Genomic DNA, 57,671 nt, shown 5'->3' on the forward strand with positions numbered 1-57,671 from the left:
GCCTCTAGTGGATGATTTGGATTCATCAGAAATCATCCCTTCGATCGAGATAATTACGATTTTTTCTTGATCCTTTCCCGCGATGAGTTTCTCTTCGAATTCAGACTTAGTTGTAGGAGGGAACAGGTTCATACTGTTGCCAATCACACAAGATTCTGTAAAAAGAACCGAAAGAAGAACGACTAAACTAAAAAGACCAAACTTTCTTAAAGGCATACAAACCTTTCTAAGATCGTAAACTCTGACTTCAATCATTTTTGGGAGATAAATCTTGCACCAATTGAAAACTAAATTTTCTAGTTTTGGGTCAGAACCGACTGGGGGAGGGCAATGGCTCCATTTGCACCTACATTCTCCCGTTGATGGATCCACGGTTTCCGTTGTCGCAGGCCACAAACCTCCAGATCCATTTTTTGCCTCGGGGTCATTTTTGATGTTCCCTTGGGTCAACCGCTTAGAACCCAATCCTTGGGCTAGGGATCCATTTTATCCGAGTGTACACTGGCTCACCGATGGGAATGGAATCTCCCTCCATGGGCTTTTTCATAATTTGCCTCGTTTTGTCGTAGAAGAAACGGAATCGGAACAAAAGTCTTTGGTGAAATTCGGAATCGAAATTCCAGAGTCTTGGAAGGGAACCTTACTTTCCCAAATCCAAGTGAGGGAGGTTTACGAGCTCACTGCTTCTGAGTTAAAAATCATCTATGAATTGGAAAATCAGTCGAACGAGGATTTCCCCTTTGCACTCGGGATCCACCCGTATTTTCGCTTACACGAAGAGGAAACAATTGATGACCTTTTCCTCATTGGTTCTGGATTCCACCAAATCAAATTAGGTGACTATTTATTGCCAGAACGTGTGTTAGATGATGAATTGGTCATCAATTCCGAAATTCCACTCAGTGGAAAAAGTTTTGATGATCTGTATTTGGCTAAGGGTGGAGAAGTCCCTTATATAGGACTTTTTTCGATGAACAAAAAGGAAAAATTAATCATCAGTGGAGGAAACTTTTACCAAGTGTTCACTCCTCAAGATCGAAAGTCAATTGCCATCGAACCCATGACCAGTACAGGAAACTTTTTACATTTTCCTGGTGCAAGTCCTAGTATGGTGCATGCCCAATCAGAAAAAAAAATCGAATTTTCCATTCGTTTGGATCAATTCTAAAAAAAAACATTCTCTTTATCGAACAGACTGTCTAAGAAAAAAAAAGAGGATAGTCCCCCAATGTCAGATGCACTAGTGAATACTTGTAAACAGATTAGTAAAAATCTTTTGGAAATCAAATACTTTGCTGAAAAGAAAAACACTAGCCGAACTTCTGTTTACCGAGCCTTACAAGATAAAAAAATCAATGAAGTTGTGATCGGTAAAAATTCAAGATTTATCATTTTGGATGATGCGGCAAAGAAGTGGAAACCGGGTAGACAGGCCTAAATTCGAGTTCTTCTCCTTTTAAATTGGTTGCGACCCAATTCTCTGTTGGTTGCTCCGTCAGTGCATTCCAGATTTCATTGGGAATCAATTCTCGAATGGATTTTGGAACTATTGGTTGGAATCCAAAATAAGGTAATAAGTATTCGTCTGATTCCTTCTCCAAAAGGTATCCTAAGAAGTGATAGAACACCCTTCCTAAACTATTGTCATTGTGTTTGTCTCTCGTTTGGATGTAACACTCGGCAAATTTTGGGTAAGGAGGTTTGAACCACTTTTGGTAGAAACGGTATTGGATGTTTTTTAAATAAGAAACTCTTAAGGTGATATGTGAGGCATTCTGATGGATTTGGAGATGCCGAGAGGGAGTAACGATTTCGATTCCTTCCATCTCCAAACTTGCTTTGATCATAATGAGGCTCCCCAATTGCAATTGAATCGGTTCTTTCCAAATGGATTCAATTTTTTGCCAAACTGATATTTTTTGATTCGTTGTTTGAAGGGTTGGTATTCTTTCTCGTAGAATGTTTGTTAGTCGTTCCCGATTTCCCTTTGCAAACCAATTGGGGAAAAAAAATGCAAAGATTCGGTCCAAGTTCATAAGTTCCGATTGCAAATGAAAGCTAACTCGGCTATGGCCAAGTGCTTCTGGTTTTGTTTTCCAATCCAATACCCAAAATGGTCGTAAAAACGAAACCTGAGTGGTTTCCCATTCGAGGATCATTTCCTTCAATTTTGTCTCTGAGATAGGGAGATGTTCGAAGGAAATCGTAAGTTCGTATGTTTTTGGGAATTTCCACATTTTTAATACCAATCGGTCGATCTATGATAACAAGATGAATGATTTAGCCTTCGAGAATCAAAGTTTTTTATGGGGAAGCGAAGCAGGTCCCATTCGCATCCTTTCGGAATACCTCCACCCCAAAGCAGAATTTAAGGAACATGGGATTACCGATACAATCGTCGTTTTTGGTTCCGCAAGGATTCCCTCTCCTGAAACACAAGGGGCAAACTCAAATCCACAGCTTTCCGCTTTAAGCCATTATTATGAAGAAGCCAGGGAATTCTCAAGGCTGATCAGCGAATGGGCAGAGGTGTTAAAAAAAGAAATCCCCGATCGTAACCTCCATATCTGCACGGGTGGCGGGCCTGGGATCATGGAAGCTGGGAATCGTGGGGCAAAAGAAGCAGGTTCCAAATCAGTCGCCCTTAACATTGTCCTCCCACACGAACAACACCCCAATCCCTTTGTAAACAAGGAGCTCACCTTCGAATTCCATTATTTTTTTATGCGAAAACTTTGGTTTATGAAAACCTGCCGGGGTATGATTGCCTTTCCTGGTGGGTTTGGGACCTTTGATGAATTATTTGAAACTCTAACCCTAGTCCAAACCGGGAAAAAAAGCCCAATTCCCATTTTGCTTTATGGAAAACAATTTTGGTCAGAGGTCATCAATTTCAAAAAATTGGCGGAGATGAGGCTCATTTCCGAAGAGGACTTACATCTTTTTGGTTATGCGGACACACCCATTGAAGCACTTCGATTCTTTCAGGAAAAGATTCGTTTCGAATTGACCCATTCTGAGGGTACAAAAACATAGCGAAACAAGGTAATAATTATGGCTAGAACATGTGTAGTAACCGGAAAAGGAACAACGGCAGGGAACAACGTATCCCATTCTCATAAAAAGAACCGCCGTATCTGGAAGGTGAATGTAATCACAAAGAAAATCTTTTTGGAAGACGAGAACCGTTGGGTTCGCGTTAAGATTTCTACACGTGCTTTGAGAACCCTTCGTAAAAAAGGTTTGAAAGTGGCAATCAAAGACCACGGCGGTGATATCTCTGCCATCACTCCTAAAAAATACGTTGGAATCACACCGAAAGCACAAACTGCACCGACAGCTTAGATCCAAGATTTAAGATTGTTTGTGGATTGAAACGATCCAAAAAAGCACCTAACATCACCGAAGTCTACCGCCTACTCGAGGCGGAGTTCGGTGCCGTAGAAACTCCCCTTACCTATACCAAACCATACGAACTGGCAATCGCCGTCATTCTCAGTGCCCAGTGCACCGACGAACGTGTGAACCAAGTCACACCCGAACTCTTTCGTACCTTCCCAACTCTAGAATCTTTTGCCAAGGCACCACTTGCTGCGATTGAAAAAAAAATCTTTTCAACTGGGTTTTATAAAAACAAAGCCAAAAGTATCCAAGGATTTGCGAAAATGATCGTATCAGAATTTGGTGGGGAACTTCCAAAGACCATGGAGGAGGCGATCAAACTCCCTGGGTTTGGAAGGAAAACCGCCAATGTAGTACTCGCTGAAATTTATGGAGTGGTAGAAGGGTTTGTTGTGGATACCCATGTAAAACGTCTCACAGGTCGCCTAGGGTTTACGAAAAAAACTGATCCCGTACAAATTGAACGAGAGATGATGAAAATCACTCCTAAGGAGATTTGCCGAAACCTATCTCTTTACCTAATATTTCTCGGTCGTAAGTATTGCCAGGCTCGTCGTACATTTTGTTCGGATTGCCCGCTTTCCTCCCTATGTCCTTCGTATTCGGAATAGGTTTTTCCAAACCTTCTTCTGTTTCCGATTCCTTTCTCTGTTTCCAAGAACGATTGCGGTCCACTAAATTGATGGATTCTACTTTATAATCCAAACGAATCAAGTTTCGTTTGCGATAAAACAAATTTAAAGTGCCAAGCCTACCATAGTCTTTGGGGCATTCTATTTGGTGGACGTTTGCCAAATAACGAAATCGAGCTTGTGGTTTTTTTTCGACGAGCAAAAAGATGGGAAGATTCGGTTCGTTCCTTCCTGGGATCATTGGGATTTTGATTTCCTCTTCGGGACTGACATACACAATCCAACCGTCGTAATCTTCCATGTTTTTGGCATTTACGAGCCCATCAATGGAACCTAAACCTAGTTTGACGGGGCCATGGTCCATCTCAATGGTTTTTGTGAGGTTGAATCCATCAAAAGGAAATTCGAGTGGTTTGTCTTTTTGTCCAAAGGGGTACAACATGTACCCTTTCCCTCGTTTTAAATCCAAATCCATCTTTTCTCGTTCTACATAACCCAGAAGTGTGCTTAGGCCTCCTCTGCCTTCCTCATCCATTTTCGTGAAAAGGTCTTTTCCGCAGTGGAAAAACAAACGGAGGGGCCTGTCCTCCAAACTTTCGTGAGAAGATACAACCGAAACCGATAGAAATAATCCAATTGTCAAAATGGAAAGGGTGAATCTTCCAAGAAAGGAAAGACGGATATTCATATTTTGTGACCTTGGTTCTAAGAACGGAAGAATTCGAAACAGAATGAACCAAAAAACCTACCGACTGTCTAAACTTAGGGCAGAAAGGATGCCATGAACTTCTTCAAAAATCTATTTCTCTACGCTAAAATGGTTAAATTTTCCCACACACTTTTTGCTTTGCCCTTCGCCGGGATCAGCTTTGTCTTAGCTTACCTGGAATCGAGCCTCGATACTGGTGATTTGCTTCGGATTGGGGCACTGGTGCTTGTCTGTATGGTGAGTGCTCGTAGTGCGGCCATGGGATTTAACCGGTATGTGGATTCTGAAATTGATGAAAAAAATCCACGCACCCAAAATCGGGAAATCCCTGCTGGGAAAATTTCCAAACTTTCGGCCCTGCTTTTTATTGGCCTTTCGTCATTTATCTTTATCTTTGCTAGTTTTTTTGTGAACAAACTGGCCTTTCTACTTTCATTCCCAGCACTCTTCATTCTATTTCTGTATTCGCTGACCAAACGATTCACTTTGTTTTGCCACTTGGTTTTGGGATTTGCCATCTCGCTTGCTCCCTTGGGTGCTTGGATTGCCATTACGGAAACCATAAACCTTGTTCCAATTTTATTTTCTCTTGGACTTTTGTTTCATATCGCCGCATTTGATGTGTTATATGCCATCCAGGACATGGATTTTGACGCCAAAGAAAATCTCCATAGCATTCCTGCAAAACTGGGAGAAACCAAATCCCGGATCATCGCAGTGGTATTACACAGTTTGTCTTTTGTATTTTTTATCTTTGCTGGGATTAGTGCCGAACTTGGGTTTATGTACTTTCTCATCCTATCTGTGATTGGGATTTTAGTTTTGTATGAACATAAAATTTCGTACCAATTCAAACGCAAAGACCTACCTCTTATTTTTTACCAAATCAATTCTTGGATCAGTGTGGTTTTATTTTTAGCCATTCTCTTTGACAAATGGAATGAGTTTTTATTGAAGATATCCTCAGGGATTAGTTTCCGATGAAACTGGTTGTGGGTCTTGCGGGAGCTAGTGGAAGCATTTATGCCGCAAGATTTTTGAGGGCACTATTTGAGATAGATGGGGAAACGTATATCACAGCAAGCCCCGCTTCTCTTCGTATTTTTTCAGAAGAATATGAAACAAGTGTCAAAACGACCGAAGACATTTTGTCCTTTGTGGAAGAGAAGTGGAAGGTAAAATCCAAACACAAATTCCATGTTCGCAATTTTTTTGATATTGGGTCTGATATTGCCAGTGGATCCAATGTTTGGGATGCGATGGTTGTCATACCTTGTAGTATGAAAACAGTGGCTTCCATGTCAGCAGGTCTCACCGAAAATCTAATTGAACGTGCTGCTGATGTCACCTTAAAAGAACGAAGGCGTCTCATCGTTGTGCCAAGAGAAACTCCTTACAACCGCATCCACTTAAGGAACTTATTAGAGTTAGATGAAGCGGGAGCCATCATCCTACCTGCTTCTCCTGGGTTTTACCAAATGCCAAAAACACTCGATGACCTAGGTGATTTCATCGCAGGAAGGATTTTGAATTTACTTGGCCATACGCAAACCCTTTTCCCTAAGTGGGAGGGGTAAAATTTCGAAAGTAGGCCGTAGGTTTTCCATTCTCACCTAAGCATACATAGGTGATGTCACTTTCAATCACGGCAGACATTTTTCCCGTTTGTGGGTTGTTTGTGATGGCGAGGGTCCTCGAAGTTACAGAGGATTTTCCATATTTTACGATTTTACCGTAAATTTGGATGATGTCTCCTGCCCGGGCTGGGGAACGGAACACGACATTGTCCATACTCATGGTTACAATGTTTGTGTATCGAATTTTGTTCATCACATACATTGCCATCCCCTCATCAATCCAGGAGAGCATTTTCCCCCCAAAAAGATTGTTATGGTAGTTTAAATCGTCTGGTTGGACCAAGTGTTGGGTGACAAGTTCCATATCCAGGAGTTTGTTCTGAATTGTCTCGACCATAAATACCAAAAAATATGTTTTCGATTTATTCGATACCAAAAACCCTAGAGAAAAGATTTCCGATCTATGTACGCATACTCTCACAAAAACATCTTAGACACCTTACAATTTTCCAAAGAAGACCTCAATTTTTTAATCGAGAAAACAAACCGAATGAGTGTGTTACACGAAACGGGAGAAGCATTTGGAATCCTCCATGGAAAACTCCTTGCCTCACTCTTTTTTGAAGCGAGTACCCGAACAAGGATGAGTTTTGAAGCGGCCATGGAAAGGCTTGGGGGAAGACTCATTTCCACGGTAGGGTTTCAATTTTCCTCCATCTCCAAGGGAGAAACTCTCTATGATACCATGAAGATGATCGAGGCCTATGTTGACATCGCTGTCATCCGCCACCCCGTGGAAGGATCGTCTCGGATTGCGGCAGGTGCGGTCAACATCCCTGTGATCAATGCAGGGGATGGAGCAGGGCAACACCCAACGCAAGCACTCCTCGATTTGTATACGATTGTATCAGAAAAAGGAAAGATCGATGGACTCAACATTGCCTTTATCGGGGACCTAAAGTATGGTCGTACCATCCACTCTCTCATCAACCTTCTCAGACATTACCCAGTGCATTTGTATCTCATAAGCCCTGAAGAACTCAAACTCCCCGATAAGTACAAAAAGAACTTAGAAGGTTTCCCCATGACCTGGGAAGAAACCACAGACATCAAAGCCATATGGGATGCCGATGTTGCCTATGTCACAAGGATCCAAGAAGAAAGATTCCCCGATCATAGGGAATATGAAAAACTAAAAGATATTTATAAAGTGAATAAGGAAATTGTCCTTGCTTCCAAAAAAGACACAACCATCCTTCACCCACTTCCACGTGTGAATGAACTTTCTACAGATGTGGACGACCTTCCAAATGCAGCTTACTTTCGTCAGGCGAAATACGGAGTGGTAGTTCGAATGGTTTTACTTTGTCTTAGCCTTGGAGTCAATTTTGACTAAAAAAATTTGGACTTTGGAAGAGGCAAGGGAAGTATTACCTCTTGTTCGCGATATTACTAAGGAATATTATTTAAAAGCAAGCGTTCTTGCAGATGATGTTAGGAACAAAATGTTACCAGAGAATATTTTGGAGTCCAAAGAAGATGAAATTGGTGACATCATCAAACATTGGACAAACGAAATTTTAAATTTGAAAATTGATGTGAAAGGTTTGTGGCTTGTGGACTTTGATCATGGCAATGGATTTTACTGTTGGACATGGGGCGAAGAAGATGTGTTATACGAACATGGTTATCATGAAGGATTTAGATCGAGAAAACTCATAGAGGAAAAAAAAGAAGAAAATGGCTCAGATAAATGAAAACTATTTAAAATTAAAAGCGGGATACTTATTCCCTGAAATTGGAAGAAGGGTAAAAGCCTATTCCGATGCAAACCAAAATGCCAAAATCATCCGCCTTGGGATCGGGGATGTTACCCTTCCTTTAGCACCCACAATCGTAAATGCGATGGTGGATGCTGCAAAAGAAATGGGAAGTGCAGGTGGTTTTCATGGTTATGGACCAGAGCAAGGGTATTCGTTTCTCATCCAAAAAATCATTGCTCATGATTACACTGCACGTGGTGTCCAAATTGCAGAAGACGAAGTTTTTGTATCAGATGGATCCAAATGTGACTGCGGAAACATCCAAGAAATCTTTTCACTCGATAGTAAAATTGCCGTTGTGGATCCAGTTTACCCAGTGTATGTAGATACCAATGTGATGGCAGGTCGTACGGGCGAAGTAGGGCCTGATGGTCGTTATGCGAACATCATTTATATGCCAGCTACTGAGGAAAATAATTTTGAACCAGATTTTCCAAAAGAAAAACCAGACATCATCTACCTTTGTTACCCAAATAACCCAACAGGGATGGTGGCAACTAAGGCACGTCTCACGGAATGGGTAAACTATGCCAAAAAAATGGGAAGTATCATCCTTTATGATTCGGCGTATGAATCCTTTATCCAAGACCCAGAAATTCCAAAATCCATTTATGAAATCCCTGGTGCCAAAGAAGTTGCCATGGAATTTCGTTCCTTTTCGAAAACGGCTGGATTTACTGGAACACGTTGTGCGTATCTTGTGATCCCAAAAGACTTAAAAGGAAAAACAAAGTCCGGTGAAGAAGTGAGTTTTAATTCTCTTTGGAACCGCCGCCACACAACCAAGTTCAACGGTGTTTCTTACATAACGCAAAAAGGTGCAGAAGCAGTTTTCTCAGCACAAGGCCAAGTAGAGATTCGTGAACAAATTTCCTATTACATGGAAAATGCAAAACTCATCCGGGAAGGACTTGGGAAGGCCGGTTACAAAGTATTTGGTGGAACAAACGCCCCTTATATTTGGTTAAAAACCCCGCGCGGTCTCAAATCTTGGGAATTTTTTGACGAGCTCCTAGGAAAGGCACAAGTGGTAGGAACCCCAGGTTCTGGTTTTGGACCGGCAGGAGAAGGGTATTTCCGACTTTCAGCCTTTGGAAAACGAGAAGATGTCATTTCTGCCATCGAACGCATCCAAAAAATGTAAAATTTAGTCCTGGTTTTTTCCATAGCTCCGATATATAAAACAAGGTAGAGTTATGGGAAAATGGAAATTCATCCTCTTTTTTGCAATGGTTGTTGGGAATATCTCCCACATCAATGCAGTATCTCCAGAACAAACAAATTTGGGGATTTTGATCTTTGAAAACAAAGAAAACTTAAATTTTATCAATGTGGCACTCAGCAATTTGGCCCCTTCCCAAGAAGAAGCACAAACCACTGCACAACCAGGCCCAGGAACACAAACCCCAGATCCTTCCAAAAAGAATTTGGATTTTGATTACTTCAAACTCCTAAAAGCCGCTAACCAATCGGACTTCAGCGGGAACATGTGGTACTTACAAAGTAACTATGTGTATGGGTTTCGCCAACTCCGCCAAGCGCAAGGGGAACTAAAAAGTATTTTTGAAATTGTCATCCAAAAATACATTGAAGATGCAAGAGCACTCCTCGAAGCAGCAGCTCCTGCCATCATAAGGTCCAATGATAGTAACGCCAAAGCGCTGTTACGTTTAGGTTTTCGTGACCTTCGCTCTTCGGAAGACCTTTACACAACCGGTCTTAATTCCAGCCCTCACCAATACCGTTACAAACTCACGCTCTACAAAGAAGGGATTTTGACACTCCGCCGTGCAAAACGTTTTGCCATCCTTGCGATGATTTATAGCAAAACACCCGATGAGGATAAACCGGAATACCAATACAGATCCAATGAAGATTTAAAAGAAGCTCGTAACGAAGAAAAACAACGTAACTACGAAAAGGTGAGGGACACACTCATCAACTTCATTGAGAACAAACGGATGGAAAGAACGGTAGTGCCATCTGGTAACCCCGATGCAAAACCACTCGACTTACTCGAACAACATGATGATAATTATGGATTCATCACTTCGAAAAAATTAGATTTATTACTTGAAGCCAATGCACAAATCAAAGAGACAGAAGGGGCAAGACGTGAATCAGTTCCTCCAACTCCAAAGTTTGATGAAAACGGAAAAGCAATTTATCCGGAAGAAAAGAAGAAGTAATATGAAGTTCGTAACAAGTGTGATCCTAATTTCGATTTCTCTTGGACTTGTGGCCAAAAGCACCATGTCTTACAGAGAAAGGAAAAAACAATTGGATGGTAAAATCACACTTGTTCTCGACATCAAAGAACAATTAAGGTTAGAACCAGAAGTTGGCAAAACATCCGTGGAATCAATGCGAGACCAAGTAGAAGAAACCTACCGGGTTGGGAAACGTGCCGACATTGAAAAAGTTTTAACCCTTGCAGAAGGAGAAATCCTCGTCACACAAAGAAAACTCTGTACCCCCATGGAAGAATCAGCGAATGGGCTCTACCAAAAAGCCATGGGGTTATGGATCCAAATGGAATCAGAGGAAAAATCTGGAGCCATTCGTTTGGAGTGGGACACAAAAGAAAAAATCCAACGTTACCTTTTGATGGCAAAAAGTGAAAAAGACCATGCAAAGGAATATTATTTGTCAGGTAATTACCAACTTTCGCTACATACCTACAAACGTTCGCTAGTATATAGCCTATTGACATTACGTTCGCAAAAATCAGAGATCCCTGAATCGTACCAAACTGCAGATGCCGCTTGGGTGCAACCCATTTGGATGGGTCTCCATAAACAAAAGCAAACCTCGATCCAAGAAAACTAAAAAATTTTCATTTTCATTCACACCAAATTTCAAAAAATGACTGCTTAGTGAAGTTTGAATCACTTTATCGTCATTTTTTGCTCACAAGGGCATCTCACATTCCCGTCATAAGCGAGAAAGGAGAACTTGTCGGTTTACTTTCTAAAGAAAGAGTACACCGAGAATTATCAGACCTTGGAAAAGAAAGAGAAGACTTAGACCAAATCCCAATCGAAATTTTAGAAACAGAACTCAGTGAGTCTTTGGTATTATATTTCAAAGAGTCTTCTCTTATCCCTGTCATCGGCATCGATGGAGAAAAAAAAGACAATTGGGACAAACCACGATTTCTTGCTGCCTTTACCAAATTAGAATCCAAACAAATTCGGGATCCGAAACTCGAAACCATCGAATCCAAACTCGAGAAAAAAAAAGAAAATTTGGATTCAGTCCAGTGGTTTATGGAACTCATCTTATCCCATTTTCCAGATGGCCTGATCGCTACTGATGTAACTGGTGGAACTATTTTTTATAATGAAAGTTTTGAACGAGACATCCTCACAAAATCATTGTTCGACGATTCCATCGAAACTGCAGAGAAGTATTTGCACAATTTAAATAGGGAAGTATTTGCCACTTACCTCAAAGACCATGATTTGAGTTTGGGTAAGGAAGCAGACACAAGTGTATTGACGACAATGTTACCCGACTTACAATCGCAGGTGAGGATCATCACTCTAAAAAAAGAAAAGAAAGTAGTGGGTTTTTTATACCATTTTACTTCCAGTGTGAGTGGTTTTGGGAAAGGAAAATCAGATTTCCCCGATTTGGATTTGGCATTTCATTCCAAATTGCCACTGGAAACTATACTTGCGGAAATGGAAGCACACTACATTCATAAATCCTTACAAAGGAATTCACAAAATATTTCACATGCGGCAACTGAGCTCGGAATCCCGAGAACCACTTTACAAAACAGAATTCGTTTTTTGAATTTATCCGAAAGGTTCCAAAACAACAAAAAAGAAAAACTGGTGATCCCAAGAAAACGATCCGAAAAACAGGGAACTTCCGAAAAAAAACCACTCCCAAAACAAGGACAAACCAAAAAACAATCGAGTTTACCAAAGAAGGATTCCCAAAATAAAGTACAAAAACCCTTTAAAACGGCGAAACAAACGATTCCAAAGCAGAAAAAACAAAAGAATGTGAAGAAAGTGAACCCAATCACAAAGAAAGCGGCCAAAAAGGCAAAAAAAAGACGTTGACGAAAACACTCGGAGAAACAATTTTTTCATTACCGTTTGAGAAAACACCTCCGCACTTCGCTGTTTCACTTGCATACTTAACTTGCACAAATGGTTTCCCGAATTTTATCAAATACTCTAACAAATCAATGTAGAACAATCTATGGCATCACGCAAACAAGAAGAAATCCAAGTTAATCCCCCTGAAGAACCAACCGAATATACAAATGGCATTATGGACCAAGACGATGCCTCTGAACCACCGAAACAATTTAAGAAAAAAAAGAATCGTTATGAGGGTCCAATCCCTCCTCCACTTGACTTAGTTGAACTTAAGAAAAAGAACATCAACGAACTAGCGGACCTCGCGAAAGGTTTGGGAGTAGAAAACACTCATGGTTTGAAAAAACAAAACTTGATGTTTGCTCTCCTCCAAGCACAAACCGAAAAAGACGGACAAGTGCATGCAGCAGGGGTCATGGAAAGACTTCCTGATGGATATGGATTCCTTCGATCACCTGACTACAATTATGTGCCAGGTCCAGATGATATTTATGTTTCACCTTCCCAAATCAAATTGTTTGGCCTTAGAACAGGTGACACAGTAACGGGGCTCATCCGTCCACCAAAAGAAGCAGAACGTTTTTTTGCGATGTTACGAGTGGAATCCATCAACGGTTTTCCTGTGGAGGTTGCGCAAAAAAGAAATTTATTCGATAACTTAACACCTCTTTATCCAAACGAAAGGATCAATATGGAATTTGATCCAAGCCATTTGGACACACGTGTGATTGATCTCATGTGTCCCATCGGAAAGGGACAACGGGCTCTGATTGTGGCGCCACCTAGAACTGGTAAAACGGTTCTCATGCAATCCATTGCCAATGCCATCACTCGTAACCACCCAGAAATTTTTCTCATCGTCCTTCTCATCGATGAACGTCCAGAAGAAGTAACCGATATGGCCCGCCATGTAAAAGGCGAAGTTGTGAGCTCTACATTTGATGAACCAGCACAACGCCATGTCCAAGTGGCAGAAATGGTCATCGAAAAAGCGAAACGACTTGTGGAACATGGAAAGGATGTCGTCATCCTGCTCGACTCCATCACAAGGCTTGCCCGTGCTTACAACCAAGTGGTTCCTACCTCTGGTAAAATTCTTTCTGGTGGTGTGGATTCCAATGCCCTCCACAAACCAAAACGATTTTTTGGTGCGGCAAGGAATATCGAAGAGGGTGGGTCTCTCACCATCATCGCCACAGCTCTCATTGACACAGGGTCTAGAATGGACGAAGTGATTTTTGAAGAATTTAAGGGAACGGGAAATATGGAGATCCATTTGGACCGAAAACTCGCTGACAAACGAATTTTCCCTGCCATCGATATCAACCGCTCGGGAACCAGGAAGGAAGAACTCCTCCTCCCACAAGACACGCTCACTCGAGTGTTTATCCTCCGAAAAGTACTTTCTCCTATGAGTATCACCGAAAGTATGGAACTATTGATTGAAAAAATGCGTGGCGCGAAGACAAACGACCAATTCCTCGCCAGCATGAATACGAACTAAAAGGGCCACCATGAAAACTGACATCCATCCAAAATACGTTGCTGCCAAAATCAAATGTGCTTGTGGTAATGTGATTGAAACTCGTTCCACTTCCGGGGACATCAGTGTGGAAATTTGTTCCAACTGCCACCCTTTCTTCACGGGAAAATCCAAACTCGTGGATACAACTGGCCGCGTAGACAAGTTCAAGAAAAAATACAAAATGAAATAAGAGGCATTTGCCTCTTTAGGACCGTCTAAGTTACAACAGGAGAACACTCATGGCAGTAATGGACTTTGCTCGCTACAAAGAAATCAACGACCAAAGGATGAATTACCGTGAGATGGAAGACGCTACTGTCGTCTCCTACTACCGCAACACAGGTTGCGGAGACGGATACCGCATCTATCTAAAGTTAAACGACGAACAAGTGGTGGAAGACGCAAGTTACACCACAACCGGTTGTGGGTTTGGGATTGTGGCTCTTGCCATGGCTACCGAATATGCAAAAGGTAAGTCACTAACAGAACTGAAAAACCTAACACCTGAAACACTAGAAACACTCTTTGAATTTCCTGAACGTAGGAAAAACTATCCTGAATCCGCAGTTGCTGCTCTCAAAAAGGCAGTGGAAGATTACGAATCAGGACAAGGTGTTCCCAAAGAAAACCGAATCACCAAAGCACAAACGATGGAACTCCTTCACAACCAAGGGCATTTGCGTGATGCAAAATTATCCAGTGTGATGCTTGAAAAAGAAAAATTGGATGGTGTGGATTTTTCTGGTGCTGATCTTCATAATGCTTTTTTGCAGAACTCTAGTTTTGTCGGAGCCAACTTCCAAGGTGCCAACCTAAAGGCTTCATTTTTTAATGGAGCGGACCTTAGGAATGCCAATTTCCGCGGTGCGGACCTTCGTTTTGCCAAATTAGCTTCCGCTAAGATTGAGGGAGCTGATTTTACGGATGCCATTTATGATATCGGAACTCGAGTGGACCATAGCCAAATGCACATCTTTGATGTGATGAAAAAAGCAGGCAAAGACCTCTACCTTAAAAAAGAGGATGGGGAATGAAACCTGGCGATAAGGCAAAACTCACAAAACAAACCTTTTTACATAAAGGAATTTTTATTTTTACAGGTTCTACTGTAGAAGTGAAAGAAATCCAAAATGATAAGGCAATTGTTGTTTATAATGACAAAGAAGGTTATCCTCACGATTTAGAGATGAATCTAACCGATTTGGCACCAGTTTCCTAAGTTCGATTTTCTTGACACAAAAGAAGAGAATCGTAACGTATTGTTAATCCTAGTATGTTGATTCAAAGCCACCGTCAGGAAAACCACCTGTTACTCTCCATCCAAAGGGATGTCCTGATGGAAAATTCACGCGAGTTTTACCAAGAGTTCGAAAAAGCAATTGAAGGTTCTCATTTTGGTAAATTGACCATGGACTTTCATTTGGTGAAGTTTTTGGATTCGAGTGGGATTGGTGCTGTGATCAAAGCATCGTCTGCCCTCCACAACCGTGGTGTTGAAATTTTTGTGACCAATCTCAACAAAAATCTAAACTCTGTGTTTCGATTGTCTGGACTCAATCATATCCTTTCCATTTTGACTTTGGATGAATACCTATCGAAATTTCCTGAGTTTCAAAAAACTCTAGAGGCTTAAAACCAATATGAAATCCTTTCGCTTTTTTTTATCTTTATTGTTTACCTTCGGTTTGCTCCAATCTTGTGCTACTGGAGTAAAATCCAGATCCCTTCTTTTTCGAAGCAATGAATTTGCGATTTATACTGTAAACCGTGATAAAATCAATGTGAAAACAGAATCTTCAGTTGCCAAAACATTTGCGCATCCAGTTGAACTCACGGAAGATAAGGTTTTAGATTTACTTGGAAACATTCGGTTTCGAGAAGAAAGTTCTTATGGTGATGTCAACCAATACATCTTTGAAGAAAAAGAAGTGAAGGAATTCGCTTTGGACCTTGTGGATGGATTACAAAAGTTAAAACCAGACCAACTCTTACTTGTCATTTCCAAATACAATCCAGTGAAATCAGTAGTTTCTCATTATTCCAGGACAGCCTTTTATATTTGGTCAACAGAAACTTCCATTGAAATCCTATTTGGGGAATTACAAAAAGAAATCTCTTATGATGAACAAGGCAATTATTTTGATTGGTCAAACATTCCTGATATCCCTTTTGATCATTTCCCTCAGTCCACGTATGTATTACAAGGCCAGGGATTTAGTTTTAAAAAAGTAGGTGGGTTTCGAAACAGACACTGGCTCGTATTTGAGAAATCAGATTTGGCAAAGTTAAAATTTGAAAAACGTAAAAAAACTTCTAATGATATTTCTAAATCAGTAGAGGCCGATCTCAAACCTGAGAAAAAAATCTTGAGAGATGAAGAAGATGGGGTTTTGTTAGAGGAGTAAGTCGTCTTCTTTCCGAATCACATTTCGTTCTGTTTGGACGGAACCATCGGTTCCTAAATAAAAATGGGTTTTTCCCACGAGAGAGTTGATTCCCATCCGGTAGTTTTTCCCCGCTCCAAAACTTAAATCCACTCCATGGAAAACTTCCCTTTCTACATCCACAAAGGCATCCGGATTCGATTCATAGGAACCAAGTGCTGTTTCAAATTGTTTGATTTGGGTTTCGAGAACCTTTGTGAACTTTTCGTTTGCATCTTTCAATTTGCTGATGGTGTCTTTTTCTTCTTGGGTTAGTTCTTTTTTTTGACTTTTTTCCACAAGTTTCGTGAGTGTGAGTTGGACTTTATGAAGGGTGATTTCTTTTTCTGAAATTTCTTTTTTCATACGGTTGAGTTCATCCAGAAGTTCTGGTGGGGTTCCAATTGCTACTTTGGTTTTGGTTTCCACGACTGCACCTAACTTAGCACAGGTGAGAGAGTTACCAGCAATGATGGTGCCGCCAATCACTTCCCCACGACCCCCCATCACACGGATAAAGTCTTTAGCAGAGATTTCCGAATGCATCACTGCCTCTTCAACAAAAATGGAACCTTGGGCGGTGAGTTTTCCTTGTTCCACAAATTTTGCATAGATATTCCCTTCCGATTCGATATAACCTTCCCCGCGACCCATAAATCCACCAGATAAAACGATATCACCTTTTGCTTTGAGAAATGCTTTCCCTACTGAGTTTCGAATGATGATACTACCACTTGTGGTCAGAGAAAATCCATCGCCAATTTTTTCTTCTACGATAATGGTTCCAGGAAAATCAATATTGCCAGTAGAATAATCTACAGCTTCCAATTGGATCACTTCATCCACTTTGATTTCCCATGAAGCGGAAAGAACAGGTCGCCCCGCAATTTTTGCGTACAGTTTGTCCCCTTTTAATTCCACATTGGGACCAAGGATCCATTCGACTATTTTTTCTTCTTGGTAAGGGAGGATGGTTCCTGTGACGGTTTTCCCAAATTCACCTTTTTTCGGAGGGATTTTTTCTGCGATGAGGTCACCCGGTTTTACAGATTGGATGACTCCAATGTTTTTGTAATTGATCCGACCGTGTTCATCTTCCTCTAACTGTGGTTTGTTGTCAGATCGGAAATAAATTTTGATTTCACCATCCTTTCCTGGGATCGGAGGGATTCCTTTCGCAATCACATACGGGACAAAAAATTCAGGATTTTTAATTTGGTTTTGGATGACTGCATCGATGATTCCCACAGACACACCCACTGCTGCAATTTGTTCACGTAACTGGTATTCGGTGAGAAGGGGGCCTCCATGTTTTGGAGGGTGTAAAACCATTTTAGCTTCCATTCCATCATCGGAAACACTGATGTCTGCATAGGATGGAACGGGATCTCCTTTGGACCACGTTCCGATTTCAACTGGTTTTCCATCGGCTAATAGAACAATTTTTTTTAATTGTTCGGTTTGGTATCCTTCCACTCCAAAAAGTTGCACTCGAGCAAGGACATCTTTGTATTCTACTTTTTTACCTTTCGATCCAGGTTTTGTGATTTTTAAAATAGCTTTGCCATTGGCATTTTCAATTTGGAAATACCCATTTTCAGATGCTTCCAAGTCTTGTAAAATTCGATCAGTATATGAGTCAGGGCCTGGCATTTATATATATTCTAACAGATGACGTACGACATCTTCTTCGCCATCGATTTTTAATTCGGATTTTGGTGTCATTCCATCCACTGTAGTAAGGTATCTCAGCACTTCTTCAAATTCACAAGAAATAATTTTCTCTAAATTCAGGTAGGCAGATCGAAAGTATAGTTCCAATGCATTTACCAAATACAAGTATTCGCTGAAGTCACCTCGATCTGTATAGAGGATGGGTGTCTTTGCATAATAACATTCTGCTAAAATTCCGTAACCGGGTTTTGTGCATACAAAATCGACGGCAGTGACAAGATCTGGATAATGAGTAACTTCTGGAACTAAAATCCCTTCTTTTTGGATGCCAGGAACTCCATAAGCAACAAGTTGGATATTTTTTGGTAAATTCTTAGTTTGTAGTGTATGACCTTCTAAACCATACGCACCAAAGGAAAGTAAGATGTAGGTAGTTTCATCATTGAATCCAAATTGTTTCCTTGCTAATGCTTTTGTTAAAGTGGGTTTTCGTCCCACAAGACCGATGTTAGTTTTTTCTAAAAAATTTGGCATTGGACACTGGAATGGTAATACAAGTGCTTCTGTCGCAAATCCGTATTCCACTTCCAATTGCTCACTTAAATTTCCAAAATATGAGTCAGATTTGGCATAATTACGATAAATAAAATCCCAAGTGAAGTTCCCTATAAAGATACTGGGGATTCCCACTTCCATAGCAAGTGTGATAGGAAAAGAAGAACTATCTGTGAGGATGAGAGAAATTTGATGTTCTTTGCAGTATTTCGTTTCTTCTTTTAAAATTTCTGATTTGGTTTTTTCAAATTGGATGAGTTCTTCTTTGGTACTCTCCAAGTCAATGGAGAGGGAATCTTTTTGAGCAATTCCAACATCTAACTTCAGAGACTTAAGTTTTAGTTTTGTGTGTTGGAAGTCAATAAAAGAGATACGAGTACTCACCAAATGGATTTCCTCAATAAAATCTTCGTTTAATAGTCGTTTGATGATACTACCAGATCTACTGATGTGACCAAAACCATGCCCTGAAATCGAATAATAAAGTTTCATTTTGATCTTTGGCGAATCGATTCATATAAAACGATTCCACATGACATTGCTAAATTGAGAGAATCCGCCTCCCCAAGCATTGGTAGATATAAAGTGGAATCCGCAAGTTCTTTGGCGAGTGGGCTTAGTCCATACTGTTCACTCCCAAATAAAAAAACAGATTTTGCATTCATATCGATGGAACTGTACAATGTTTTGCCTTCTGGTGTCACGGCGTAACGTTTGTATCCACGTTTTTGGAATTCGGATAACACATCCCCCAAGTCACCAATGTATACAGGCAAAGTAAAGATTGTTCCGGTGCTCGCCCTTACCACATTTGGATTGAATAAATCAATCCTTGGATCCGTGACAATCACAAGGCCAACACCTGCCCCTTCGGCCGTACGAAGTATTGTGCCGAGGTTACCTGGTTTTTCTACACCTTCGATGATTAGAATTGGATTGATATCAATTCCTTTCATTTCTTTCCAAGGAACCGTTGCACTTGGAGTTTCTGCCACTGCGATCAAACCATCTGGACGATCTCGGTAGGATATTTTTTCAAAAATCTTACGAGGTAACTCATAAATTGGGCAACGGAGAGAATTGATCAAAGATTCTTCATTTTCACCCAAAAAACATTCTGGTGAGATGAATAAACTCGTGATATTTACCGGCAAACATGGAATAGGTGAAGATTGATTTCCTGTGATTGCTTTTTTGATTTCTCGAAAACCTTCGATGAAAAATTTTTTTTCTTCATCTCTGTTTCTTTTTTCTTTGAGACCTGATACCCATTTTACTTTTGGATTCGAGAAACTCGTGATGTAATTCCTTTGTGGTTTCATTTGAGGAAAGTTCTCTTACGATTTTTTGAAAAAGGTACAAAAACCTGCAGGGTATTTTTTTCCAGATGTTTCTGGGATGTATAGTTCTGTTGTTTCGTAAATCCCTTTTGTTTTGATGCGAGAGGATAAGATTCTTTCCAAGGTGAGAGGACTAAAACCTTGGCTATGGCAACTGAGGATGACAAACTCAGGTTTGTTATCAGACAATTCCATCAAAGCATCCATTAGTTCTGATAAGTTCTCTTCAATTTTCCAAACTTCTCCTTTTGAACCACGACCAAAACTAGGTGGGTCAAGGATAAGGCCTTGGTATTTTTTCCCTCGTTTGATCTCACGGCGGATGAATTTCATGACATCATCGACAATCCAACGAACAGGTTTTGTTTCAAGGCCTGAAAGTTTTGCGTTCTCTCGTGCCCAGTCAACCATGCCTTTGGAGGCATCTACATGGCATACACTCATCCCTGCATCGAGGCATGCGAGAGTAGAGCCACCTGAATAGGCAAATAAATTCAATACTTCAAGGCCGGATTTTTTTTTACCGATCTCTCTGATTCGATTCCAGTTTGTTTCTTGTTCAGGAAAAAGACCAATATGGCCAAAGGGTGTGAGTTTGATTTTAAATGTAAGGTTCGAAAATTCGATGCTAAAACTTTCTGGAACTTTTTTTTGGAAGTTCCAATGCCCAGATCCAGAATCATTTTTGATGTACATGGCATGTAAATCGTTCCAAATCCCAGGAGTTTCTTTTCCATAAGCGGAAGTAGGGGAGGAACGTTGGAGTTTGTATCCGCCAACGATTTCTAATTTGGATAGGTCACCAGAATCCAATAATTCGTAACTTTTTGTCATACCAATTCCAGAAAAATAAAGGTTAGGTCGTCCTCCCAGTCTTTTATTTCTCGATTTGAAAATGACTCGAGTTCTTGGATGAGTTTGCCTTTGAATAAATGGTTGGGTAGTTCCCGATTGGTTTTTAGAAATTCAATTAGCCCTGTATCTCCAAACATATTCCCTTTGCGGTCAAAACATTCCAATACCCCATCACTCAAAAGGAGGATGCGATCTTTTGGTAAAACAGGGTATGTGGTTTCATCAATTTGGATTTCAGGGAATACACCGATGATTTTTCCTTTCGGATGGACTTTAATGATTTCACCAGTTGCTCTTTGTAAAAAAGCACTTGGGTGGCCTGCACGCCCAAACCTCCAAACTTTGGTAGAAGTATTGAGATATAAATAAGATGCAGTTACATACTGTGGTGAACAGTTTCCATATAAAACTCGGTTCATTCCCTCTAACACTTGTTTGGGAGAAGAAATGGAGTCTTTTTGTGTCGTGAATGCAACTTTACCCATTGCTGAAATCAGTGAGGCAGGAATTCCATGCCCAGAAACATCACATAAGACAATTCCTAATTCAAAGGGATTTGGGGAATGGTATTCATAAAAATCCCCTCCAACATCTTTCATAGGTTGGATGTAAATTTGGATTTGGAGGTTTTTGACATCTGGACTTGTTTTGGGAAGAGATTGCATGAGAATGTCACGCGAAATCTTTCGTTCTCTCCGAAGGCTTGTGACTTGCGCAAGCGCTAAATCTTTTTCTTGGCGAAGGAGTTGGATTCGATCAGCCAAAGCAAATGCAAATAAAGTAATGTCCGCTAAAGAAGCGATAGGAAATAACATCTCTTCCAAAAAGGAATTACTTGGTAAAATTCCAAATTTTAATAGTCCATAGATAACGCAGGTTAGAAGTAGGAGAAAAAATGCGATGGAAATATAATAAAAAGATCGAATCCGTTTTTTTAATCCCCAAATCAAAATTCCAAATAAAGTAATACAAATGGAAACGGATAACCAACTAACTCCAATCGAAGATTCTGATATCCCTCCAAAGAGAGCAATGCATACATTGAATAATGAAAAAGCACCTAAGAGTTGGTAAAACCTGGTAGTTCTTGGCAAACAAACTTTGATTTTTAAAAAGTTGGCCGTGAACAAAACAAAGAAAAATAAACAGATACTAAAAAAAACAGGAATCCCCACACGTTTCCAATAATAAGAATTGGGAACAAAAAAATAACCCCAGAATCCAAGTAAGGACAATTGACCCAGGCCAAAAAATAATACATAACCAATGTAATAAAAATAACTTTTGTCCCTCACGAAGAAGGCAATGGCAAGATTGTATAAGATGATGATTCCCAAACTTCCAAAAAACAATCCGTAAACCCATTGGGTCACATAATCTTCTCTTTGCAGATTCCGTTGGTTTGTGAAGACCAATGAAAATTGTAAGGAAATATCTGATTTGATGGCAATGAGAATGGTTTCTTTTTGGTGCCCCAATCGGAATACAAAATTTCTATGAGGAATTTCTCTTTGGAACATGGGTTGGATGTGACCCGATTTTGAGATGATATATGATTCACCATCAAATTTATGATACAACTCAACAAAATCAATGTTATGCGCTTGTATTAATAATAAAGGAAATTTACTCGAGTCCGGAAAGTCATTTGGATCAAGGCGTAACCACAATGTTCCTTTTAAAAATCCAAAATTTGCAAATTCATCATTTAATTTTTGAAAATTCCCATGGTTTAATACTGATTCCACTGGTACTTCGGACTTTCGATCAATCCAATAGGAAAACTGTTTTGTGGCAACAAATCGTTCTCCAATGTCTTCTCTACTTTCTGAAAAAATAGGGAAACAAATGGTAAACCAGAGAAGTAAAAAGAATGGGATTTGGAAGGGACTTGGTTTCAAGGGTTGGCTCGGACAAGGGAAAAACCCTTGCCCTGATGTTTCGTCTTACGCTTGTTTTTTTGCAGTTTCGTAAGAAATTTCTTTTGGACCTGTGTAAATTTGTCTTGGTCGACCAATTTTCAAATTTGGGTCTTCAATCATTTCTTTCCATTGTGCAATCCAACCTGGAAGTCTTCCCATAGCAAACATAACAGTAAACATGTTTGTAGGGATTCCAAGAGCTCGGTAGATGATTCCAGAATAGAAGTCTACGTTTGGATAGAGTTTTCTTTCCACAAAGTATGGATCATTGAGTGCTGCTTCTTCCAATTCTTTTGCAATATCAAGAAGAGGGTCTTTGATGCCCAATTTGTTTAATACTTTGTCACAAGCAACTTTGATGATTTTGGCACGTGGGTCAAAGTTTTTGTACACACGGTGGCCAAATCCATTGAGACGGAAACTTGAGTTTTTGTCTTTGGCTTGTTCTACGATCTTTTTAACAGAAAGACCACTTTTTTTGATCCCTTCGAGCATTTCTAAAACTTCTTGGTTGGCACCACCATGGCGAGGCCCCCATAGAGCAAGAATCCCTGCAGAAATTGCTCCATATAAATTGGCAAGTGATGAACCCACCAAACGCACAGTTGACGTTGAACAGTTTTGTTCATGGTCAGCATGTAAGATGAGGAGTAAATTGAGTGCCGAAACAATTTCTGGATCGATATGATAGTCTTCAGCTGGAACCGCAAACATCATATTCATAAAGTTAGATGCATAATCCAATTCGTTTAAAGGATGGATGATGGGTTGGCCAATTGATTTTTTATAAGCATACGCTGCAATGGTTGGAAATTTTGCCAAAAGTCGAATGATCGAAATTTCTCTATGTTCCTCATTCATCGGATCATAACTGTCTTGGTAGTAAGTGGACAAACATCCCATCATACATGACATGATCGCCATAGGGTGACCATCTTTTGGGAATCCATTGAAAAGACGTTTGAGATCTTCATGGATCATCGTGTGTTTGGTGATAGAACTATTCCATTGCGTTAGCTCTGCTGCACTTGGAAGTTTTCCATATATGAGTAAATAAGCAACTTCAGTGAATGTTGACTTTGCTGCTAAATCTTCGATGGGAATTCCACGGTAACGTAGGATTCCTTTTTCACCATCGAGAAAGGTGATTTCACTTGTACATGCACCTGTATTTAAATAACCGGAATCAATCGTAACATAACCTGACAATTGGCGGAGTTTTGTAATATCAATTGCCTTTTCGTCTTCACTTCCCACAACAATTGGAAGTTCGAACTCTTTTCCATCCACTTTCAGAATTGCCTTTTCGGACATATCTTCTCCTGTATATCTCTGTCTATTTCAAAGAATAGACAGGGGAAAGGGTGGGGAAAAGCCATTTTTTACAACTTGTGGTATTTTTTCATGATATCGTATGCGTAGAAGTTCGATACGACAATGCGACAATAGTCCCTTGATTCTTTGTAAGGAAGGTCCTCCAAAAAATGGTTAAAATCGCCAGAGTAAACGGATTTTTTCCATTTCCGTAAATTGCCAGGTCCTCCGTTGTAAGCAATCGATGCCCATTTCAACTCGTTCCCGTTCGACTTGAGAAGGTAGGCTAAAAATTTTGTTCCAAGCCGGATGGAAGTATCTGGTTCATACAGTGAATATGAAAGGATTCCCATCCTTTGCGCCAGCTCTCGTCCTGTTGCAGGCATGATTTGCATGAGCCCACGTGCGTTTGACCTTGAAGTGGCAGTCTCTTTAAAAAAGGATTCTTGGCGCATCAGTGCATACACACTGTCCTCTGGGATTCCGTTTTCGTTTGCATACCGTGAGACAAGATTTTGATGGGGCCTTGGATACATCCGAACAGAGAGAGAAGTAGGGAGTAAGATGGGATCATCGGGGATGAGATACCGTTTGAGAAGGGAACGTGTGTGGAATGCCGAATAATATGTGTTACGTGTTAAATCCCCGATCCCAACCAGGATTTCATCTTTTTCATCTTCTGATAAATTTTCTCGTTTCACATGGAAGTTCACAAGGTGGAGTCCTAAACTATCTTCTCCTACACGAAAATATTCTTTGGCCAGGTTTAAGAGTTTGTGGCCCTGGATCCTTGAACTCATTCCGCCCAATTTGTTTCCTAGTTCATATGAATCTTTTGGGTAGACAAAACCTAAATTCCGTCCGATGAGGGCACCTGATTCTTCTGGGATTCCTGCGGTATATGATAAATATTCAAATAGGTATTCTTTGTTATATGTTGGATTTTCTGGTTTATTGGATTCTTTGATGGTAGATAGAAATTCTTCTCGGATCACACGGGTGTAATAGGAACCAGGGCAAAGTGCATAATACCGTTTGAGTTCTTTTTTGAGCCTTTCGTTATCTCCATTTTCTTTTAAAGAACGTAAGAACCAATACACAAGCCTTCCTTTGACGGGAAGGTTTGGGATCTCGGCAAGGGCTCTCTCAAATTTGGCAAGTGGGGCATAATGAGATTTGTCTCCCTTTCGTTCGACCAAATATTCAATCAATCGGTCTTGGTAAAATAAATTAAATGGGTATTTGCCGAGGTATAATATTAAATTTTCAAAGTACAATTCCTTTTCACCTAATCTATCGTAGGAAGCAGCAAGTACGCGGTAATACCCAGCATCTTTTCCTGGAAAGGTTTTTAAAAGCTCAATGGCCTGTTGGAATTTGTTTTGTTGGTACAAAACATCAGCAAGTGTCACAATCCATGAGGAATCCATGTCCACAAAACTTTTGTTTGCACGTAATACCCGAAAGAGTTCATTCAATTTTCCAACCTTCGTTAAAGAAGATGTTAGGTGTTTGAACCCTTCGTAATAATTCAACCGACTGGAAAATAACTCAGGTCTCGAACGAAAGAGTGCTTCTTTATCATTCGAATTGATGGCAGGCAGGAATAATGTGATTTCAGAAGGATTTAATTGTAAAATACTCCCACTCCCTTTGTATTTACTCCAATCGGAAGCGATCATTTGTATCGTTTGGTCCAATAGACCATCTTTTTGTAAACAACCGAGCCATTCATCGATCGCACCTTTTTCATCGCCAAGGACTAGTTTCGCTTTTCCATAACGATACAAACTATCGCCTGTTAAGAGATACCTTTTGTGAGAGTCAGGGATGGATTGGATTTTTTCAATGATTTCTTTCCATTGATTATTTGCTGCCAGTAATCTGATTTGTTCATCTAACACTCGTCTGCAAATGGGGTCCTCTTCCAAATTCAATCGATTTAAAAATTGAATTCGTTCTGTCGGAGTGAGGTAGTTTTTGGATGTGATTTCATTGTACAACTTCCAATAACTCAATTTAAACAAAGTGGTTTGGAAGGGCATGGTTTGAGTGAGGATTTTTTTTACTTCATCTTCATTTGCTTCTGTCACAAAAACACCGCGAATGAGGGATAATAAATACCGAAATCGCTTCTCCTTGTCTCCGTTAGGTGATTTTTCGTGGAATTCGATGAGTGAATACACTTCACTTTCTCGAGATGGTGTTGTGTTTTTGAAATGAGATTCAATTTGTCCCCATTGGTGGGATTTAACTAAATAATGAAGGTCTGTCTCAGCAAGTAGGGATGTAGTGAAAAAGAGAAGAATTCTACTTGCTAACCAAAAATGCCTCATGCATACTTCCTATGATTACGAATTTAGAGAGGGAAGGTTCCCCTCCTTATGAGCTTACAAACAGAATACAAACTGCGCTGGCCCGAATACCGAATCGAATTCCACCCTACGGAAGAAACCCAAACAAATGTTTCTCTTCCTGAGTTATGGCCAGAGCTTCGTGCCTTTTTTTCAGGCAATCAGTCTCGTTTTGCAAACTACCTTTTTTACCTATCGACCGATTTCTCTGGGGGGTTCAGCCTTTGTTCGGTTCTCGGGGAAAATGATGCCAACTTTCGGTTCCACGACCCCGTTTTGCAAGCTCCCACAAGTTTTCCCAAAGAAAGTTTGGAAAAGATTTGGAAACTCTGCCAAAATCGTGAATTTGAGGAAATGGAACGGGAGGATTGGGAGCTCATTGGTTTTGGACTCTTGTATGTGGGAAATATTTCAGAATTTCGAAAATGGGTCCTCACCACCAAAGAGTTTTTTGGCCAATCGGATGACAACCGCCGGTTTTTATATCTACTTGGGTGGGAATTTTCGGAAATTCCATTTGAGAATTCTATATTACACATGTTAGTTGAGTATGCCAAAGGGAATTTTGAGAAAATTCATTTTCCAACCTTAGTGGAGGCAGCAATGAGTGACTCTCATTGGCAACTGATGGGAGTTTTGTTTCATGCGATCGAACTTGGATTGTTACAAGCTCCAGATTCCTTTCGCATTTGGAAATTTCTGATCGGATTTTATGATGAATGGGAAACTTGGGGAAAAGAAAAATTCCAATTCGTATCCTTTGGTAAAATCCCACCTTTTTATGCCTTACGATTTGCAAAACGTTACTTACCAGAAACAACATTTTCTAAATACCAATCCGATTTAGAATCAGAGTTAAGAGGGGATTGGATGAATGGAAGTGAGTTTGGTTATGAACTCACTCATACTATGAATCCATGTATTGATACTATTGTACGGTTTCGGAATGAAGGGGAAAGTTTTGAAAGGGAATTAAATGTGGAGTTGGTTTTGAAACCCTATTCATATTTACTTTCTCTGCAACTCGCATGCATCCAATTCGTAAAAAAAGAATATGATCTTTTTTTGAAATTTTACCAAAAATCGGGAAGACTCAAACATTTACCCCTCGCTCTCAATTTATATTGGAGAGTTTTGCAAAGTAAAGGTGATACAAAAACAAGTTCAGCCATCAAACGTTCGTTAGAAAGCGGAAATCAATCAATTACTTTACCTGAGGGTTGGGAATAAGATGCCACTTTCGCAAGAACAAATTATGGAACTCTCCAAATTGCAGAAAATGTTAAGGAATTTGGAGAAAATTGAACGAAATGCAAAAAACGATCTCCAAAAAGAACGTGTTGCGTTTGATATCGAACGTTACAGACGTAGGATGCAAGAAGTATCTCCCGATGGAATTCCAGACAATTTGGAACAAACCATGCGAAATGCCAAAACCAGGGAAGAAAATCCTGAAAGCCTCAAACATAAAATCATTTCTCAATACCCTGTGATGAAAATTTCACCCAATTCAAATGATAGTGAGATCAACCAAATTGGAACTCTTATCAATATTATGGATTTGGAATATATCCCCATCCTAGGGGATGCTCATATCAAATTTGATTATTCTCATGCTACGGAACGAGACTCGGTTCTGAAGTATATGGAGAACTTACGTCGTAATATGAAAATCCTTGTAGAAACCGTGGAAGAGTATGCGGCCGCAGACAAACAAGAGTTTCGTGAACAGCTCTCTCGTATGAAAAACAAACAATCTCGTATCTTTATTGCAGAGTCCTTTGAGACCTTAGGTAAGTTCCGAGACTTCCTTGTAGCCGTAAACAAAGACATCAAAGAAGGAAACAACGTCATCATGAACATGGAAGAGCCAATCAAATTCAATCCAAGGTTTGAAAAGGCAACTGTTTTAGAAGGACGATCCATTATGGAAGGACTTCGTGAATTTGAGGAATTTGCCGAAGAAGCATGTGATTTGATACGCCTCCCGTCGTTTCGAGGGTAAAAAAACCTTTTCATTCCTAGGGGGAACGAAGACACTGTGAAAAATCACATACACGGACTCGCAAACGCATGGCATTAGTCAAAAATCAGACCGAAGTTACCAATTCAACTATTGGTGAGAATTCTTACTTCAACGGAAAATTCTTCATTAATGGATCTCTTAAAATTGACGGTAAATTCGAGGGAAAATCCCTCCAAGCCGAACACCTCTACATCGGTGTCACGGGAAAGGTCAAAACCAATATCACAGCGGCGAGTGTCATCGTGGAAGGGATCATTGTTGGGAACGTAACGGCTAGAAACCGTGTGATGTTCCTTCCCACCTCCAAAATCCTTGGGGACATCAAAACTCCCGAACTCATCATCCAAAATGGAGTGATTTTAGAGGGTCGTTGTATGATTTCCAATGACCTCAAACACAGCGCAAAAGACCTGATCGAATTAGAATATTCCAAGGATTCTCTTAGCGTCGAAAAGATTTTTGGGAAACAGCCAAACGCCAAAGAATAATTGAAAACCATCTTCATTTCGGAAGGCGATCCAACGAGTATCAATTATGAACTTTTGGCATCTGCCTTCCCTCTCTTACAAACCTTAGGAAAACACCACCGCATTTACCTCGTCCGAGGGTCGCACAACCAAACACTTCCTTCCCTTCCAAACCTGACAAAACCAACGGATGGTCCTGGTTTTTATTCCCTCACTTGGAAAGGAACAGGAAAATCCAAATCCTTTGTGCTTGGCAAACCCTCTACTTCCTCTGGGAAAATGGCATACGACTCACTGCTTTCTGCCATTGGCTTCCAAAAGGAATTTGGTGGTGACCTCATCACCCTGCCGCTCTCAAAGGAGTGGGTGCAAAAAGCGGGAGTAAAGGGGTTTCGAGGTCATACGGAAACTTTGGCAGACGCATACAAACGACCTACCTTTATGATGATGGCTGGTGAAACATTGAATGTGATTCCCTTAACGACTCATGTTCCCTTAAAAGATGTTGTGAAAGAACTAAAAAAATTTGATTGGAAAGAGCTTAGCCGTGCCATCCAAACATCCCCGTATCTTAACGATCCCACCATAGGTTATCTAGGACTAAACCCCCATGCAGGAGAAGGGGGAAAGATGGGAACTGAAGAAATTACCATTTTAAAAAAAGGGGTCTCACTCCTACGGAAGGCAAAATTTTCCGTGGAAGGTCCCCTTTCTGCTGATTCTGCTTTTTTACCGGGTGCCAAACCGTACGATTTGTATTTGGCCTGTTACCATGACCAAGGCCTGATCCCATTTAAATTGCTTGAAGGAAAGAAGGGCGTGAATATAACCTTAGGACTGGATTTCACTCGTGTGTCCCCAGACCATGGAACTGCTTTTGGAATCGCCGGAAAAAGATGTGCGGATCCTTCGGGACTCATTGCCTGTTTAGAACGACTTGTGGAGACAAAAACAAAGCCTGTATGACTCTTTTGGAAACCCTTGCTTTTCCCGTTTTATTCATTTGGTTTGTGGGACTCCTTCTCACTTTTTTCCGTAAAGATTTAGAACCACATTGGAAGTTCTTTTTCTTTTTGGTGTTTTGTTTTTATCTCGTTCAATTTTTCCCAGATTTTTGGTTAGGTGTCAGCAGGTGGAAGGAAAATCCAAAAGCAGAAGTTTTGCAGTGGATTTCGGCCATGGGAAACTCCATTTATGTGTTTTTGTTTTTTTTATGGCCCCTTGTCCTCATTCGAATTTATTATTCTGCTTCAAACAATTTAAGTAAAACCTTGATTCCAAGCTTAGCATATGGGACGGTTTTGTATTGGGCATTATTTTTTCTTTGGACTCTCTATTCAAAAGAGTTCAATGAATGGCTTCATCAAGTATTTGCAAATAAGTAAAAGAAAGGGCGAACAATGGCAGTTCCATTTATAGATATCAAACGATTTGAACCAGGATTTTTGGACACCTGGAATGAAAAAGTAAAGTCCATGTCAGAAAACGCACAGTTCATTGGCGGAAATGAAGTTACCGATTTAGAAACAAACCTTGCCACTTGGGCTGAAACCAAGTATGCCATTGGTTGTGCCAACGGAACTGATGCCTTACAACTTGCATTACGTGCTGTGGGTGTGGGTCGTGGTGATAAAGTGTTATTACCTGATTCAACGTTCTGGGCAACCTTCGAAGCCGTTGTGAATGTGGGTGGGGATCCATACACTGTGGATACAAACCCCGTGGATTTACAAATGGATTTCCAGGTATTCCAGGAAGCTGTGGAAAAAGTAAAACCTAAGGCAGCACTCGTCGTCCATTTGTATGGATGGGGGACATCCAAAATTGAAGAACTTCGAAAGTTTTGTAAGGAAAAAAATGTAGCCCTCATTGAAGACGGTGCTCAGTGTTTCGGTGTCAAACACAATGGAAACTCTTTATACAAAGATGCACTGATCTCAACAACTTCCTTTTACCCAGCGAAGGTGTTAGGTGCCGCTGGTGATGGTGGCGCAGTCTTTACAAACGATGAAGAGTTGTCTATTGTCACTCGCCGCCTTGTGAACCACGGAAGGACATCTCATTACGAACATGGACTTGTGGGATGGAATTCAAGACTTGATTCTTTACAGGCTGCATTTCTCAATCTTTCCTTAAAACACTTACAAAAGAGAATCGAATCTCGTAAGGCATCACAAAACATCTATTATAAGGAATTACCTGGACTTGGGATTGGTGTGATCCAACCTCCAAAAGGGTATGACGAAAATGGATACTGTAATGTAACACTTGTGGATCCCGAAATCCGTCCGAAAATAGAAGCAGTTTTAAAAGAAAAAGGGATTGGTTTTGGCAATATTTACCCAGGTGCTATGTCTGACCAACCTGGAGCAAAACCTTACCTCATCGAACGATTTGGAAAAGACGGAAATGCTCGTAGGATTTCTAAATCAGTACTCAATTTCCCACTTTTTGCTTACATGACAAGTTCTGAAATGGACGAAGTTTTGAGTGCAATAAGAGCGTATAACGCTAGTAAGTAATGGAAAAAATTCGGGTAGGAGTCTTTTTATTCTTTTTACTCATCCTTGCGGTGTTAACTTTTAGTTTGTCTAAAAGTTGGCGCCTCTATGATGGTGGGTATGAAGTGACTGTGGAAACACCGGAGTCAAAAGAAAAAGACAACTCACCCGAACCAACAGACAGTTTGGATTTAGAAGATGGGAATGGAAAAATTTATTGGAAACAATACTTTATCTACCCACATGGACTTGTCACAGAATCCGGTGGGTTTGGTCCTGATGGGATTTTATCCCATGCCCGTAATTTATATTCTATCAGTTTAAAAGATGGTAAAGTGCAAAAACTCTTCACTCATGATGTTTACATTTGGGATTTTTTTGTAGGGGAGTTTTCTAAAAAATCGGTATCAAATACCATAGATGATCCAAAAGAAGATGTATTACAAATTGAGAAAAAACTTTTGATTTTTGCAGTGACTGAAGATAGTAATTTGGACGGAGTTCTCAATTACAAGGATCATAAATTTGTTTTCCTTTTTGACCCAGATACCAACCAATTGGATTCTGTTTTACCAACTGGTTTTCATTTTCGTAAAGTATTATACAATTCCTCTAAAAACCACCTAACTTTGATTTTGGGAAAAAATCCTGAAATACTAATGAAAAACCAAAAGAAAAAACTTCCAGAACCACCGATCAAACTGCACCTCTTTGATTATGATGTAGTTTCCGCAAAAGGAACACTCAGTGGTTCTCTGGAGGCTTTTGTTACACAAGAACCTAACTAAACAAACTGTTTAAAGTCTTCCCATCGATTCGAAGTTAAAAATAAATCCAAATTGAAAACCTGCATGGTTGATGGATTCGGATTCAAATGCATTGGATTTAAGGATTTTTCTCGATCCATAAATTTCAATGGCGATTCCAAATTCAGGTGTGATGAAATAATTGGTTCCGAATGCCACTCTCCCTCCATAACCTGTCCCTGGATGGGTGTAGGTAGGGTAGTACAAATTGTTCAACTGGCCTGATCTATATTTTGTATCAAAATTTAAAACACTCACTTCAAGTCCTACATAGGGATCAAATCGATTTTTGGATAAAAAATGATAATTGAGGCCGAGTCCATAACTTCGGTCTTTATACAGAGTAGCACTTAACGGAATCGCTTCGATATAAGTTGTGTAACCGTTTGGTTGACTTCGATCGATTACTGCAAGTTGGTTTGTGCCTTGTGACTCGATGGCGATGGTATTGTAGGAGATAAAAAATCCAAGATTGTCCGTTAAACCGTATTCCATGGATACCCTTCTTGTATTTCCGGATTGGATTTTGTCTGTGGGGAGTGGAAAACTTTGGGGAAAAGGAACGGTACCAACCATACGAACGGGCAAAATTCCTAAATTGGCTTGGCTACGAAGTCCATTTTGGTAATCCTTTTCCCTTTGGATGAGAGATCCTCCCGTATAGGATGTTTCCCCTCCAATCATTGAAAAATAAAACACACCTTTGTAAAATCCATAGGATGGTTCTGGTTTTTGCACCTGAGCACGGACATTGGTATAGGGAATGCAGATCGCCAAACAAATGATTGTGACAAAACGATTAAAATGATTGAATTCAATTCTCATTGAAGAAAGTGTAACGACTGCTTAATGGATGTCAAATGCAAAAAAAAGGCCTTTGAGGAAACCCCAAGGCCTATTTCTAACATTCGAATGTAGCGATGTACTTGTTTTTTAGGCTAAAGCATCTTTCACTAAATCTTCTTGTTCTTTTAAGTGAGTGACAACGTGACCACAAGCAGGGCTCGGGAATTCAGAACGACCTGCATAATGCAAACGTTTGTTTTCTGGAATCAGTGCTTCGATACGATCTCGAACAAAGAACCAAGCTCCTTGGTTTTTTGGTTCTTCCTGAACCCAAACAAATTTTTTCAGTTTTCCGTAACTTGTGATCATTTGTTTGATATGGTTTTCTGGGAAAGGGTAAAGTTGTTCGATACGAACGACAGCAATGTTTTCCAATTTTTGGGAATCGATCGCCTTACGTAAGTCATAGTAAACCTTTCCAGAACAAAAGAGTAATTTTTCTACTTTTTCTGGTTTTGCCACAGGGTCCGGTAGGATCTTTTTAAAAGCACCGGTTGTGATGTCTTCCAAACTAGATGCAGCATCTTTCAAACGAAGCAGTGACTTCGGTGTCATGATGATGAGAGGTTTTCTAAAACTTTGTAAGATTTGACGGCGGAGGATATGGAAGTACTGCGCCGGAGTGGTTAGGTTTGCCACTTGGATATTATCGAGAGCACATAGTTGGAGGAACCGTTCGAGCCTTGCGGAAGAATGTTCTGGACCTTGCCCTTCGTATCCATGTGGTAATAAACAAACAAGTCCCGACATCCTTTGCCATTTGATTTCCGAACTGGAAATGAACTGGTCGAAGATCACCTGTGCGTTGTTAGCAAAGTCACCAAATTGAGCTTCCCACATCACAAGGCTACTTGGATCTGCTAGGGAAAATCCATATTCAAAGCCAAGGCAAGAGTATTCCGAAAGGGATGAGTTAACGATTTCGATCTTTGCTTGTTTGTCACTGATATGGTTGAGTAGGGTGAGTTTTTTCCCATTTACAATATCAGAAAGAGTGGCATGTCTGTGTGAGAACGTTCCCCTTTGTGCATCCTGCCCACCAAGACGAATCGGAAATCCATTTTCCAAAATGGACCCAAAAGAGAGCGCTTCTGCAAATCCCCAGTCAATCGGAAGTTCGCCAGCACCCATTTTTTTACGGTCTTCCAAAACTTTGATGTGTTTTGGATTCGCTGTAAAACCACTTGGCAATGAAGTTACTGCTTTCACGATTCCACCCAATTGTTGTTGGAGGAGTTGAGTGTGGACATCGGAATCAAGAGGTTCTTTTGTATACCTTGACCAAACACCACCAAGAGTGTCCACTGTGATCCGAGTGTCTTTTTCTTTTGCTTGTTGGAATGAGTCTTCTAATCCTTGTGCGATTCCATCTTTGATGAATTGGATTTCGTCAGGAGTAATGTCCCCTCGTTGTAATAATCTTTGTTCATAAAGAGATATCGTTTTCGGATGTTTTTTGATGATATCATACATTTGAGGTTGTGTGAACGAAGGTTCGTCCGTTTCGTTATGACCCAACCTTCTGTAACAAATCAAATCGATGATCACATCTTTTTTAAATTTTTGACGGTATTCTAACGCAAGTTTTGTGACTCGGTATGCCGCTTCTGGGTCATCACCATTCACATGGAAAATCGGAACTTGGAAACCCTTTGCAAGGTCAGTTGCGTACAAAGTAGATCTGGATTCACTTGGAAGGGTGGTAAATCCGATTTGGTTATTGATGACGATATGGAAGGTTCCACCAACTGTATACCCTTCTAAGTTCATCATATTAAAGGTCTCGGCCACAACACCCTGCCCTGCAAACGCTGCATCTCCATGGATGGCAACAGGCATGTATTTAGAACGATCTACATCTTTTGCCATTTCTTGGCGTGCACGAACCGATCCAAAGATCACTGGGTCTACTGCTTCTAAATGTGATGGGTTGAATGCTAAAGAGAGTTTCACTTCTTTACCATAATGGGTCATCACATTATTGGAATAACCTAGGTGGTACTTGACGTCCGCATAACCAAGTTGTCCAGGGTTTAGTTTTTCTTCAAATTCGGCAAAGATAAGTCCTGCTGGTTTACGGATGATGTTCACAAGAACGTTAAGTCGTCCCCTATGGGCCATCCCAATGACAAGGGCGTCCATTTTATGACCACCCGCTTCTTCCACAAGGGTATCAAGCATGGGGATCATGGTTTCCCCACCTTCGAGTGAAAATCGTTTTTTCCCTACGAATTTTTTAGCGAGAAAGTTTTCAAAACTATCGGCTTGGTATAGTTTTTCAAACAACCGTAAGGCGGTCTTTTTACTGATTGGTTCGTTATTGGCAAGAGGTTCCATTCGGTTTTGTAACCACTCACGTTCCTCATCATTGACAAGGTAGTAGTGTTCGCAACCAATTGATCCACAATAGGTTTTTTCAAACCAATCGATGACGTTTTTTAGTTTTGTTTTTCCGAGATTGGCAATCCCTGAATCCACTTCAGTGTCTAGGTCGGATTCTTTTAGGGCTTTGATTTTTAAATCGATGAATTCGCGGTTGGGTTTGTTGATTCCTAATGGATCTAGGTTTGCTGCAAGGTGGCCTTGCCTTCTGTAAGCATTGAGAAGGTTGATGATACCAAAATCACTGAGAGAAGAGTCTTTACGATGTTCGGTGGATGTGTAGTTCACATACCCATTTCCATTAAAACCACCTCCGTTCGAACCATTGTTCGATACAGAAGATCGCTCCAAATCATGAAAAAAATCGATCCAATCTTTGGATAAGGAAGAAGGATCTTCCTTAAATTGTTTGTAATACTCTTCCAATAATACAACGTTATCGCCGTATAAACTCATCATCTGATCGGTTGTCATATATTCTCCCTAAAACAACAAAACAACAGTTCCATTATGAATGGATGGACCATTTTGCATCCGCATCCATTGCCGCTTCCCTAAGGACTTCGGAAAGAGTGGGGTGCGCATGTGTCGAACGAGCAATGTCTTCAGCGCTCGCACCGAATTCAAATGCGATGGCAGCTTCTGCGATCATATCGGAGGCCCTTGGCCCAACGATATAGACGCCAAGCAGTTTGTCCGTTTTTTTGTCAGCGAGGACTTTTACTTGTCCATCGGTTTCGTTCATTGCTTTGGCACGTGCATTCGGTTTGAACATGTATTTACCTACTTTGTATTCAATCCCTTTTGCCTTCAGTTCTTCTTCACCTTGTCCGACCCAAGCCACTTCTGGCCATGTGTACACAATCCAAGGAATGGCTTTGTAATTCACATGGCCATACTTGCCACAAATGAGTTCGGCCACAGCAATGCCTTCGTCTTCGGCTTTGTGAGCGAGCATCGGTCCATCCACTACGTCCCCAATGGCATAAATATTTGGAATGTTTGTTTGGAATTTGTTTGGTTCTACTTTGACACGACCACGGTCTGTCATCTCAATTCCAATCTCTTTGGCACCAAGTCCATCTGTGTTGGGACGTCGACCAATGGAAACAAGGACCTTGTCTCCTTCGAGAATTGTTTTTTTGCCGTCTTTGCCTTCGATTTCGACTTCAACTTTTTTTCCTTTTACCTTTGCACCATGTACTTTGGTTTCAAAGAGGAAGTTAATCCCTTGCCCAGTTAATAATCTTTCGGCAAGGCTTGCCATTGCTTGGTCAGCCGTTCCGAAAAGGCGTGGCATAAGTTCCACTACAGTGACTTTGGCACCGAGTCGTAACCATACGGATCCAAGTTCAAGACCAATGACTCCTGCACCTACAATGATTAGGTGTTCAGGAACCGAATCAAACCCAATGGCATGGTCAGAAGTCACAATGTTTTTTCCATCTACAGGAAGAGGAGGGATTTCAATCGGAGTGGATCCTGTGGCAATGATGATGTTTGTTCCGCTAATGGATTCTTTTTTTCCATCGTCTGCCGTAATCGACACTTCTGTTTTCGATACAAAACTAGCATGACCCAAGTATCGAGTGATTTTGTTTTTTTTCATCAAGTAGTCAACACCCGATGTCACTTCACTCACCACTTTGTCTTTTCTTGCCATCATCTTAGCGATATCAATTTTAACATCTTTTACGGAAATTCCATGGTCTGCTAACTTGTGTTTTGTTTTATGAAATTCCTCAGAAGAATCCAATAGGGCTTTGGAAGGGATACAACCTACGTTGAGACAAGTCCCACCAAGTGTTTTTCGTTTTTCGATGATGGCTACTTTTTTACCAAGTTGGGCCGCGCGAACCGCAGCCACATACCCACCAGGACCGGCACCAATGACAATGATATCATATTGTTCCATATTCGTGCCTATACCTCAAAGAGGAGTCTAGTTGGGTCCTCTACCATTTCTTTGATCTTCACAAGGAACTGCACTGCTTCCTTTCCATCCACAATTCTGTGGTCATAGGATAACGCGAGGTACATCATAGGACGGATTACAATTTGGTCATTCACAACGACGGCACGTTTGACGATGTTATGCATCCCAAGGATTCCCGATTGAGGAGGGTTCAGGATCGGTGTCGACATCATCGATCCATACACACCACCATTGGAAATGGAAAAGGTTCCCCCTTCCATATCTTCGAGTGAAATTTTTCCATCTTTCACTTTACCAGCAAGCCTTGCGATTTCTTGTTCCACTCCAGCGAAACTGAGTAGATCTGCATTACGAACAACAGGAACCACGAGTCCTTTGGGACCACCCACTGCCACTCCGATATCGTAGTAGTTTTTGTAGACAATGTCTGTTCCACGAATTTCTGCATTGATGGCAGGGAAAGCCTTGAGTGCTGCCACTGCTGCTTTTGTAAACAGTGACATGAAGCCAAGTCCCACACCATGGGTTTCTTTGAACTTGTCTTTGTATTTATTACGAAGATCCATAATGGGAGACATATCCACTTCGTTAAACGTAGTGAGAATGGCTGCCGTATGTTGTGCATTTACCAATCGATTAGCGATCGTTTGGCGGAGTTTTGTCATCGGCACAACAGTTTCTCTAGGACCCGAGTTTGCCGATACCACAACCGCTTTTGGAATCTCAGGGCTTGGTGTAGCTGATGCCGCAGGTTTGGAAGCTCCACCACCTTTTTCCATATATAGAATCACATCTTCTTTTGTGATTTGGCCGTTACGACCAGTGCCTGTGATCTTTGAGGCATCTAATTTATTTTCTTCGATGAGTTTACGAGCAGCAGGAGGGAGTTCCTCATTCACTTTTCCTGTGTTAGGTTGTGCAGCAGGAGCTTCCGCTTTTGGAGTTGGGTTACTAGAACCAGCAGGAGCTGAAGCCACAGCACCTTCTTCAATGGCACCAATGATGTCTCTCACATGGACCACATCTCCCACTTTTTTGGAGATGGATTTTAAAACCCCGGAAGTTGGAGCAGGGATTTCTAACGAAACTTTGTCTGTTTCTAAAATCGCGAGCACTTCGTCTACTTTTACGGCATCGCCTTCTTTTTTGGTCCAAGCACTGATGGTCGCTTCGGTTACGGATTCCCCCATCTCGGGGACTTTGATTTCTATTGCCATGAAATATTCCTTAGCAGGTTTTTAGAGAAAAATAGCGTTTTTGAGGAGTGAGATCCCATTTGAATCTAAGACTACGGTAACTTAGCTGAAGGTAAAAACGCAAGCGGAAAAAACGAAAAGACCTTGAGTTTCAGTTTGGCCGACTTTCTGTAGCAGTATGATCCGATCTTTCCAAGGCCACACACCATCCCTTCACCCAAGCTCCTGGGTGGCACCATCCGCAGATGTACTGGGAAAGGTTACGATTGGCGAAGATTCTTCCATTTGGTTCCAATGTGTGTTACGAGGGGACGTAAATACCATCACGATTGGCAAACATGTGAACATCCAAGACATGACTCTCGTACATGTGGCAAGAGATTTGTATCCTGTCACGATCGGGGATTATGTATCCATTGGCCACCATGCGACCATCCACGGATGTGTTTTGCGGGACCATAGTTTTGTGGGGATGGGGGCAATGATCATGGACGATGTGGAAATTGGCGAATGGTCGTTTGTGGGTGCAGGTAGCCTTGTCCCTCCTGGGAAAAAAATCCCACCTGGAGTGCTCATTATGGGTAGCCCCGCGAAAATCATCCGAGACATCACTGACAAAGACCGAGAGATCATCACCCGCACCGCTAACAATTATGTGAAGTACAAAGAAAACTATCGGAGTGAAGGGATAGGGGGCACATCCCTTTCTTAACAGAAAGGGACCGGGTGATCCGCTCCAATCTTTTGCTCGTTGCAAAAGGATTTCCGCTTCTCCCCCTTGCGCGGGGAAATGATTAAATCCGCTTGCCGAAGTTTTTCCGTTTTGGCAGTCTAACCTAACCTATGAATGTTTGCCTTCGATTGGTTTTTACTTTTGCCCTTCTCTTCTCTCTATCTTGTAATTTCCATTACTTTGCATTGGCTAACGAGTCGAACACGGAAAGCTCCAACTTAGAAAAACTCGCGGGGGAAAAAATTCGGTTCCATCTCATCCGAGTGGAAGAATCACCAAAGGCGAATTTGTACAATTCACCTGCATTAGAATTTGAGCTGGCAAAATCGAAACTCTTCAAACTCAGTCGTTCTTCCAAACTCAATTTAACCTACTCCACAAAAACGGGAACTCAAGATGCAGGCATTTCTGGACTATTATTTTTAATCACTTTGGGTATCTTTCCATCTTTTGTCGAAACGCAGTCAAATGTAACGTTTACTCTGATGGACAGAGAAGACAAAAAAATCATACGCGATTACACATTCCCCATCCAAGGACGACGGATTGTTTCATGGTTTACGATTCCCTTTTATTTGGTATTACCAATTTTTTCGGATTCAGTGGATGGGGGGGCTAACTTTGATACTTCGAATGTATCGTTACGCCTTCTCGTGGAAGCATTCGAAGCCGAATTGGCAAAAGAATGTTTAGAAAATCCGAAGTTATTGGAAACATTACGAAACAAAGGGAACGAATCCTTTGAATGATGAGGAAGTTTTTATTACATTGTCTTTCGTTAGTTCGGGAAATATGCAAAATTCCTAATTCTTTTCCTTTTTGTTTTCCAATGCAGTAATTTAGGTAAGTCTGAGATAGGTGATGAGACGATGCTCTGCCGTGATAAAAATAAAGAGTTTATCTCGATTAGATCCGATCCACTAACAAAACAGTGACATCGTCTGCAAATTCATTGGAACCGACATAATCCTTTGCAGATTTAATGAGATCGTTTGCCGAATTTTGTGCATCCATCACAATTGATTTCAAAATGGCTTTTTGGAAAAGGTCCTCGTCATAACGTTTGTTATGGTCTTTTGACATATGTTCTGTGATTCCGTCCGTATACAAAACAAGTCTGTTCCCAGGTCCAAATGAAAAGGTTTTTTCCTCGTAAAATAAATCAGGAATAAGGCCTAATATTTTCCCTTTCACATCCAGTTGCGCGATGGAGGAAGTTGATTTTTGTATGAGGAAAGGAGCATGGTGTCCTGCATTGGCACAAAGGATTGTATTCTCCTTTAGATCAATGATCCCATAAAAGGCAGTGAGGAAATTTCCGGCGAGTTTTCCATACAACATATGATTGAGTGTGGTTAAAAATAGAGAAGGACTTAGTTTGATATCGGGTTCAAAATTTTTGAGAACCATATGGGACATCGCTGCAAGTACGGCAGCCGAAAGTCCGTGTCCAGATATATCCGCAATCAAAATGGAAAATTTGGAATCCTCGAGTTCGGATACATCGTAAAAATCACCACCCACTTGTTCGAGTGGGATATGCGAAACACCATAGGAAAGTCCACTCGACTTAGGTAAGTTAGATGGCATTATTTTTTGCATGATGTTTTTTGCACGACTCAACTCTTTTCCTGTATCAACAATTTGATGGAAAAGTTGTGCATTTTTGATCGTATTACTCAGTCTTGCCGCAATGTTCGTAAGTAAGTCCAAATCAGAATGTTGAAACGCATATCCTGAGATTTTGTTATTGATGCTAATCACACCCAAAAGTTCGTTTTGGTAGATAAGGGGAGCTGAGATTAACGATTTCGATTCAAAACGGTAAGGTGAAAGTTTATTGTACCTTGGATCCATATCCAAGTTATGGATGAGTAAACTCTCTTTTTTTTCTGCCACCCATCCGGATACCCCTGTTCCATAAGGAACTTTGATTTGGTCGTATGCATCTTCAGGGATTCCTTTGGCGGCTAAAATACTTAATTCTTGTTTGGTGTTGTTGGCAAGGTAAATGGTTCCAGAGGATGCTCCCAAATACTCCAAAACTCTGTTTAACATCCACTTTCCCAGTTCGTTTAAACTTTTTTCGGAAACGGAAAGTTTTTCAAATTCATAGAGCAAAGACAATTCTAAGATTCGTTTGTCCAAACTATCTTTGGTATTTGCATTTTGGATGGCAGTGGCAGCGACTTCAGAAAGAGAAACCAAATATTCTAAATCAGCATCATTAAATATGCGATCATTTGTTTTGTTGATGACTTCGAGTGTTCCGATTAACCTTTCTTCCACAAAAAGTGGTACACAAATTAGGGATTTTGTTTTGAATCCAGTCCGTTTGTCCATACTGGGATTGAACCTTGGGTCTTTGTAAGCGTCTTCCAAGGCAATTGGCTTTTTTTCTTTGGCGACCATCCCAACGATGCCTTCCCCAAATTCCAACCTTGCATACTCCTGGATGATTTCCCCTTTTTCCCCCAAAGCCACTTCACAATATAAAAATTCATCGTTTTCCAAAAGGAAGAGGGAACTTGCCTCCGCTTCTAATAAGTCTTTAGAATACAACATGATGAGTGGGAGCAATTGGTGCAAATCCAAGTTTGCATTGAGAATGGATGAAATGTGCAGTAAACTTCGAAATTTACTCAGGCTAGTTTGGGGATCAGTCATACAGGCAACATACCAATCTTTCCAATCGATTCACTTTCGTCGATTTAGAATTTTTGGACTTTTTCTGGGCAACTTAGGGAAAAGGAAGTATTTCACCTTCACCGTGTTTTTTGATCCAAGAAATACAAATCCATTGACTTACATCAATGGATGCATTCATATTCTGTGGTAATATTTGATTCTAGGAAATGGTAAACAATATGAATCCAATCAAAACAAAACAATTTGTACTCTTTCTTTTCCTTTCATTCCTACTTGTCACTTTTGCCAATTGCGGAAAAGAATCTGTAGAAGAAGCAAAACTCACTTACGCACCTCAAGTCCCTCCTCATATCGATCGAACTAGCGAAGCGAAGGTGATTGTGAATATGGAAACAGTGGAGGTTGTGGGAAGGCTTGCCGATGGAGTGGAGTATACGTTTTGGACATTCGGAGGCTCGGTGCCTGGACCTATGATCCGAGTGAGGGAAGGGGACAATGTTGAGTTCCACTTAAAAAACCACCCCACAAGCAAAATGCCACATAACATTGATTTGCACGCAGTCACAGGGCAAGGTGGAGGGGCCGCAGCTTCCCTCACAATCCCAGGTCATGCTTCCAAATTTTCCTTTAAGGCACTCAATCCCGGACTTTATATCTACCACTGCGCCACGTCTCCAGTGGGAATGCACATCGCCAACGGGATGTATGGACTCATTTATGTGCAACCAAAAGACGACCTTCCCCAAGTGGATAAGGAATACTATGTGGTCCAAAGTGAGTTTTATACCAAAGGAAAAAATGGGGAACCTGGCCTTCAGCCATTTAGCATGGAAAAGGCGATCACAGAAATTCCTGATTATGTAGTGTTTAATGGTTCTGTTGGTTCCTTGGTAGAAGAACGCGCCATCACTGCAAAAGTGGGAGAAAAAGTGAGATTGTATGTTGGGAATGGTGGTCCCAATTTGGTTTCCAGTTTCCATGTGATTGGTGAAATATTTGATTCTGTGTACACCGAAGGTGGAGTATTAGCCAATCAAAAAAATGTACAAACCACTCTCATCCCAGCCGGTGGTTCCGCCATTGTTGATTTCACCGTTGATGTCCCAGGAACTTTAATCTTAGTAGACCACTCTATCTTTCGCACATTTAACAAAGGTTCGCTTGGTATGTTAAAAGTAGAAGGGGAACAAAATCCAAACGTCTATTCTGGAAAACAAGAAGATACTGTGTATTTACCAGAAGGTCCAGCCATCCAACGTATGGTCACAGAAGTCAAACCAAAGGCAACAACCAAATCGAAGGAAGAAATTTTGGCGAATGGAGCTCGCGTTTACCAATCCGTTTGTTCTGCTTGCCATATGAAAGAAGGGCAAGGTGTGCAAGGTGTATTCCCACCACTTGCCAAATCAGATTATCTAAATGCAGATAAAAATCGCGCCATCCAAGTGCTGAAAAAAGGTTTGAGTGGTCCGATCACCGTGAATGGCCAAAAATACAATAACGTGATGCCACATTTAGAACTCTCTAACGAAGAGATCGCAAGTGTGCTCAGTTATGTATACAACCAATGGGGAAACAAAGGGATCATGGTGACAGAACAAGAAGTGAAGTAATGTACATTTCTCCATTCGAGAAACTAAAGGTATTCGAGAGTTTGTTTTTGGTTTTGTTTGTGAATCCAAAGAAAGGTCATTAGGTGACGAATATGATTCGATTTTCCCCATCCTGGAACTATGCTTTGGTTCTCTTTTTTTTGACTTCGTTCACTTTGTCTTCGGAAATGGTGAGAATCCCTTCGGGGAAATGGAAACCATTTTTAAAAGACGATTCATTGAAGATCAATAGTGAGATCAAGGTATATGGTTTTTATATGGATGTTTACCCTGTCACAAAGGGAGAATTTTATGAATTCACTTTAAAACAACCCGATTGGAAAAAAGGAAAACCATCCTCTTTGTTTGTAGATGCAGGTTACCTTTCCGAATGGAAGGATGGGAAACCAAAAGAAAAAGATCGATTATCGCCTGTTACCTATGTTTCTTGGTTTGCTGCAAAGGCATATTGTGAATCTAAGGGAAAACGATTGCCTACAGAGGCTGAGTGGGAGTATGTAGCAAGTATTCCACCCCAAGGAAAAAACAAAAAAGAGATCGAAGCCGTGATCTTAAAATGGTATGGGGAACGAAGACCAGAAGTTTTGCCAAAGGTTGGAAATTACAAAAATAAGTTAGGTGTGTATGACCAACATGGAATCATTTGGGAATGGGTGTATGATTTTAACAACTCATCTGTCACCGGTGATTCTAGGCAAGATTCTGATATTGAAAGTAGTCTTTTTTGTGGAGGTGGTTCTCTCAAAGCGAATGATTTTTCCAATTATGCATCTTATATGCGTTATGGTTACCGTGCAGGTTTAAAAGGTTGGTACACTGCGAAGTATTTAGGATTTCGATGTGTGGCTGACCAAAATAGTAAGGAAGGTACTTTATGATTTTTATGAATTCAAAATTTTTTATATCCACTTTGATCCTAGTTTTAGGATTTTTTTCTATCACTTGTGATGATCACAATTCAAGTTCGAGCCACCACCATGAACACGAACCTTTACTCGCCGCAAGTGAACCGGCAAGTGGTAGTTTAATGGAATTAAAAAACCAATGGACGACAGAAGGTGGAAAAGTAGTCAGTTTCGCCAACTGGAAAGGTAAACCATTTCTCATCAGTATGTTTTATGCGTCTTGTATCTCCATCTGTCCTAGGTTAGTCACTGACTTGGAACAAGTGGCAAAAAAAATCCAATCTGAAACGGGTATTGCCCCCAATGTTATACTGGTAAGTTTTGATTCTGAAATAGACAAACCAGAGATTTTAAAGGACTATAAAAAGAAAATGGGACTTGGCCAAAATTGGACCTTACTCAATGGTAAGGAAGAGGATGTTCGAATGTTGTCCGTTGTCCTTGGGATCAATTATAAAAAAATGGCAAGTGGTGAATTCAATCATTCTGCAGTGATCACTTTATTTGACAAAGATGGGATGAATGTGTCGAGAATGGAAGGCATTGGCACAAATGTGAAAGAATTGATTGCGACATACAATTCATTAAAATGAATCAATGTCAAAAAATGAAACCAAATAGGATGGTAAAAATCTTTCGATACTATTTGTCCGAATCAAGAACGTCTGTATTACCTTCTGCTTGGGTTGTTTGAAAGAATTGGATTGCCAATCTGGGATAGGAATTAATTTTATCATTTCAATGCAGTCAATTCCTTCCTCATTTCAATTATTTTTTAAACAAACCTCACGTCACATGATCATTTCCTTTTTCATATTCTGTTTGGTCCCGAACCTACTTTTTTGCAAAAAAGAAAAAGAAGCAAACGATGATTTGGTGGTCTTACTTGGACTCAATTTATACCTTCGTTCTTGTGCCGGTCAAAATGCCAATCCGTCCAGTGGGATGGTTGGTTCCTTACAAAGATACCAAATATTACCTTCTATCACTTCTTCCTCTATAAGCACAGATAATGCTCCTCATCATGTTTACCCACCACAACAAGGAGTGACAAAAAAAAATATTTTGTCTGTGTTTTATCCAGGCACTGGTTCTTCACCTTGTGAGATCGGAGCCATTTTACAACAAGGAGCAACGAGAGGATACCATGTGATTGGACTCAGTTATCCCAATGCTGACGCTGTGAATACAGTTTGTAACCAAGGGGCTGCAAGAAACGACACAAATTGTTTTGAAACCATGCGTAACGAAGTTGTCACAGGATCACAAGTGTCACCGTATGTTTCTGTTGACACAAACAATTCCATTGAGGGTCGTTTATTGTCCTTATTACAATATCTCTCAAGAACGTATCCGAACGAAGGTTGGGACGGTTATCTAACTGGTGGTGCAATCAATTGGGCCAATGTGTATGTTGGTGGGCATTCGCAAGGGAGTGGGCATGCCGCTTACCAAGGTAAAATTCGAGCAGTTGGCCGTGTTTCCATTTATAGTGGGGTTTCTGATTATAGTTTGCAAACAGCTTCGATTCCTTCGTGGTTTTCGAATGCCCAAGCCGCACCTGCAGGTTCGTATTATGGACTTATCCATGAAAATGATACTGTTGCAAATTTTAGTGGGAACATGAATCAGGTAACGGATGTTTGGTTAAATCAATTGGGAATGACTGGGGCTCTGACAAATACAAGTGTTGGTTCCCCTTATGGAAATAGCAAACGTTTGGTGACGACCGCATGTAATGGTATGGGATCTGCTGCACTCCATAGTTGTCCGATGGTCAATGGATTTCAGTCGATTTGGAATTACATCAGTTATCCCTAAATCCACTTTGGGAATAAAACGAATTCGTATAATATCAAAAGCTGGGGAGTCGTTTGAAAATCCATTCTGGAATGTTCCGAATGATAAACATGATCCACCTCCATGGCCAACGAATGTAAACTTGGTCTTTTTTATTCAGACCTGCTATTACTATTTTTTCGCCAGCTACTTCTGGTTTCAATGTCAACCAAGGCATTAACTTATGTCCAAAAGACATTTTTGTGTACACTGGTCCAAGAAGGATGGTTCCTATATGAACTCCTTTTGGAAAAAGTAACGCACGTAAACCAGAGAGATAGGTGGTAAGCCCAGCTTTTGCGCTGCCATAAATATAATTTAATTTTCTTCCTCTTTCGCCTGCAACGGAGCTAACAACGGTAATGGTTCCATAGTTTTCTTTTTCCATTGCAAGTGAAATATGATTCACAAGTGCTGCAACACCTGTAAAATTGATTTGAATTGTTTTTTCTAATTCCTTCCAATCTGTTCGAGCGATGATTTGGTCTTCGTAATACCCTACTAAAACAAAAACATGTTTCGGTTTTTCTTTGAGTGAATCATAAAACTTTTGAAAGGAATTCATATTGGTTATATCCAATTCATAAGTACTGATCAGAAGATTGTATTTACTTTTGGTAATGTTTTTGATTTCAGATAATTTTTTTTTGTTTCTACCAGTTATGGAAATTGAATGACCTCGTTTTGCGAGTGCATCGACTACCCAAACTCCAATATCGGAAGTTCCTCCAACAACTAATGTGTGTTCCATTAATATTTTTTATCCTTTAAACCATTTTTTGATCATAAAAACCAAATCTTGTATGAGAAGTGGTTTTGTCATAAAATCATCCATTCCAGACGTTAGGCATTTTTCTTTTTCTTCTTCCATTACATTGGCTGTGAGTGCAATGATAATCGGTTGTTTGCGCCTATTTTTTTGACTTCGGATTTGTTTGGTAACTTCAATCCCACTCAAGTCAGGCATTTGTACATCTAAAAAAATGAAATCAGGATTTTCCGTTTCAACCAATTTTAGAGTTTGTGTTCCGTTTTCGGCAAGTAGGGCATCGTAACCTAATTTCTTTAAAAACATTTGACTCACTTTCAGATTGATTGGGTCATCATCGGCGATTAATATTGTAAGAGGATAGAGACTTGCTAAGTTTTTTTCCCATTCAGTGAGATTGAGTATGTTTTGTTTTTCAGTTTGGATTTCAGAATTAATTTCTAATGAACCGATTGCGACTGGAAGTTCAATTGTAAAAATTGATCCTTTGCCAAATACCGACTCGATCGAAATTGTGCCTAACATCTCCTCTATGATTTTTTTGGTAATGGTGAGTCCGAGACCTGTTCCTGTCGTTTTATCAGACAAATGAGAATGGATTTGTTGGAACGGCTGGAAAAGTAGAGGAAGTTTTTCTTCAGGGATTCCAATCCCTGTATCAATGATTTGAATTCTTAAAATACATTTGTTTGTATTTAGAACGATGGTTTTAAGTGAAACTGTTACTTTCCCTTGTTCGGTAAATTTAACGGCATTACCGAGAAGATTTGAGAGGATTTGTGTGAATCGTCTTTGGTCTGTTAAGATATAAGTAGGTGGTTCGTTTATGAATACCAATTCAAATTGAACATGGTTGTCTTTTAATTTGGAACGAAACAATTGAACTATATCATTTAAGAATTTTGGTAAAACAACAGTTTCCGATCTTAACTCAAATTTTCCTGCTTCTAATTTTGTTAAATCAAGAATGTCATTGATTAAGAGCAAAAGATTTTCTCCACTGAATTGGATCAAACTCAAATATTCTTTTTGTTCCTCATTCAGATTGGATTGGCCCAACATCTGTGTCATACCTAAAATTCCATTCATGGGAGTTCGAATTTCATGGCTCATGGTTGATAAAAATGCTGATTTAAATTTTACTTCTGCTACTGCTAACTCTTTCTCTTGTTTTAGCTTTTCTTTGTTTTTGAAATTTTGGATCATTCGATCTGCAATGAATAAAGCTTGTGACAATCCAAATACTAAAAACCCATATTGGGCAAGGTATGCCGTGCCCTTTTTGGCGAATTCCGTAAGGATATCCAATGAAAATAGTAACATCGTTGCTACAAGGGAAAACAAAAAGAATTTTGCACCTGGTTTTTTGATCAATACACCATGAAAAATCGGATAAATTAAAGTAAATAAACCAAACAAAGATAAAATCAAATGATATGATTGAATTTTGGCATAAACCGTGGATGGAAACGGAGTTCCGATTAGCAAAAGTAAGGCGAATAAATAGTTGATTAAATAGATATTTTGATACTTTTTGTCAGGATAAACTTCTTGTACGTATCGAACAAATGACAAATACAATAATGTAAATGTAAATCCATTGATCCGAATCATGATTTCGTAGAGACCAACTGGCAGATAATTATAAATTAGTCTTGTTTCCCCAATACTTAAAATACGAATGGAAGCAAGGAAACAAACAAAAGAAAAATACAAATGTGTTTTTTCATCTCGCCAAAAAAGAAATAATACAAAGTGAAAAAAGGCCAGTGTGCCAAGTGAAGCAAATACCAATATATCTCGGCTTGTTGCTTCAAAAAATGATTTGTTTATCGTTTCATTGGTTCCGAATTGGTAGGGTGTTGCGATCCCACAAACATGATAATGGAAACAGGAGACTTGAACACGAAGGTCAATCACACCTCCATCGTTTTTTGGAATGGAAACAGTTTGGATACTGATGTTTGGGACTTCCGATTTTATATCTGTTCCTAGTTTGCCTGATTCGTAAATAGTTTCCCCACTTACTAGGATACGAAATGCATTCCTTGTCACACCATTTTGTAGATAAAATGATTTTACTTTTGGGTTTACCAATACTTTCAACTGGAAGGTGGCATACCCATTGGGTAAAACTTCTGTTAAATTTTCTGTCCAATTGCCAGGTATTTTCGTGAAACTTGGATAGTTGTTAATAGGATTTGGGTCCAAGTTTTTCCAGTGGATGACCCATTCTCCATTTAAGAAGACATTCCCATCCTTTTCAAAATTCCAATTTCGTAAATCAATGATGCCTTGTTTGGCGTTAGGTGGTATTGGGGAATCCTGATGAATACAGCTCATACTGCCGAAAATCATGCTGAAAAGAAAAAAAGGTTCAAGATAAACAAAAAAACGTTTCACGAGGTTACATCAATTAGGACGAAATTTTTTGTATTTATCTGAAAGCCTAACCGAATAGCGAAACTATTTTCTTTCTTATGGCAATGAAGGAGAGGATGAGTAAGTTTGGTTTTCGTATATATCCTAATTTTCTTAATTGATCTAGGTTTTGAAACCCTTTTAATTTATCTGGGTTCACAATATTGAAGATTTGATCAATCTTTCCTTCATTTACAGAGAAAAGTTGTACAAAGATAGGTTTGCCATCAGGGTCATAACCAATCACCGCAGGGGTTTGATTGGCAAAACCAAAATACACTTGGCTTGTATCAGCTATCTTCTTCGTTGTTTGTTTGAGTAAAGTTGAAACTCGAATGATTCCAGGAATCGGAATCCTTGCTGCATGTACTTTCCCACCTCCATCTGAATAAGCGATCACATCTTCTCTGAGGAGGAGCGAAAGGGACTTTGCGTCTTGTTTGGCGCAAGCAAGGTTAAATTCTAAAAATAATTTTGCATGTAATTTGGGATCTGGTTCAAACTTTTTTTTTCGACTTTTTAATGCCTGTTTGGCTCTACTTAAAATTTTGCGGCAATAAGTCGGATTTTTGCCCACAACCTTGGAAATGGTAAGAAAATCAAAATCGAATGACTCTCGTAAAATGAAAACAGCTCGTTCAAATGGATTGAGTGTTTCCAAAATGACAAGGAATGCATAATTGATTTTTTCTTCATCAACACCTTCAATGATTTCTGGAATTGGTTCCGGTAGATAAGGACCAATGTAAGTTTCTTTTTTTCTGGATGATTTTTTCAACAAATCAAACGCAAGTCTTGCGACAACACTGCCTAAATAAGACTTTGGGTTGTCTATCTTTGAAGTATTTAAGGAAAGCCATTTGAGGTAACTTTCTTGCACAATATCTTCTGCATCCGAATAACTTCCTGTTATCCGGTATGCTATTGAAAAAAGATACGTTTTCCAATCTAAAAAAGAATTTAAATCATTCATCGCGTGACTTTCTTTGTTTCCCTTATCGTTTCATTCCAATGTTGTTTTTGGAAAAGATTCCCTTTTGGCCAAAAGTAAAATCGGCAAGGCAAATGTTTTTCCATATAAAGAGAAAACAAAGTGAATCGATTGACACATTCTTTTATCCAGGCTGCCCATTTTCCTTTCAAGATCCATTCCTTGGGAGAATCATCACCATATGTAAATTGGATGATCCCATCATTTCTACCCAAAGAAACACACCTTCCAAAAAATTGAAACTGAAACTCCGATGGCTTTTTGTTTTTGATAATTTGGGTGATGGTATCTGCCACATAGGCGCCCATTGGTAGTGCTGTGACACATCCCATACGTAAGATGGAATCATTGAGTTTGGCGACATCTCCAATCGCAAAAAGATTTGAATACTGCTTTGATCGTAAAAAACCATCAACATAAATTTGTTCTTTTGCGTTTGTATGTAATTCTGATTTGCCAACCAGAGATTCCGCTTGAAATCCTGTACAATTCATAAGGCAATCATATTCCAAGTTTGTTTTGTTTTGGAATGTGATTTTCCCATTCTGAATCGATTGTATGGCATTGTTTTCAATGGTATTGATTCCCATCCTAACGAATGTTTTTTTAAGATGGGCTTTTCCTTTCTCAGAAAAGGAATGTCCCAATTCCTTTGTATCAACGATCGTTACGTTTGCATTTGGAAATCTTTCTTTCCATTCTGTTGCTAGTTCGATACCCGTTAGTCCACCACCTAATATGCATATGTTTTTGATTTGGTTTGGATCTTTTTTGATTTGGAAAGTTACCAAAGCATTTTCGGATTGGATGGAATTTTCCTCAGGGTTTATTGGTTTTATCTTCCCACTTCCGATCGCTACCACTAGGTAATCATAGGATATGGATTGTTCTCCGTGATGCGATTTGAAAGCCACCTTGTTCTTTTTGGGATCAATATTTGTAACTTTTCCCAATTGAAAGTCGATGTTTTTACGTAAGAATTCCTGGATCAGAATTCTCTTCTTGGTCCTACCTACGGCAAATTCATGGAATCGGATTCGCTCTTGGAAATAAAATTGATCAGAGAGAAGTGTGATTTTACAATTTTTGTTTTGTTTTTCCAATCGATTGGCACATAAAATGCCTGCATAACCTGCCCCTAAAATCACTACATTTGTTTTCATTGGATACCTCACCTACAGGACGATTGGCGGGTGGTCATTTGTGACAGATTTTAGAAAAAAAATGAACTTGCAGTAACAAGCGATATTGGGCCAAGATCACCCATGCAGAAATGGAAACAAAGATTGATCATAATAAGCTTTTTTGTGGTCATAATGTCCCCAATACAAAACCTTTTTTCACAAGGATTTGATAAAGGAAATTTGATTTTTTATGGGATGGGAACCGGTGGCCTCGGAAACAACTCTGGAACCATCCAAAAAGCTGTTTATAATCACAACTTCCCCAATTACCTTGCCCTCAATACCATTTCATCGAACACAAGTGATCGAGTTCTAAACTACTTAATTTACCAGGAAATTTCTGAGGCAAGGACAAGGCTTTCCAGCCGAGGTGGTGAACTTGGATTTGAGTACGGACTGTTCAAATACTTTGGCATTGGACTTGCTGTCACAAACCAAGTCATTACCGCTGCTCATTTTAGAACCGTTGATACGAGACTCATCACTTTATTAGCCCTCCAACCGATTAATGTATCAAGTCAATTAATGACCTTAAGCATCACCGATGTGATCCAAGTTTATTTACAAAGGACTCGTGATTTTTATAACGCAGGCACTGCTGATTTGAATTTATTTTTCCATTTTAATCCCAATAGCCCATTTGATCCTTATCTTCGAGTTGGAGGTGGAGCCGGTTACGAAAGGTTATATGGTGGCAATGTCAATCGTGTATTTGGAAGTTTGGGATTTCGTTACCATTTCAATGATCGATTTTTTATTAGTTCCGAAGTGGAACATGCCAATACCTATATAGTCAATTACAAAGTACCGTCATCGGGTTTTCGCAATCGTGGGAACTATGAAGAGACAGCGATCAAATTTGGTGTTGGTCTCAACTTTTCACTATCTAAAAAAGACAATCTCGTGTTAGACGAAGCTCCAAAAAAAGTAATTGATACGGCCACTTCCGATCCAAACAACAAATCGAATGAGAATTTAGAATCGAAACTCGAACGATTTGTATTCTTTGCGAGTGAGATCTTTGATTTACCTTCGAGCCGCATCCACTTGGAAGGAAGGGCAAGACTTGATGCCATTGCGCGGAGTTTGGAAAATGAATACAAGGAATATGACATCCTTGTCATCACCTATACTTCCCCTTACAAAGAAGACCTACCAGGAAATTATGAAAATTATGATTTAGGATTTGAAAGAGCACAAGCAATCTCGCGTGTTTTACGAGAGAAAGGTGTAAATCCAAGACGAATCATTGATTCCACACAAGGATCAGCGCTTTACACTGTGGAATCAAAAGAAAAGGTAGTGATCGAACTTAGGAAAAAAATTAAGTAACATAGGTTTTCAAACCAAGTAACTCTTCCGTTCGTTTTCTACTCATAGTGCAAAGGTTCGGATTGTCCTTCATGGACTCTCCGAAGCTAGGGATCATTGTTTTTAGTTTTTCATTCCATTCTTTGGATTTCATCTGTTCTGGAAAACAATCTGACAAAACCTCTAACATGATGGAAACGGATGTGGATGCGCCAGGGCTTGCTCCAAGAAGTGCGGCAAGTGATCCATCTTTGGCCGATACAACTTCCGTTCCAAATTCCAATACCCCACCTTCCTCTTCATCCCTTTTGATTACTTGCACTCTTTGCCCAGCCACTACTAGTTCCCAGTCTTCTGATTTGACTTCAGGAAAGTATTCTTTCAGAGCTTCAATTCTGTCTTCATGTGATTGGAGAGCTTGGCTGATGAGATATTTCGTTAGTGGCAAATTATGCATCCCAGCAGATAACATTGGAAAAATATTATCAAACTCTAATGATTTCACTAAATCAAAATAAGAACCTTTTTTTAAAAATTTTGTCGTAAATCCAGCGTAAGGTCCAAATAATAATTCTTTTTTTCCTTCAATGATCCTTGTATCCAAATGAGGGACAGACATCGGAGGAGATCCAACATTTGCTTTGCCGTAAACTTTTGCAAAATGTTCTTTGATGATGGTTTTGTTTTTACAGCGCAACCATTGCCCACTCACAGGGAATCCTCCAAATCCTTCTGCTTCAGGGATATCCGATTTTTCAAGAAGAGGTAGGCTTCCTCCACCAGCACCAATGAAAACAAATTTTGCTTCATGGTGTTCTTTTTCATGAGTTTGTAAATTATTTGATGTTAGATGCCAATGGCCGTTTTCACTTCTCTCCAAATCTTTTACATCTTCAAAATAATGGACATGGACATCTGGAAAACTTTCTAAATATCGAAACATAGCGCGCGTTAATGTTCCGAAATTTACATCAGTACCTAAATCCATTTTTGTAGCTGCGATCTTCTCATAAGGGTCTCTGCCTTTCATAACGAGAGGAAGCCATTCTGAAATTGTTTTTCTATCTTCTGTATAAATCAGCCCGTTAAACAACTCATATTGTTTTAAAGCATGAAATCGTTTTTCCAAAAAGCTGACATTTTCTTCTCCCCAAACAAAACTATAATGAGGAACGGAATGAATGAAGTCTTCTGGATCAATGATTTGTTTGATTCCAGAAAGGTAGGCCCAAAACTCTTTAGAGATTTCAAATGATTCTGCGATTTGCAGTGCTTTTTTTGTTTGAATCGAACCATCTTCGTTTTCAACAGTATAGTTCAATTCGCAAAAAGCAGAATGCCCAGTTCCTGCATTGTTCCAAGCATTAGAACTTTCGCGTGCTGCAGCATCTAGTCTTTCCAAAACTGTGATTGTTAATTTAGGATTTAATTCTTTTAACAAGACCCCGAGAGTGGCACTCATGATTCCTGCTCCAATGAGAATCACATCGGATTTGGTTCGAACTGGTTCTTTTTCTTTCATTCTATCCTACTGACGTCAATATTCGAGACTTTCTTTATCAAAAACCTGTCCAATAGAAAAGGTTATCTGTTTGAAAGTATTCTTTCTATTTTTGTCCGTTCTGACATCCTTACTTGGATTTATCTATTACTATTCTACCTTTCGTTTGATCTCAGGACTTTCACTGAATGGACCGATTGTGACACTGATTTTAGTAGGTATCGGTGCCTTAGTAATCCTAGTTCCTGTGACCTATATATTCAGTAGGGTATCCAAAAGGGAGAAAACCCAAACTTTTTTTGCCTATCTAAGTTTTACTCATTTTGGATTTTTCTCCATCCTCTTCACCTTGGTGCTTGTGATGGACCTACTTCGGGTATTAGACTTTGGGATTATCTCAGATTATTCTAGGTTTCTATTTTCCACCTTACTCCAATTAGGATTCCCAATCGACGGTGTGACAGAAGTGAAAAACTTCAGTTTGGCTTTTTCAACCATTGTCGTTGCAACGGCCCTCAGTTCACTTGGATTCTACAATGCTCATGTTCGCCTGAAATACAAAAAAACCAAAATCCCAGTGCAAAATTTACACCGAGACCTCCAAGGATTCAAAATTGTTCAAATCTCTGACGTACACATTGGACCAACAATTAAAGAAAAATTCCTCCGCCGTGTTGTCGGAAAAATCAATTTACAATTACCAGATGTTGTTGTCATCACAGGAGATCTTGTGGATGGTCCGTCGGCCACTCTCAAACACCATCTAAAACCCCTTGCCGATATCAAATCCAAATATGGGACTTTTTATGTTACCGGAAACCACGAATATTATTCGGGAGTGTTGTCTTGGTTACCTGAAATTGAAAAGTTAGGTATCCACATCTTACTGAATGAAAATAAAATCATTCATGTGGGTGAGTCCAATTTACTCATGGCAGGTGTGACAGACTTAACTGCTGGATCTATGATCAAATCACACCAAACAAATCCCCATCGAGCCATGCTCGGAGGGGAAAGTTGTGATTATAAAATCCTACTTGCTCACCAACCGAATAGTATTTATGAAGCAAATAAAGTTGGATTTGATCTTCAAATCTCTGGCCATACTCATGGTGGTCAATTTTTTCCAGGCAATGTATTGATTTATTTTGCTCAAAAATTTGTTGCAGGACTCCACCAATACAAAGGAACTCAGATATATGTAAGTCGGGGAACAGGGTATTGGGGTCCTCCCTTTCGATTAGGGGCTCCTTCTGAAATTTCCGTGTTAACTTTACAATCGGTAGAATAATCTTTCGGTTTTGGCAGACAATCGTTCACTCTGAACCATTACTACATTCTGTTTCTTAATGAAAAAAATGAAAATGGATGATGACTTGTCCCTTTTCTAAAATCATTGTCAAAGAGAAAGGATGGTTCCAGGGGAATGACAGAAAATCAGTTGATCAGGAAGTTGACGTTTGCCATCGAAGCACCTTTGTACTTATTGATTTTTCCTTATTTTATCAACTTTTGTTTATTCGCTTCGAGTTTTGATTCAGATACACTTTTAAAACTCGCAATTATTGGAACACTGCTATCTCTTGTCCCCTTGGTCGTAGGAATTACACTAAGAAATCATAGACTCAAACATTTGTTAAATTATAATAATGATTCGAACATAAAAACATTGTCAGATTTGAAAAAGGGATTACTCGAACACCCTCACTGGGAAGGGAAAGTAATCCTCATTCGATGGACTGTTTCTATATTTGGTTTTTCACTCTTGGCAATTTCCGCTTTGGATTTGCCTGTGGCTGAAATATTAGCCTTACCATATGCTTGTGTAATGCTTGTTCCGATTATATATTTGGCATTTTATTTTCAAACAGAAGTCTATTTAAGTTCTGTTCTAAAAAACAAACTGTTTGCAGAGATCCATTTGGATGAATCCAAGTTTCGTATATTCGGAGTTTTCCAACGTAATCTTTTTACCATGATGGCTGTTGCCATTTTACCAATGTTAACCTTTGGTTATTATTTGTTTTTAATTCTTGCAACTGATTTTCGATCTCCTTATTGGGTTTACCAAATGCCAATTGTCTTTGTTATGATGGTTGTCATCATGATTTATTCGGCTTACGTTGGCAGCAAATCGTTAAAGGATGATATTGGGAATCTGAATCATTCCATTGAAAAATTATCAAAAGGAGAACTTGCCGATACCATCCCACAACTCTCCGCCACCAATTTGAGTCATACCATAGCTCGGTTAAATTTATTTATGGATTCGTTGCGATCTTATTTCCAAACAGCAAAAAAAGAAGCTGTATCCTTATCTGAAACATCAAAAACGATATTAGATAAGGGAGTGGTGATTGATTCTCAAGTGGTTTCCGAAAAAAACAAACTTGATTCTACATTTGATTCTGTTAACCAAATCCAAAGTTTATCGAAAGCTACTTATGAACGAGTATTAACCCAAAAAGAAAAAACTCATTTTTTAGCAAAAGAACTCACTGCTGTCACAAACGAGATGACAAATCTTTCTCAAAAAGCGGAAGAACTGGCTCAAAATACAATCCATTCCATTGGAACAGTGAAGCTGGCAAAAGAAGCCATTCAATCTGCTTTTGAAAAAGTAGAACAAATGAACCAAATGAGTGAAAATATTAAATCGGCCATCTCCATTGTAGAAGATATTTCTGATAGAGTGAATTTGCTTTCTCTAAATGCATCAATAGAAGCGGCGCGTGCGGGTTCCATGGGTCGTGGATTTGCCGTGGTTGCCAGTGAGGTTTCTCGGCTTGCGGATGAAACTGCAAAAAACATCGAAGAGATTAAACGTGTTGTCAAATTATCCCAAGTTGCATCCAAAGAAAGTTTGGAATCGATGAAAGATATCATCAAAACCAACGAAGACGTAAAATCGAAATTTGAAGAGATATCGCAAGTGGTTCAAATGTTTGGCCGAACCAGTGAAACGAATTCGGAAAATGTGAAATCGTTAAAAGAGTTGGTCGGCGAATTCCAATTGGACGCCGAAAAAATCACTAGTGAAATGGAGTTACAAACAATTTATACGGAAAACTCCAATTCCAACTTACAAGAGTTATGGGAAAATCATTCCCAAATTTCGACGACTTTCGCTCAAATTTCTGAAGAAGCCAATCGATTGCAATTGGTATCAGACTCTATGGAAAAGATCGTATCCCGATTTCGATTTTGAGATTACAATCGATTCCACTCTATTTTGTTACATTCTGATCTATTACCGATAGAATTTTAATGTAAGGCCATTTGAATTGATTTCTGATATTTTTTCGATTACACCATCTTCTTCAGATATATCTAGTAAGTAGCTCTTTACTTCTCCGTTTGTTTTTGCCATGC

At 39.9% G+C, this 57,671-nt stretch carries 55 protein-coding genes and 1 pseudogene (1 of these 56 running past the window's edge); 35 read left to right on the forward strand and 21 right to left on the reverse strand.

What is annotated here, in order from left to right:
* A pseudogene (locus LEP1GSC202_RS02165) lies at nt 1-216 on the reverse strand (signal peptide peptidase SppA); the annotation flags it as partial.
* Between the two features lie 55 nt (nt 217-271).
* Here LEP1GSC202_RS02165 and LEP1GSC202_RS02170 point away from each other — a divergent pair.
* Both LEP1GSC202_RS02170 and LEP1GSC202_RS19565 read left to right on the forward strand, forming a co-directional pair.
* Nucleotides 272-1,168 carry an aldose 1-epimerase gene (locus LEP1GSC202_RS02170; protein ID WP_015676042.1) on the forward strand — a complete coding sequence of 299 codons (897 nt, stop codon included), beginning with the start codon at nt 272-274 and terminating at the stop codon, nt 1,166-1,168.
* A gap of 60 nt (nt 1,169-1,228) precedes the next feature.
* Nucleotides 1,229-1,438, forward strand: a complete 210-nt coding sequence (locus tag LEP1GSC202_RS19565) for a hypothetical protein (RefSeq protein WP_015676092.1) — start codon at nt 1,229-1,231, stop codon at nt 1,436-1,438.
* Here LEP1GSC202_RS19565 and LEP1GSC202_RS02175 read toward each other — a convergent pair.
* Entirely contained in the window at nt 1,389-2,237 is an 849-nt protein-coding gene (locus LEP1GSC202_RS02175) for a hypothetical protein (protein ID WP_015676051.1), read from the reverse strand. The genes LEP1GSC202_RS19565 and LEP1GSC202_RS02175 overlap by 50 nt on opposite strands.
* 34 nt (nt 2,238-2,271) lie before the next feature.
* On the opposite strand from LEP1GSC202_RS02175, the gene LEP1GSC202_RS02180 reads away from it, so the two are divergent.
* The 5 genes from LEP1GSC202_RS02180 to LEP1GSC202_RS02200 all read left to right on the forward strand — a co-directional run bounded on the left by LEP1GSC202_RS02180 (nt 2,272) and on the right by LEP1GSC202_RS02200 (nt 6,320).
* Complete coding sequence (locus LEP1GSC202_RS02180; RefSeq protein ID WP_015676049.1) at nt 2,272-3,036, forward strand: LOG family protein; 765 nt, start codon at nt 2,272-2,274, stop codon at nt 3,034-3,036.
* A gap of 18 nt (nt 3,037-3,054) precedes the next feature.
* Nucleotides 3,055-3,345, forward strand: a complete 291-nt coding sequence (rpmB, locus tag LEP1GSC202_RS02185) for a 50S ribosomal protein L28 (RefSeq protein WP_015676073.1) — start codon at nt 3,055-3,057, stop codon at nt 3,343-3,345.
* A 26-nt stretch (nt 3,346-3,371) separates the two neighbouring features.
* Entirely contained in the window at nt 3,372-4,013 is a 642-nt protein-coding gene (locus LEP1GSC202_RS19570) for an endonuclease III domain-containing protein (protein ID WP_083929970.1), read from the forward strand.
* A gap of 802 nt (nt 4,014-4,815) precedes the next feature.
* Entirely contained in the window at nt 4,816-5,727 is a 912-nt protein-coding gene (locus LEP1GSC202_RS02195; RefSeq protein ID WP_039927953.1) for a UbiA-like polyprenyltransferase, read from the forward strand.
* The gene (locus LEP1GSC202_RS02200; protein WP_015676046.1) at nt 5,724-6,320 is read left to right on the forward strand and encodes a UbiX family flavin prenyltransferase; all 597 of its coding nucleotides are present in this window, start codon (nt 5,724-5,726) and stop codon (nt 6,318-6,320) included. The genes LEP1GSC202_RS02195 and LEP1GSC202_RS02200 overlap by 4 nt, the downstream gene beginning before the upstream one ends.
* Here LEP1GSC202_RS02200 and LEP1GSC202_RS02205 read toward each other — a convergent pair.
* Nucleotides 6,304-6,717, reverse strand: coding sequence for an acyl-CoA thioesterase (locus tag LEP1GSC202_RS02205; RefSeq protein WP_039927955.1), 414 nt, complete (start codon nt 6,715-6,717; stop codon nt 6,304-6,306). The genes LEP1GSC202_RS02200 and LEP1GSC202_RS02205 overlap by 17 nt on opposite strands.
* Nucleotides 6,718-6,783: 66 nt before the next feature.
* Here LEP1GSC202_RS02205 and pyrB point away from each other — a divergent pair, with 66 nt between their 5' ends.
* The 12 genes from pyrB to LEP1GSC202_RS02265 all read left to right on the forward strand — a co-directional run bounded on the left by pyrB (nt 6,784) and on the right by LEP1GSC202_RS02265 (nt 16,191).
* Nucleotides 6,784-7,716: an aspartate carbamoyltransferase gene (gene pyrB / locus LEP1GSC202_RS02210; protein WP_015676075.1), complete on the forward strand. Its 933-nt coding sequence runs from the start codon at nt 6,784-6,786 to the stop codon at nt 7,714-7,716.
* Nucleotides 7,709-8,077 (forward strand): DUF2203 domain-containing protein, encoded by a 369-nt coding sequence (locus LEP1GSC202_RS02215; RefSeq protein WP_015676054.1) that lies wholly within the window; start codon nt 7,709-7,711, stop codon nt 8,075-8,077. Before pyrB ends, LEP1GSC202_RS02215 begins: the two co-directional genes overlap by 8 nt.
* Nucleotides 8,061-9,287 carry an LL-diaminopimelate aminotransferase gene (locus LEP1GSC202_RS02220; RefSeq protein ID WP_015676090.1) on the forward strand — a complete coding sequence of 409 codons (1,227 nt, stop codon included), beginning with the start codon at nt 8,061-8,063 and terminating at the stop codon, nt 9,285-9,287. Before LEP1GSC202_RS02215 ends, LEP1GSC202_RS02220 begins: the two co-directional genes overlap by 17 nt.
* A 52-nt stretch (nt 9,288-9,339) precedes the next feature.
* Nucleotides 9,340-10,332 (forward strand): adhesin OmpL37 family surface protein, encoded by a 993-nt coding sequence (locus LEP1GSC202_RS02225; protein WP_015676084.1) that lies wholly within the window; start codon nt 9,340-9,342, stop codon nt 10,330-10,332.
* Between the two features lies 1 nt (nt 10,333).
* Complete coding sequence (locus LEP1GSC202_RS02230) at nt 10,334-10,972, forward strand: hypothetical protein (protein ID WP_015676068.1); 639 nt, start codon at nt 10,334-10,336, stop codon at nt 10,970-10,972.
* Nucleotides 10,973-11,019: 47 nt separating this feature from the next.
* Complete coding sequence (locus LEP1GSC202_RS02235) at nt 11,020-12,219, forward strand: helix-turn-helix domain-containing protein (RefSeq protein WP_015676078.1); 1,200 nt, start codon at nt 11,020-11,022, stop codon at nt 12,217-12,219.
* A gap of 142 nt (nt 12,220-12,361) precedes the next feature.
* Complete coding sequence (gene rho / locus LEP1GSC202_RS02240; RefSeq protein WP_015676048.1) at nt 12,362-13,765, forward strand: transcription termination factor Rho; 1,404 nt, start codon at nt 12,362-12,364, stop codon at nt 13,763-13,765.
* A gap of 10 nt (nt 13,766-13,775) precedes the next feature.
* Nucleotides 13,776-13,976 carry a 50S ribosomal protein L31 gene (rpmE, locus tag LEP1GSC202_RS02245; protein ID WP_015676082.1) on the forward strand — a complete coding sequence of 67 codons (201 nt, stop codon included), beginning with the start codon at nt 13,776-13,778 and terminating at the stop codon, nt 13,974-13,976.
* A gap of 49 nt (nt 13,977-14,025) precedes the next feature.
* The gene (locus LEP1GSC202_RS02250; protein WP_015676070.1) at nt 14,026-14,820 is read left to right on the forward strand and encodes a pentapeptide repeat-containing protein; all 795 of its coding nucleotides are present in this window, start codon (nt 14,026-14,028) and stop codon (nt 14,818-14,820) included.
* Nucleotides 14,817-15,005, forward strand: a complete 189-nt coding sequence (locus LEP1GSC202_RS02255; RefSeq protein ID WP_015676079.1) for a hypothetical protein — start codon at nt 14,817-14,819, stop codon at nt 15,003-15,005. Before LEP1GSC202_RS02250 ends, LEP1GSC202_RS02255 begins: the two co-directional genes overlap by 4 nt.
* A 54-nt stretch (nt 15,006-15,059) precedes the next feature.
* The gene (locus LEP1GSC202_RS02260) at nt 15,060-15,419 is read left to right on the forward strand and encodes an STAS domain-containing protein (protein WP_015676045.1); all 360 of its coding nucleotides are present in this window, start codon (nt 15,060-15,062) and stop codon (nt 15,417-15,419) included.
* A gap of 7 nt (nt 15,420-15,426) precedes the next feature.
* A complete protein-coding gene (locus LEP1GSC202_RS02265; RefSeq protein ID WP_015676080.1) occupies nt 15,427-16,191 on the forward strand; it encodes an LA_1326/LA_4305 family lipoprotein in 765 nt (254 codons plus the stop codon).
* On the opposite strand, the gene LEP1GSC202_RS02270 is transcribed toward LEP1GSC202_RS02265, so the two are convergent.
* The 7 genes from LEP1GSC202_RS02270 to LEP1GSC202_RS02300 form a co-directional block, all read right to left on the reverse strand.
* Nucleotides 16,180-17,862, reverse strand: a complete 1,683-nt coding sequence (locus LEP1GSC202_RS02270; RefSeq protein ID WP_015676041.1) for a DUF342 domain-containing protein — start codon at nt 17,860-17,862, stop codon at nt 16,180-16,182. The genes LEP1GSC202_RS02265 and LEP1GSC202_RS02270 overlap by 12 nt on opposite strands.
* Nucleotides 17,863-18,930, reverse strand: a complete 1,068-nt coding sequence (locus tag LEP1GSC202_RS02275) for a glycosyl transferase family 1 (RefSeq protein WP_015676056.1) — start codon at nt 18,928-18,930, stop codon at nt 17,863-17,865.
* Nucleotides 18,927-19,760 carry a TrmH family RNA methyltransferase gene (locus LEP1GSC202_RS02280; protein ID WP_015676043.1) on the reverse strand — a complete coding sequence of 278 codons (834 nt, stop codon included), beginning with the start codon at nt 19,758-19,760 and terminating at the stop codon, nt 18,927-18,929. Before LEP1GSC202_RS02280 ends, LEP1GSC202_RS02275 begins: the two co-directional genes overlap by 4 nt.
* A 15-nt stretch (nt 19,761-19,775) precedes the next feature.
* Nucleotides 19,776-20,612, reverse strand: a complete 837-nt coding sequence (locus tag LEP1GSC202_RS02285) for a class I SAM-dependent methyltransferase (protein WP_015676063.1) — start codon at nt 20,610-20,612, stop codon at nt 19,776-19,778.
* Entirely contained in the window at nt 20,609-22,534 is a 1,926-nt protein-coding gene (locus LEP1GSC202_RS02290) for a SpoIIE family protein phosphatase (RefSeq protein WP_015676065.1), read from the reverse strand. Before LEP1GSC202_RS02290 ends, LEP1GSC202_RS02285 begins: the two co-directional genes overlap by 4 nt.
* Before the next feature lie 45 nt (nt 22,535-22,579).
* Complete coding sequence (locus tag LEP1GSC202_RS02295; RefSeq protein WP_015676072.1) at nt 22,580-23,869, reverse strand: citrate synthase; 1,290 nt, start codon at nt 23,867-23,869, stop codon at nt 22,580-22,582.
* A 68-nt stretch (nt 23,870-23,937) separates the two neighbouring features.
* Nucleotides 23,938-26,205 (reverse strand): lytic transglycosylase domain-containing protein, encoded by a 2,268-nt coding sequence (locus LEP1GSC202_RS02300; RefSeq protein ID WP_015676077.1) that lies wholly within the window; start codon nt 26,203-26,205, stop codon nt 23,938-23,940.
* A gap of 48 nt (nt 26,206-26,253) precedes the next feature.
* Between LEP1GSC202_RS02300 and LEP1GSC202_RS02305 the strand changes: the two genes are divergently transcribed.
* The 7 genes from LEP1GSC202_RS02305 to LEP1GSC202_RS02335 all read left to right on the forward strand — a co-directional run bounded on the left by LEP1GSC202_RS02305 (nt 26,254) and on the right by LEP1GSC202_RS02335 (nt 32,005).
* Nucleotides 26,254-27,453 (forward strand): LBF_1011 family protein, encoded by a 1,200-nt coding sequence (locus LEP1GSC202_RS02305; RefSeq protein ID WP_015676053.1) that lies wholly within the window; start codon nt 26,254-26,256, stop codon nt 27,451-27,453.
* Nucleotide 27,454: 1 nt separating this feature from the next.
* Complete coding sequence (locus tag LEP1GSC202_RS02310; RefSeq protein ID WP_015676038.1) at nt 27,455-28,228, forward strand: hypothetical protein; 774 nt, start codon at nt 27,455-27,457, stop codon at nt 28,226-28,228.
* Between the two features lie 68 nt (nt 28,229-28,296).
* Nucleotides 28,297-28,737, forward strand: a complete 441-nt coding sequence (locus LEP1GSC202_RS02315; RefSeq protein WP_015676060.1) for a bactofilin family protein — start codon at nt 28,297-28,299, stop codon at nt 28,735-28,737.
* Nucleotides 28,738-29,682: a PdxA family dehydrogenase gene (locus tag LEP1GSC202_RS02320; RefSeq protein ID WP_015676071.1), complete on the forward strand. Its 945-nt coding sequence runs from the start codon at nt 28,738-28,740 to the stop codon at nt 29,680-29,682.
* Entirely contained in the window at nt 29,679-30,101 is a 423-nt protein-coding gene (locus LEP1GSC202_RS02325) for a hypothetical protein (RefSeq protein WP_015676066.1), read from the forward strand. Before LEP1GSC202_RS02320 ends, LEP1GSC202_RS02325 begins: the two co-directional genes overlap by 4 nt.
* Nucleotides 30,102-30,116: 15 nt before the next feature.
* The gene (locus LEP1GSC202_RS02330) at nt 30,117-31,238 is read left to right on the forward strand and encodes a DegT/DnrJ/EryC1/StrS aminotransferase family protein (protein WP_015676052.1); all 1,122 of its coding nucleotides are present in this window, start codon (nt 30,117-30,119) and stop codon (nt 31,236-31,238) included.
* Nucleotides 31,238-32,005 (forward strand): hypothetical protein, encoded by a 768-nt coding sequence (locus LEP1GSC202_RS02335; protein ID WP_015676057.1) that lies wholly within the window; start codon nt 31,238-31,240, stop codon nt 32,003-32,005. The genes LEP1GSC202_RS02330 and LEP1GSC202_RS02335 overlap by 1 nt, the downstream gene beginning before the upstream one ends.
* Before the next feature lie 9 nt (nt 32,006-32,014).
* Here LEP1GSC202_RS02335 and LEP1GSC202_RS02340 read toward each other — a convergent pair whose 3' ends face one another.
* From LEP1GSC202_RS02340 to odhB, 4 genes are all read right to left on the reverse strand, one after another.
* Nucleotides 32,015-32,848 carry a hypothetical protein gene (locus LEP1GSC202_RS02340; RefSeq protein ID WP_015676062.1) on the reverse strand — a complete coding sequence of 278 codons (834 nt, stop codon included), beginning with the start codon at nt 32,846-32,848 and terminating at the stop codon, nt 32,015-32,017.
* 108 nt (nt 32,849-32,956) lie between these two features.
* Nucleotides 32,957-35,725: a 2-oxoglutarate dehydrogenase E1 component gene (locus LEP1GSC202_RS02345; RefSeq protein ID WP_015676069.1), complete on the reverse strand. Its 2,769-nt coding sequence runs from the start codon at nt 35,723-35,725 to the stop codon at nt 32,957-32,959.
* Between the two features lie 34 nt (nt 35,726-35,759).
* The gene (gene lpdA, locus LEP1GSC202_RS02350; protein WP_015676055.1) at nt 35,760-37,166 is read right to left on the reverse strand and encodes a dihydrolipoyl dehydrogenase; all 1,407 of its coding nucleotides are present in this window, start codon (nt 37,164-37,166) and stop codon (nt 35,760-35,762) included.
* Nucleotides 37,167-37,174: 8 nt separating this feature from the next.
* Complete coding sequence (odhB, locus tag LEP1GSC202_RS02355; protein WP_015676037.1) at nt 37,175-38,404, reverse strand: 2-oxoglutarate dehydrogenase complex dihydrolipoyllysine-residue succinyltransferase; 1,230 nt, start codon at nt 38,402-38,404, stop codon at nt 37,175-37,177.
* A gap of 157 nt (nt 38,405-38,561) precedes the next feature.
* On the opposite strand from odhB, the gene LEP1GSC202_RS02360 reads away from it, so the two are divergent.
* Nucleotides 38,562-39,095, forward strand: coding sequence for a gamma carbonic anhydrase family protein (locus LEP1GSC202_RS02360; RefSeq protein WP_015676050.1), 534 nt, complete (start codon nt 38,562-38,564; stop codon nt 39,093-39,095).
* 131 nt (nt 39,096-39,226) lie between these two features.
* A complete protein-coding gene (locus LEP1GSC202_RS02365; protein ID WP_015676074.1) occupies nt 39,227-39,865 on the forward strand; it encodes a hypothetical protein in 639 nt (212 codons plus the stop codon).
* A 157-nt stretch (nt 39,866-40,022) separates the two neighbouring features.
* Here LEP1GSC202_RS02365 and LEP1GSC202_RS02370 read toward each other — a convergent pair whose 3' ends face one another.
* The gene (locus LEP1GSC202_RS02370; protein ID WP_015676064.1) at nt 40,023-41,783 is read right to left on the reverse strand and encodes a GAF domain-containing SpoIIE family protein phosphatase; all 1,761 of its coding nucleotides are present in this window, start codon (nt 41,781-41,783) and stop codon (nt 40,023-40,025) included.
* A gap of 200 nt (nt 41,784-41,983) precedes the next feature.
* Between LEP1GSC202_RS02370 and nirK the strand changes: the two genes are divergently transcribed.
* The 4 genes from nirK to LEP1GSC202_RS02390 all read left to right on the forward strand — a co-directional run bounded on the left by nirK (nt 41,984) and on the right by LEP1GSC202_RS02390 (nt 46,104).
* Nucleotides 41,984-43,378, forward strand: coding sequence for a copper-containing nitrite reductase (gene nirK / locus LEP1GSC202_RS02375; protein ID WP_015676088.1), 1,395 nt, complete (start codon nt 41,984-41,986; stop codon nt 43,376-43,378).
* 92 nt (nt 43,379-43,470) lie between these two features.
* Entirely contained in the window at nt 43,471-44,256 is a 786-nt protein-coding gene (locus tag LEP1GSC202_RS02380; protein ID WP_015676044.1) for a formylglycine-generating enzyme family protein, read from the forward strand.
* Nucleotides 44,257-44,261: 5 nt separating this feature from the next.
* Nucleotides 44,262-44,876, forward strand: coding sequence for an SCO family protein (locus LEP1GSC202_RS02385; protein ID WP_244147615.1), 615 nt, complete (start codon nt 44,262-44,264; stop codon nt 44,874-44,876).
* Nucleotides 44,877-45,078: 202 nt separating this feature from the next.
* Nucleotides 45,079-46,104, forward strand: coding sequence for a BPSS1187 family protein (locus LEP1GSC202_RS02390; RefSeq protein ID WP_156825330.1), 1,026 nt, complete (start codon nt 45,079-45,081; stop codon nt 46,102-46,104).
* Between the two features lie 34 nt (nt 46,105-46,138).
* Here the strand turns inward: LEP1GSC202_RS02390 and LEP1GSC202_RS02395 are convergent, their stop codons facing one another.
* The 4 genes from LEP1GSC202_RS02395 to LEP1GSC202_RS02410 all read right to left on the reverse strand — a co-directional run bounded on the left by LEP1GSC202_RS02395 (nt 46,139) and on the right by LEP1GSC202_RS02410 (nt 51,466).
* Nucleotides 46,139-46,873 carry an SDR family NAD(P)-dependent oxidoreductase gene (locus LEP1GSC202_RS02395; RefSeq protein ID WP_015676087.1) on the reverse strand — a complete coding sequence of 245 codons (735 nt, stop codon included), beginning with the start codon at nt 46,871-46,873 and terminating at the stop codon, nt 46,139-46,141.
* 9 nt (nt 46,874-46,882) lie between these two features.
* Nucleotides 46,883-49,234, reverse strand: a complete 2,352-nt coding sequence (locus tag LEP1GSC202_RS02400) for an ATP-binding protein (protein WP_083929972.1) — start codon at nt 49,232-49,234, stop codon at nt 46,883-46,885.
* A 106-nt stretch (nt 49,235-49,340) separates the two neighbouring features.
* Nucleotides 49,341-50,285, reverse strand: a complete 945-nt coding sequence (locus LEP1GSC202_RS02405) for a sigma factor (protein WP_015676081.1) — start codon at nt 50,283-50,285, stop codon at nt 49,341-49,343.
* Nucleotides 50,282-51,466, reverse strand: a complete 1,185-nt coding sequence (locus LEP1GSC202_RS02410) for an NAD(P)/FAD-dependent oxidoreductase (protein ID WP_015676086.1) — start codon at nt 51,464-51,466, stop codon at nt 50,282-50,284. Before LEP1GSC202_RS02410 ends, LEP1GSC202_RS02405 begins: the two co-directional genes overlap by 4 nt.
* Before the next feature lie 153 nt (nt 51,467-51,619).
* Here LEP1GSC202_RS02410 and LEP1GSC202_RS02415 point away from each other — a divergent pair, with 153 nt between their 5' ends.
* On the forward strand, nt 51,620-52,819 hold the full coding sequence (locus LEP1GSC202_RS02415) for an OmpA family protein (protein ID WP_015676047.1): 1,200 nt from the start codon (nt 51,620-51,622) through the stop codon (nt 52,817-52,819).
* On the opposite strand, the gene LEP1GSC202_RS02420 is transcribed toward LEP1GSC202_RS02415, so the two are convergent.
* Complete coding sequence (locus tag LEP1GSC202_RS02420; RefSeq protein ID WP_015676094.1) at nt 52,812-54,320, reverse strand: malate:quinone oxidoreductase; 1,509 nt, start codon at nt 54,318-54,320, stop codon at nt 52,812-52,814. The two genes, LEP1GSC202_RS02415 and LEP1GSC202_RS02420, sit on opposite strands and share 8 nt — an antisense overlap.
* Nucleotides 54,321-54,390: 70 nt before the next feature.
* Here LEP1GSC202_RS02420 and LEP1GSC202_RS02425 point away from each other — a divergent pair, with 70 nt between their 5' ends.
* Complete coding sequence (locus LEP1GSC202_RS02425; RefSeq protein WP_015676040.1) at nt 54,391-55,590, forward strand: metallophosphoesterase; 1,200 nt, start codon at nt 54,391-54,393, stop codon at nt 55,588-55,590.
* A 135-nt stretch (nt 55,591-55,725) separates the two neighbouring features.
* The gene (locus tag LEP1GSC202_RS02430) at nt 55,726-57,507 is read left to right on the forward strand and encodes a methyl-accepting chemotaxis protein (RefSeq protein WP_015676076.1); all 1,782 of its coding nucleotides are present in this window, start codon (nt 55,726-55,728) and stop codon (nt 57,505-57,507) included.
* 42 nt (nt 57,508-57,549) lie between these two features.
* Here the strand turns inward: LEP1GSC202_RS02430 and LEP1GSC202_RS02435 are convergent, their stop codons facing one another.
* On the reverse strand, nt 57,550-57,671 hold the final stretch of the coding sequence (locus tag LEP1GSC202_RS02435) for a hypothetical protein (RefSeq protein WP_015676085.1). The gene runs 415 nt beyond the window's last position; 122 of the gene's 537 nt are visible here — the last part of the coding sequence; its start codon lies off the right edge, out of view; it ends in the stop codon at nt 57,550-57,552.

Source organism: Leptospira yanagawae serovar Saopaulo str. Sao Paulo = ATCC 700523 (assembly GCF_000332475.2).
GTDB classification, from domain to species: domain Bacteria; phylum Spirochaetota; class Leptospiria; order Leptospirales; family Leptospiraceae; genus Leptospira_A; species Leptospira_A yanagawae.

Bases quoted from the DNA above. Each gene is read 5' to 3' on its own strand.
- LEP1GSC202_RS19565 (WP_015676092.1), top strand. From the start codon at position 1,229: ATGTCAGATGCACTAGTGAATACTTGTAAACAGATTAGTAAAAATCTT.
- LEP1GSC202_RS02175 (WP_015676051.1), bottom strand. From the start codon at position 2,237: ATGTGGAAATTCCCAAAAACATACGAACTTACGATTTCCTTCGAACAT.
- LEP1GSC202_RS02180 (WP_015676049.1), top strand. From the start codon at position 2,272: ATGAATGATTTAGCCTTCGAGAATCAAAGTTTTTTATGGGGAAGCGAA.
- rpmB (WP_015676073.1), top strand. From the start codon at position 3,055: ATGGCTAGAACATGTGTAGTAACCGGAAAAGGAACAACGGCAGGGAAC.
- LEP1GSC202_RS02195 (WP_039927953.1), top strand. From the start codon at position 4,816: ATGAACTTCTTCAAAAATCTATTTCTCTACGCTAAAATGGTTAAATTT.
- LEP1GSC202_RS02200 (WP_015676046.1), top strand. From the start codon at position 5,724: ATGAAACTGGTTGTGGGTCTTGCGGGAGCTAGTGGAAGCATTTATGCC.
- LEP1GSC202_RS02205 (WP_039927955.1), bottom strand. From the start codon at position 6,717: ATGGTCGAGACAATTCAGAACAAACTCCTGGATATGGAACTTGTCACC.
- pyrB (WP_015676075.1), top strand. From the start codon at position 6,784: ATGTACGCATACTCTCACAAAAACATCTTAGACACCTTACAATTTTCC.
- LEP1GSC202_RS02220 (WP_015676090.1), top strand. From the start codon at position 8,061: ATGGCTCAGATAAATGAAAACTATTTAAAATTAAAAGCGGGATACTTA.
- LEP1GSC202_RS02225 (WP_015676084.1), top strand. From the start codon at position 9,340: ATGGGAAAATGGAAATTCATCCTCTTTTTTGCAATGGTTGTTGGGAAT.
- LEP1GSC202_RS02230 (WP_015676068.1), top strand. From the start codon at position 10,334: ATGAAGTTCGTAACAAGTGTGATCCTAATTTCGATTTCTCTTGGACTT.
- rho (WP_015676048.1), top strand. From the start codon at position 12,362: ATGGCATCACGCAAACAAGAAGAAATCCAAGTTAATCCCCCTGAAGAA.
- rpmE (WP_015676082.1), top strand. From the start codon at position 13,776: ATGAAAACTGACATCCATCCAAAATACGTTGCTGCCAAAATCAAATGT.
- LEP1GSC202_RS02250 (WP_015676070.1), top strand. From the start codon at position 14,026: ATGGCAGTAATGGACTTTGCTCGCTACAAAGAAATCAACGACCAAAGG.
- LEP1GSC202_RS02255 (WP_015676079.1), top strand. From the start codon at position 14,817: ATGAAACCTGGCGATAAGGCAAAACTCACAAAACAAACCTTTTTACAT.
- LEP1GSC202_RS02260 (WP_015676045.1), top strand. From the start codon at position 15,060: ATGTTGATTCAAAGCCACCGTCAGGAAAACCACCTGTTACTCTCCATC.
- LEP1GSC202_RS02265 (WP_015676080.1), top strand. From the start codon at position 15,427: ATGAAATCCTTTCGCTTTTTTTTATCTTTATTGTTTACCTTCGGTTTG.
- LEP1GSC202_RS02270 (WP_015676041.1), bottom strand. From the start codon at position 17,862: ATGCCAGGCCCTGACTCATATACTGATCGAATTTTACAAGACTTGGAA.
- LEP1GSC202_RS02275 (WP_015676056.1), bottom strand. From the start codon at position 18,930: ATGAAACTTTATTATTCGATTTCAGGGCATGGTTTTGGTCACATCAGT.
- LEP1GSC202_RS02280 (WP_015676043.1), bottom strand. From the start codon at position 19,760: ATGAAACCACAAAGGAATTACATCACGAGTTTCTCGAATCCAAAAGTA.
- LEP1GSC202_RS02285 (WP_015676063.1), bottom strand. From the start codon at position 20,612: ATGACAAAAAGTTACGAATTATTGGATTCTGGTGACCTATCCAAATTA.
- LEP1GSC202_RS02295 (WP_015676072.1), bottom strand. From the start codon at position 23,869: ATGTCCGAAAAGGCAATTCTGAAAGTGGATGGAAAAGAGTTCGAACTT.
- LEP1GSC202_RS02300 (WP_015676077.1), bottom strand. From the start codon at position 26,205: ATGAGGCATTTTTGGTTAGCAAGTAGAATTCTTCTCTTTTTCACTACA.
- LEP1GSC202_RS02305 (WP_015676053.1), top strand. From the start codon at position 26,254: ATGAGCTTACAAACAGAATACAAACTGCGCTGGCCCGAATACCGAATC.
- LEP1GSC202_RS02310 (WP_015676038.1), top strand. From the start codon at position 27,455: ATGCCACTTTCGCAAGAACAAATTATGGAACTCTCCAAATTGCAGAAA.
- LEP1GSC202_RS02315 (WP_015676060.1), top strand. From the start codon at position 28,297: ATGGCATTAGTCAAAAATCAGACCGAAGTTACCAATTCAACTATTGGT.
- LEP1GSC202_RS02325 (WP_015676066.1), top strand. From the start codon at position 29,679: ATGACTCTTTTGGAAACCCTTGCTTTTCCCGTTTTATTCATTTGGTTT.
- LEP1GSC202_RS02330 (WP_015676052.1), top strand. From the start codon at position 30,117: ATGGCAGTTCCATTTATAGATATCAAACGATTTGAACCAGGATTTTTG.
- LEP1GSC202_RS02335 (WP_015676057.1), top strand. From the start codon at position 31,238: ATGGAAAAAATTCGGGTAGGAGTCTTTTTATTCTTTTTACTCATCCTT.
- LEP1GSC202_RS02340 (WP_015676062.1), bottom strand. From the start codon at position 32,848: ATGAGAATTGAATTCAATCATTTTAATCGTTTTGTCACAATCATTTGT.
- LEP1GSC202_RS02345 (WP_015676069.1), bottom strand. From the start codon at position 35,725: ATGACAACCGATCAGATGATGAGTTTATACGGCGATAACGTTGTATTA.
- lpdA (WP_015676055.1), bottom strand. From the start codon at position 37,166: ATGGAACAATATGATATCATTGTCATTGGTGCCGGTCCTGGTGGGTAT.
- odhB (WP_015676037.1), bottom strand. From the start codon at position 38,404: ATGGCAATAGAAATCAAAGTCCCCGAGATGGGGGAATCCGTAACCGAA.
- LEP1GSC202_RS02360 (WP_015676050.1), top strand. From the start codon at position 38,562: ATGATCCGATCTTTCCAAGGCCACACACCATCCCTTCACCCAAGCTCC.
- LEP1GSC202_RS02365 (WP_015676074.1), top strand. From the start codon at position 39,227: ATGAATGTTTGCCTTCGATTGGTTTTTACTTTTGCCCTTCTCTTCTCT.
- LEP1GSC202_RS02370 (WP_015676064.1), bottom strand. From the start codon at position 41,783: ATGACTGATCCCCAAACTAGCCTGAGTAAATTTCGAAGTTTACTGCAC.
- nirK (WP_015676088.1), top strand. From the start codon at position 41,984: ATGAATCCAATCAAAACAAAACAATTTGTACTCTTTCTTTTCCTTTCA.
- LEP1GSC202_RS02380 (WP_015676044.1), top strand. From the start codon at position 43,471: ATGATTCGATTTTCCCCATCCTGGAACTATGCTTTGGTTCTCTTTTTT.
- LEP1GSC202_RS02385 (WP_244147615.1), top strand. From the start codon at position 44,262: ATGAATTCAAAATTTTTTATATCCACTTTGATCCTAGTTTTAGGATTT.
- LEP1GSC202_RS02390 (WP_156825330.1), top strand. From the start codon at position 45,079: ATGATCATTTCCTTTTTCATATTCTGTTTGGTCCCGAACCTACTTTTT.
- LEP1GSC202_RS02395 (WP_015676087.1), bottom strand. From the start codon at position 46,873: ATGGAACACACATTAGTTGTTGGAGGAACTTCCGATATTGGAGTTTGG.
- LEP1GSC202_RS02400 (WP_083929972.1), bottom strand. From the start codon at position 49,234: ATGAGCTGTATTCATCAGGATTCCCCAATACCACCTAACGCCAAACAA.
- LEP1GSC202_RS02405 (WP_015676081.1), bottom strand. From the start codon at position 50,285: ATGAATGATTTAAATTCTTTTTTAGATTGGAAAACGTATCTTTTTTCA.
- LEP1GSC202_RS02410 (WP_015676086.1), bottom strand. From the start codon at position 51,466: ATGAAAACAAATGTAGTGATTTTAGGGGCAGGTTATGCAGGCATTTTA.
- LEP1GSC202_RS02415 (WP_015676047.1), top strand. From the start codon at position 51,620: ATGTCCCCAATACAAAACCTTTTTTCACAAGGATTTGATAAAGGAAAT.
- LEP1GSC202_RS02420 (WP_015676094.1), bottom strand. From the start codon at position 54,320: ATGAAAGAAAAAGAACCAGTTCGAACCAAATCCGATGTGATTCTCATT.
- LEP1GSC202_RS02430 (WP_015676076.1), top strand. From the start codon at position 55,726: ATGACAGAAAATCAGTTGATCAGGAAGTTGACGTTTGCCATCGAAGCA.